Raw genomic sequence first — 57,671 nt, forward strand, 5'->3', positions numbered from 1 at the left:
ACCGCCGCACCGGCACCACCACCAGCCAACTCCTTCGTCACCTCCAACGACGTGACCTCATACGTGTTGGTTACGGTCGCCGCCGAGGTCTCACCACCGAGCTCGATCGTGGCACTGCCATCCTCACCCGAAGCACCCTCACCCGCGGTCACCTCAATCGTCGAGGAATCAGCACCACCACGTCCGGTCTCCGTCAACACACAGTCAGCACCCACCGGCAGATCCTCATACACCGCGAACAGGTCATTCTCAGCCGAGAGCGTTCGCTCCGCCCCACCCGGAATCACCACATCCACCATCTCGCCACCAGCATCCACCTCACACTGCAGACTCACCGTGAACTCACGATCCACCGCCGCACCGGCACCACCACCAGCCAACTCCTTCGTCACCTCCAACGACGTGAGATCGAAGGTGTTGATGGCCTCCAGGGACACCGGAACCGCAGCGCCGTCGTCCCCCGGCCTGATGACCACCTGACCGTCGTCCGAGATGGATGTCGAGGACGCACCGGACGCGTTCGTCTCCTCGACCGTGCACTCCGCACCGAGGGGAAGCTCCGGCGAGGAATAGGTCTCGCCAGCCGACAGGCTGATGGCGTCGTCGTCGAGCACCACCACGGGGTCACCGCCGTCCACTGGCAGCGTGCAAACTGCGTGGAAGGTGAAGGGTCCGTCGCCGTACAGGTCCGCACCTTCACCCTCAACGGTCTTCGTGAGGGTGAAGCTGCCGGATTGGTAGGCGTTGACCACCGCGACCGCGACGGCGCTTCCGCCCACGGGGATCTCCGCAGAGGTTCCGTCGTCAGACGGAATCACGCCCTCGCCGGAGATCGTCACCACGTCAGCGTCTCCTGTGCCTGTCTCTGTGAGCACGCAGTCCGAGCCGGCGGGGATCACTCCTTCCGGCGCGGTCCACGTCTCGTCAGCCGTCAGTGAGAAGGTGGCAGTCTCTCCGCCCAACTCCTCGCCAAAATCCACCGTGGCCCCGTTGGGCGCAGTGCACTGCAGCGTGAATACGAACGGCCCGTGCGTCGGTTCACCTTCAGCCGAGGCCACGACTGTCTTCGCCACGGACAGCCCGGAGTAGGCGTACTCGTTGCCGAGCGTCACCGTCTGCGATTCCGGGACGGCAGCATCCGCGTTGTTCGGGTCTGTGGCTGTGGCTGTGGCCAACGTCAGCACACCGTCCTCGGGATCGGAGGTGCGCTCGACCTCACCGAACTCACCGAGCTCACCACTCTCCGTCACCGTGCACTCCACGAGCGGGTCGATGGAGAACGGGATCCCGTCGATGCGCACGGGTGCGTAACCGTCCCCGTCACGGGTGAGCGTCACCTCGGAGGAGTCGCCCATGTCGATCGGGGTGTCACCGATACGGCATTGCACTTCCGCGGTGAATGACTCCGGTGCGGCCGACGCGGCATCTCCCGTGACCTCCTTGGAGATCTCCAGGCTGGCGGTCTGCAAATGCGCACCGACCATGCTCGGCGTTCGGGTTGAGATGGCCCCGTTGGCGTCCCAGCGGAAGCCGAACTGGTTGTAGACCAGCGTGTCCGTGACGGGTACCTGCACCGGCGCACCGCCCTCATTGCTTTCTGAGGCGGGGACGTTCTCCGTCTCGAAGACCACGTCCACCCCTTCGCCCGGGGTGAACTGCCGATCGCCCGGGTAATCGACCATCACCCGGATGCCCGTGACTGCGGACCAGTCGACAGAGTCGTCGTCCGCCGAGATCCAGACTTCGCCGGACTCGGTGCACGGGTCGACGTCTGGCTGACTCAGGGCTGCCCATCCGTTGACACAGACGTCGGAACTCGAGGTGACCTCCGTGACGACGGTGGCCCCCTCGGGCGCGGTCACGTCGATGGAGTCCTCGACGAGCTGCGGACGATACTGCGAGCCCCGAGAATTGCCCGACAACAGGAGCTGGTCACCGGCGAACGGCAGCTGGTCCACGAAGACCAGGTTGTCCACGTCCACGGTGCCGGCGTTGACGGCATGAAGCAGCCACGTATCGGTGCCGCCCACCACTGAGTTGGCCACACATGGCGCCGGGTAGAACCTTGTCCCGTCCAGTGCCTCCAGGGACCGAGAACACACAGTTTCCGGCTCACCGGGGACGTAGGCGCCGTCCTGGGAGCCGATGACACCCTTGCGGTCGAACATATTGTTGCCCTCGGCGGTCTGGATGTAATCCGTGGTACCGCAACTGGCAGGATCCGTCGTCCAGTCGTCTGTGATGGAGCCTTCACTCACCATGTTGGAGCACTGGCCCAGGGTCTCTTGCGTTTCGACCACCATCGTGTTGTCGGCTTGCTCGTCCGCACCCAGACCCGGTTGCTGCTCGGCTGTCAGGTCGATGGTCAACGTCTCGCCGGGCCGCATGGTCTGCCCGCCCTCCGGCCAGACGAAGGTCAGCGTGCGGCCGTCCTCCGAGACCTCCAGAGTCACGTCCTCGGAGAGGAGGCCGTCCTCGTCCGCCGTGACGGCGTAGCTGGACTCGCCGTTGTAGATCAGTTCCTGTGGGAGCTGGTCCGTGAGCCGGTCCAGCGTCAGGTAGCCCGTTCCGGTGTTCTGGAACGTCAGGCGGAAGGGAACCTGGTCACCGGCCGAGTGGAACCGGTGGCCGTCGTCGGTCAGTTTGTTGACCGCCAGTTCTTGTGTGCCGGGCGACAGGGAGATCTCGTCCGTGGCGGTGACTGGTTCGGTGTCGTTGCCGTCTGTACGGGTGGCCTGCGAGGTCTGGGCGTTGGCGTACGCCCCCTCGAAGACCACGTCCTCCCCGCTCTCACGCAGGGTTTCGCGCAGTTGTACCGTGAAAGCGGCCTGGGCATTCCACTCGGCTGACGGGACACTGGTCGAAAAGTACTCGCCGTCCTCACGTGTGAACGTGAAGCGAACCCCCTCGATGTTGGCGTACTGGCCCTGGGCCACCGGGACGACGGCCTCAGCAGCGGGCGTACCCGTCACCCACGATGCCTCGCCTCCGCCGTTCGTGCCGAAGGAACCGTACACGGCCATCTGAACCTGGTCGGCCCCCTCCGGAAGATTCACCTCACCGAGACCGGTAAAGTCAAACCGATCCCAGAAATCCGTAGATTCCGCCTGGTCCTCAATCGTCACGGTCGACGGCGAAAGTGTGTTCAGAGGGTCCGTACCGGAAGCCGCGCCCAGGGTGACGGTGACCGGAGTCTGCGCCGACGGCGGGGTCAGCGATTCGGGCGAGACGTCCTTGGAGGGGGCGATCGAGACCTGTCCGCCAGTCAGCGTCACGTCCGTTCCGGCGTTGTCCCCGGTGAGAGCCCCTTCGGCGGTGATCTCATCGTAGGACTGGGCGAAGGCCCGGTTGCCCACCGGCAACGTGGTCCCGGCGGCCAGTTCCGTCGTCTCCCCCGAGGAGCGCACCGTGGCACGCAACTGCGTCTCGAACACCACTGCCAGGTTGTTCTCCTGGTCGATGGTGCCGGCCCCCGTGCCGGACTGGTGGAACGACACCGACACCCCGACCACGTCGGCCAGTTCGGCTGCCGAGAGCGCCTGCGCCTCCGTGGCGTTCAGTGACGACGTCGAGTACGCACCGTCGTTGTAGTTCAGCAACCAGACCGTGGAGGCATCCAGGTTCACTTGCTCCGGCTTGCTCGCGGAGAAATCCAGGGACGTCAGATCGAAGTAGTCGAAAGGCGTCGCGCCCTGTGCAGGAACGAGCCAGTTGATGCCCTCGGCTGCGAACGGGTCAGCGTCCTGGGCCACCTGGCAGCTGGACAGGTCCACGTCAGGACAGGTGCTCGGATCGGTGAGGCGCACCTGCTGCGCCGGGGACAGCGAGGTGTTGTGCGCCGTCGCAGTCCAGATGGCCGTCGGGTAGTCCTCGGCGGCTGTGCCGGTCGGCGGAACGAAGATGTCTCCGCCAGGCATCTCTGAGGAGGCCTCAACGGTTTTCTCCACCGCCACGCCCGGCTCGCCGTCGATGATGACAATGGTGTCTGAGTCGGTGGCCGTCACCGGCTCGTCGCCGTCCCGGTAGCCGGTGATGTCCACCAGGTTGTCCACGACGCCGACGTTTTCCTCGCCGTCTACGTTGTAGCCCGTGTGGCCGGTGACGTAGCCGCCGTCGGAGCGCTTGGTGTCCCTCACCTGCCAGGTCTGGGAGAACGAACGACCGCTGCCCGCTGCCACGCCGGAGCCCGGATCGGGCGCGTAGGCGTCGAAGGCGTCACCGGGGTTGCCGGCCGCTTCTCGTGCCTCGGTATTCTCCTCGAGGACATACCGGACGCCGATCGTCGAAGACCGCTCTTCGGGGCTTAGCGTATAGCCGACAAACCGACCATTGTTGACCCAACCGCCCTCCGGGACCTGAACGTCGACCCAGTCAGAGCCGTCGAACAGCTGGATGGCGGTGACACTGTCGTATTTCAAGTACCACCCGTTGGTGTAGGGCTCGTTGTTCGGCTCCACCGGGGCCAGCGCGACCAGATCGAACGCGTCATAGACCGTGTTCGCCACGTCCGCAGGGTCCCCCGTGGGATCGGTGATCTCGACACGGTCCTGCCCGGCGGAGACGCTCCAGGACAGGGTGGTCCCCGCCTGCTGATCCGAGAGCGCCACGACAGTGTCCCTGTCCCAGGCCTTGTTGACGCCCAGAGTTCCTGGACCGGTCTCGTCGGTGATGATGGTGCCCTGGTCGGTGTCTTCGGCGTCATCCTCCAGGGGAACACCGCCGTCGGATTCGCCCGCGGCATCCGCCGTGACCGTGTTCCCGTAGCTCGTGGGCTGATCGTTCCCGGGGGTGACCGGCCCGCCGTCACGCAACTCACTGCGCGCGGTCGAGGTGAAGGCGGGTGTGACCACCTCCGTGGTGGGGAACCCCTCCTCACTGTGCAGCGAGAAGCGGACTCCCTCCACCTGGGAGGTGTCAATTCCGGCCTCGGCCAGCTCGGCCGCGGTCAGCTCCACGACGGTCGTCTGATCCTGTGCCGGGAATGCGGCCACTTGCTGCCATGCTCCGTCGATGTAGAGCTCAATGGTCATGGACGTGCCACCGGGCAGCTGCATGGGACTCACGGAAGCGAAGTTGAAGGCGTTCCAGAACTCCGGATTGGTCGCCACCGAATCCTCGATCACGAGGTCATGGACCGCGGAGGTGTCCGTGAGGGCGTTCGCAGTGGTCTCCAGAGACGTGACGACGCTCTGGCCCGGGTACACGGGCGCACCGGGGCGAACGGTCTTGTTCACGTCCACGGAGATGCCTGGTGCGACAATGCGCAGGTCATCCGTGTCTGTGGCCGTTGTCGTGCCCCCCAGCAGGTCGACAGTGGAGGCGGTCACCGTATTGGTCGTCGTCGCATCCGGTTCGCCGCCGGTAGCCTCCTCTGAGGTGTCCACCACGAACGTGGCCTCAACCCCGGCCCCGGGGGGAATCGTGCCCGTGAAGACGAATTCGAAGCCGGAAATGGCCGTGTCCGGCGGCGGCGGGATCTCCCCGTCCGTCAGGTCCACAACCTGTTCTGAACCGTCCAGGCCGTAGTAGTGAAGCTCGCCGGCCGTAGTGCCCTCGGGAAAATCAATCGGGTCCGTGAAGCCACCGAAGGTGATGGTCTCGGTGAAGAAGTCAAGATCGGCCACACGCAACTCGCCCGTCGGGGCGTTCGCGTCGCTGCCGGTGATGGTCGCGGTGGTGGACTCACCGGCGGAAATGGTCTTCTCAGAGAAGTCTTTGCTGGCAGTCGCACCGCCCTCCTGGGGGGTGATGGTGTGGGTGGCGGTGTCGGTGCCGGTGATGGGGTCTTCGCCCTCGGACGGCACCAGCGATCCTTGCGCGGTGTTCTCCACGGCATAGACCGCCGCATCGGGGGTGTTCTGCTCAAGGTCAATGTCGAAGGACAAGGTCTCGTTCACGGCGATGTCGCCGATGCAAGCAACGCGGACGCCACCCACCTCGGAGGGATCGACCCCCTCCGGAAGGGCGAGTTCTCCGCTGGCGCTCGGAGGCCCTGTCTGCCAGTTCCACACGCCGTCCTGTCCCTGCAGGTACACGTCGACCCGCGTGCTGGTGCAGGTCTCCGGCAAGGTGACATTGCTGAAGCCCGCGAAGTCGGCGATCGCGAAGGGGTTCGTCGCCTCGTCCAGTCCCGTGGCCCCGTCTACGGCGTCTGCCGGTTCCTGAAGGGAGATTTCCGGCACGGCGACGTTGGAGGTGTTCTGCGCACCAAGGGAGACGGTGGAAGGCGTGCCCGGCTGAAGAGTCGCCTCTGCGGGACTCCATGATTTGACCACGTCGATGCCCGGCACCACGTCCGACTCGATCCGTATCGTCGCTGAGTCCTCGACCGCTGCGGAGTTCGTGGCCGTCCCGTAGGCCGTGTTGACGATGTCACCGCTGCTGCCCGGCGGGTAGTCTTCCGGCACCCGCAGCGTCAGCGTGACCGTCACACCGTCGCCGGCCTCCAGCAGAGTCCCGCCGTTGGTGAAATCCACCACGAGTTCTGTGTCCCCGGTGATGGCTTCCGGCGTGGCGGTCTGCTGCTCGCCGTCAACCATCCACGTCACGGTTCGGGGAACGGTCCCCTCCCCCGGGGTGATCTGCAGATCTTCGATCGGGAATCCCGCCAGCTCTGGCGGGATCGGATCGCTCAGCTGCGCATCCTCACAGTCAGCCTCGTTGCAGGCGACCGCGATCGAATAGGTAAAGGTCTCCCCGGGGACCAGATCTTCATTGCTCACGCTCTTCGTCACCGCGAGGTAGTTGTCCTCGATAGTGGCAGACCACGCCGGCTGAACCAGACCCAACGTGCTGGAGGTCAGCAGGAAGATGAGCGTTGCGGCCAGCCACGTCCTGACGTCGTACCTTCGAGATCGGCGAGCATCGTGCGAGTACATGCATCCTCCGCGGGAGTATCTGCGAGTGTGAGACCGGGGGACACAGGACGAGTGACCACACTGCGAACCGAGTGTCCCAAACCAAGCTCACGCATTCGTCATGACCCCCCGGCCAAAAGCGACTCAGCAGACGAACACGAAAGCGCTGATTCAGGTCCGAAAGTACACTGCGGCCTGACGCGGTGGAAGGAAACGGAGTCAGTGGTCATCCGAAACGGGTGAGGCCAACTGCGGAACTCCTTCATCCCTCTGTGCGCTATTGCAGCGAGGACGTCAGTCGCGCGAGGTTGTCGAGCACTTTCTGCCGGACCGGGCGTTGCAACCAGTCCTCCAGCCGTAGCTCCCGGCTTCCGGCGCGGTATCCGTCTTCGATGTGGCGCATGGCCGTGACAAAGTCCCGACCGTGGACCAGCACGGATACTTCCATATTGAGGCTGAAGGATCGGAGGTCCATATTGCTGGACCCGATGACCGCAACGTCGTCATCGATGGTGAAGTGCTTGGCGTGAAGGACCTTGGGCGCCCGGTAGAGGTAGACACGCACACCGGCCTTCAGCAATGCCTCGTAGTAGGAACGCTGCGCGTGGTAGACCATCGCCTGGTCTCCGATCTCGGAGACGAACAGCTCGACGTCGAGGCCTCGGTCGGCTGCTGTGACCATGGCCAGGAGGATGGACTCGTCCGGAACGAAGTATGGGCTGGTAATGCTGACTCGTCGTTCAGCCTTGTAGACCAGGGCCGTGTACAGCTTGAGGTTATTGGCGTAGTCAAAGGTCGGACCGCTCGGCAAGACCTGGGCGTCAACGAGCTCCGCCACAGGCGCCTGAGCCACTGGAGCGGCCCGTAGGGGCAGAATGGCGTCGGTCTCGCTATACCAATCGGCGGCGAAAACTGCGTCGAGTTCGCGAACCACGGGTCCTTCGAGGCGGATCATCAACTCGTGCCAACTCAGGCCGCGCTTGATATTGGTCGGTTTGTTGTATGAGGCGTCGATGACATTCTGAGATCCGGTGAAAGCCACCCGGCCGTCGACCACCAGTATCTTCCGGTGGTTGCGCAGATCCGGCCGTTGCCACTGACCCCGGAGTGGCCGCAACGGCAGCATGGCATGCCACTCGGCTCCGATCCCGGCGAGGAACTCCCGCGTGTCATGAAGACTCTTGCCCATGATGCCGGCCAGATGGTCAGAGAGGACCCGCACCATCACGCCTCGAGCAGTCGCCCGTTGCAGAGCCGCGAAGAATGGTTTCGTCGTCTCGTCGCGGGCCAAGATGTAAAACTCCACGTGCACATAGTCGGTCGCGAGGTCGATCTCCGCGATCATGCTCTCCAACGCGCCGGAGTACCCAGGGAGGAGGATGACCCTGTTCCCGCCGATCATGGGCAGCGCACCCAGTTTGCGATTCAACGAGGCAACAGAGGGCAACCAAGAGGGCCGGTCGGCCCTGAGACGAATGACCGAGAGGTCTTCCAGTTCCCCCAGGGCCCGGGCATCGATGATGCGCTGTTTCTCCCGCCGCTCCTGGGGCAGTTTGCCGGTCCCGACGAAGAAGAAGGCGAGGGCTCCGAGAAACGGGATGAAGACAATCGCCAAGATCCACGCGATGGCGGCGGACGGGCGGCGGTTGGTCGACACCACCACTGCCGCAGTCAGGGCCAGAAGCCCGTGGACGAGGAGTACTACCAGGGCTATCAGGTCTGCATCACCCAGGAAATCTGGCATCGCTGCACCTAACTTTGTCGCACGACCTGGTGGATCCCGCGGCCACCCCCAGTCTTGCCGAGGACGCATCAGCGCAGTGGAGAACTTCATCCTGAGTGGATGAGAGAGGGAGGCCCCTCAAGTAGGCGCACGGACGCCTCGTCATCGGATCGACCAGTGGACCACCACGGCAGCCGACAGCGAGGCGGTGACAGGTCCTCCGTGGTCTTACAGCATCCCTTCCCATGACGAACTGTCCATGTATATGCTCCGGAAGTGACAACCGCCAGGCCAGTGGGCAGGACAGCACCGTGGGCTCGGTACCGCCTTCCCGACAGCACGCCGGGCTCCCTGTCGCGGTCCCGTGTGACTGCATCGATAGAACAATCTGTTCGTGGCCACCGAGTCTTGGTCATCGTCGCGCCGAGCGGATACGGCAAGACGACGGCCGTTGCGGAATGGGCCGGACAGCAGAGCCGGCCGACGGCTTGGTTGTCCGTGATGACAGAGGTCGAAGACAGCCGCGCCCTGTTCACCGGGATCATGTCAGTGCTCGGGGAACGGGTCGAGGCCCAGACAGACGACACGCAGCCGTCCGCCTCCTGGAGCGCCCGGGACGGCGTCAGAGCCATGTATCGCCACATCTGCGAGACCGTCCAGGAGCTTGATTCTGTTCTCGTTCTGGTCATTGACGACGCCCACCGGGCGGGAAGTGAGTTGACGAACGGGTTGCTGGGCATGCTGGTGGCAGCGGCTCCGAAGCAGCTGAAGCTCATTCTCGTCGGGACGCCCGCCCTCGAGGCCACGCTGGCCAAGCAGATCATCGCAACGCCGGAAGCCCGTCTTGGGGCCGCTGATTTGGCTTTCGACCTGGCAGAGACCCAGCTTCTTCTGGAGCACTTCGGAACGCCCCTCGATGCTTGCGAGGTGCTGGACTACACCCAGGGTTGGCCCATCGCCGTGCATATGGCCGCCATCGGAGGACGACGTCCCTCGTCATCAGACGGTGATCCAGAGGATCTGCTCCAGGACTACATACATGACCACATCCTGACTGCACTGCCCCCCTCCCTGGCGGCATTCGCACTCACCACGACTGTATGCACGGAACTGACAGCAGAGTTGGCCTCTGCCCTCACGGGAAGAGTGGACGCCGGAGAACTTCTGGACGCGCTCGCTCAGCAGGGGATCTTCTTGCGCCGCTACTTCGGACAGAATGAGATTCTTGTCTATCGCTGGCACGCGCTTTTCGCACGGCAGTGCACCCGTATCCTCGCGAGCCAGGATGAGCGTGCGCTGAGATCACTCCACCGCAGGGCCGGTGACTACCTGGAATCGTCGGATCCGCTGGCTGCACTTCGTCACTTCATGGCTGCCCGGGATCATGACCGGGCGGTGACAAGCCTCACGTCTTGCTGGCTGGAACTGATCGTGGGGGACCATGCCGAAGATCTGGCGGCATTCTGCGCGGGGCTCCCCGACCGGGTCTCGACGAAACCCCTGGTCCAAGTGATCTGGGCGTGCGCCGAAGATGCCATCGGAGAACACCAGGTCGCCCGGTCCCGGTTTGAACACGCTCTAGGGTCGGAAGACCATGAGGGAACCGACAATGCCCTGGGGCCTGTCCTCTGCCTTGGCCGACTCTTCCTCAGCGAAGACGTGGACGAAGCCCTGAGGGCCAGCCAGGAAGTCAAAGCGTACTTGTCTGCCGCAGACGGATGGGAAGGCACGGAGCGTGCAGCGGCGCTGTATCTGTTGGCCTGGGCTGAACTGCGGTGGCGCTTGCATCCGGACGCCGCGCCAGAAATGCTCTCGGCTGCGACGCGGGAATGGGCGGGCTTGGGCAACAGCCAGCTCGAACGCAGTTCATTGACCAGCTTGGCCCTGGTCCATGTCTGGACCGGGCGCAATCGTCACGCCCGTCAAATGCTCCATGCGCTCACGCTCCCACCGGACGGGGCAGACCAGCAGGCGGCGAAACACGGGGACAGTGCTATCAGCACCGCATCCGGACTTCTAGCGTATTGGTCTGCCGACTATGACGTGGCGAGTGCGGAGTTCAGGCATGCCATAGAGGCTGGTGACGCGCCTCCTCCCTTCGGTGGCGCCCTCCGCATGCTGCTCGCCTTCAGCGCCGCCGGGTCGGGTGATCCAGTGTGGTGCCGTCGAGCCGCGGCGGAGCTGCAGGCCATCCCGCGGACCGCTGTGCGGGGGACGCAGTGGCCGGTCTTCCGCGACGCGGCCAAGGCGGTGTTGGAAGAGGCTGCAGGGCACAGGGCCCGGGCGGTGGCCCTAGTACAACGTCTCCCCGACGTGGCCAATCTGCCCATGGTGGGGGTGGTATCCGCCGGGATACTGCGCCGCGCGGGCGACCCCCTGGCGGCATTCCGCCTGTTGTCCCGGCATCACGAGTTCATGGATGTTCCCTATGTGGCGGTCTCCACACGCATCACTGCAGCACTCGTCCACAGGCTGCGCGGTGAGCCAGACATCGCCCACGAGTACTGTGAATACGCCCTGGAAGTCGCGACCCGAGAGGATTTGCGACAGCCCTTCTGTGATGAGGATCTGAACCTACGGCTCTTGCTCTCCGAGCACCTGTCCAGAAGGACGGCGCACGAGTCCTTCATCACCCAGTGCCTGACGGTGATCCGCACCCCCGGCGTGCTGGCGGTGTTGTCCGAGCGGGAGGTCGACGTCTTCCGACTGCTCCAAACATCCAAGACGATTCGTGAGATCGCGGAGGACCTTCTCGTCTCCGTGAACACGGTCAAGACTCACCAACGATCCATCTACCGAAAGCTGGGCGTGCAGAGCCGCCGCGAGGCTCAACGGGTTGCCCCGTGAAGCTGGTCGGCATCTCTCGTCCTCAAGTGGAGCCACCGTTTCTTGTGTCGTCCTCCTGGTAGCCCAAGTCATCCAGGACGGCTTCGGCGACGTCCGCCGGTACTTGGGCCACAGAGATCACGGTGGCTCCCGGGCTGCGATAGTGCTCGCGGGGAGAGTCCCAGGTGCGTTCGATGAGGACAATTGCCCATCCGCCGAGGGCCACCCGTCCCATCACGTCTTGGATGTCCTGTTCTGAGATCAACCCCGCGGCCGCCAGGTCGATTCCGGCCAGAGAGAACTCGTCAGCGTCGATGTCCGACCATGACACGGATCCGCAGGGCATCCGGGTGGCGACGACGACATCCATGACACGCAGGCCACCCGCGTGAACCAGCTCAGCCAATCGAAGCAACAGCTCGGGATCCGGGTGGTCATCGACCAGGGGTGCCACCACGAATTCCATGGGGCCGAGGTTCCTGGGGACCACGATGACCACCCAACTCCTGAACTATGTGATGCTGAACTGCACCATTCGGGCGTCAGGCCAGCGCTCTGGACTTGATGGACTCGAACTCGGCCTCGGTGATGGTGCCGGCCTCGCGCAACCTCGCGGCCTTGTCAATCTCGTCACTGGGACTCGTTCCCGCCACATGTCGGATGTAAGCATGAGCGGCGTCCTCTTGTTGCTGGACAGCAGCAGCACCGCGCTCTGCCATCTTGTCGCCCCGAGCGATCAAGTAGACGAGCGCCGTGATGAACGGGACGAAGATCAGGAAGAACACCCAGACGGCCTTGGCCCAGCCCTTCAGAGCCCGGTCCCGGAACACGTCCGCGATGATGCTGAACAGGGTCATCAGGTAGGCGATGAAGACGAAGGCCCACAGGAACCACCAGATGATCGACCAGAAGGATTGCCAGAATTCCATGGGATGGCCTTTCTCGAAGTGACGCGCTTGTCGGTGTGGTGATGCACGGAGCCTCACATGCTCGAACCCGTCGTCGGCTGAGAACTCATCCGATCAGGATGAGGCTCTGGCGGCCCTTTCGGAGGCGAAGCCTACGGTTCGCATCATGAACGAGGAACAGCTCCCTCAGCGGGCCTCTCCCCAGCCCGTACCCTGGCCCGTCGAAAGTCGTTCGTCGAGGCGTTCCTGGCCCTCCTTCGTCCGAGTCACGCCCGTCCGGCCCTTGGTGAACGGCTTCGTCTGGGCCGTCGGTGTCCTGGCGGCAGTAGCACTGGCGCTGGCCGTCTCCTCGATCTCGACCGTCCTGATGTCCATCTCACTGGCGGCCTTCCTGGCGCTGGGCATGGCGCCGGCGGTCAGCTCGATATCCCGCCGGGGGGTGCCCCATGCCTGGTCGGTCCTGATGGTCGCCGGCGCTTTCCTGCTCCTGGTCGCCGCCATCCTGGCGTTCGTGGTCCCGGCCATCATCCGGCAGTTCTCCCATGCCGTCCAGAGCGCGCCGGATGCAGTGGCCGCTCTGACCTCCAGCTCCTGGTTCACCGGCTTGGAGAACACGTTTGACCTGGACGCCGCGACCTTGCTGATGCAAGCCGTGGATTCGGTGGCCACCCCGGAGTCAATCCTGGCCATTTCCGGCGGGGTTCTACGGGCCGGCGCCGGGGTGGTGGGGGCGATCTCGAGCACCTTCATCGTCGTAGTCCTGACGCTGTACTTCGTGTCCTCGCTCGACACGATCAAGCGTTCTGCCGCTAGCCTGATTCCCGCTTACCGGCGTGAAGGGTTCTCCACTCTGTTGGACAAGATCACGACGTCGGTCGGTCGCGTGGTGGCCGGCGGGGTCACCCTCTCGACCATCAACGCGGCCGTCGTCTTCCTCATCCAATGGGTCATCGGCTCATCACTACCTGCACTGATGGCGCTCATCGCCTTCTTCATCACCCTGGTCCCCATGATCGGGTCCATGGTGTTCCTTGTCGTCGGTACTGCGGGCGCCCTCCTGATCAGTCCCACGGCGGCGCTCATCTTCGCCATCGCCTACTTCGCGTATATCCAGATTGAGGCCTATGTGGTCACTCCTAGGATCATGGGACGGGCCGTCAACGTCCCGGCTGTCCTGGTCATCATCGGAGCGATGATCGGCGCTGCGCTGTTGGGCCTGCTCGGTGCATTGTTGGCGATCCCTGTCACCGCCTCGATCCTGATCGTGATTCGCGAGGTGGTGATCCCCCGGTCCAATGCGCAGGTCACCGCATCAAACTCCCCGTAGTACCACTGTCCAGCAGCCTCGTCGCCCGGCTCGCCTTCGGGTCGCCCAGTCTGGGTGAGCGGATCACTGTGCCGGCACCCGTTCCGGGAGCATCACAGCATGCACACCGCGCACCGCCATGGTCGCCGGAGTGGATCAGTCATTGAGAGGGGAGAGATCATGCCTGAATTCCGATACGGACCCGTGGAGATGTACGTGGTGGGATTCGCCCAGGAGAAACCTGACCCCGGGGCGTGGGACGCACTGACCAACGTTCTGGCCACCGGCGCCGTACGGTTGCTCGACCTCGTCGTCATCAGTAAGGACAGCATGGGAGAGGTGGCGATACTCGAGCTGGAGGGGAATCACCTTCTGGACCTGGACATCGAGCCAGATCCCCTGGCGGATGGACTCATCGCCGAAGAGGACCTCGTGGAACTTGCCGCTCCGATGCCCCGGGAATCCTCGGCCGTGGTCCTGGCCCTGGAATTGGCCTTCGAACGGACCCTCGCCGAGAGACTCGCCCAGGGCGGCGGAGAGGTCCTGCAGACCACACGCGTGCCCGCTCCGGTCGTCAACGCCATCATCGATCTGTACGAAGCAGTGGAAGGAAAATGACCATGCCCCTCCGACGAGTAGGACGCCCCGGCCTCTTAGGACTCGCAGCACGAACGGCCGTCGTGGCCGGGACCGCGCAGGCCGTCTCCGGACGGGTCGCTGGAAATCAGCGCAACCGTGCCCAAGCCCAATTCGACCAGGAACAGTACGCGGCCGCGCAGCAACAGGCGCGCATCGACGCTGCGGCCCAGTCTGCAACCACTCCGACGGCTCCTCCAGCGCCAGCGGCACCTCCCAGTGCGGCTGGTGCCCCCGACATTCTGGACCAGCTGCAACGACTGGCCGATCTCAAGCAGTCTGGCTTGCTTACCGATGAGGAATTCGTGGCTGCCAAGGCCAAGCTTCTCGGTTGACCATCCTCCTTCCGTCTGCGGCGGCGACTTCGCGGCCGCCATCGTGACCACTGACAGGAGCTACACCCCATGGACCAGAAACCCGCAGCACCCACCATCGAACGGCAGCACGCCGAAGCCCTGACGAGACTGCCCTTTGACGACAAGCGAGACTTTGAGCAGGCAGAACGCGGATTCATCGCCACACTCAAGCCGGCCATCGTCCGGGATGACCACGGAGCAGTCGTCTGGGACAACGACAGCTATGACTTCCTCCAGGGTGATGCGCCGGCCACGGTCCATCCCAGCCTGTGGCGGCAGTCTCAACTGGTGGCCAAGGCCGGACTGTTCGAGGTATCCGAGGGGATCTACCAGGTCCGTGGTCTCGACCTGTCCAACGTGACCTTCGTGGAGGGGAACACCGGGGTCATTGTGATCGACCCGCTGCTGTCCCGAGAAACCGGTGCAGCAGCCTTGGACCTGTACCGCCGGAACCGTGGCGAACGGGACGTCGTTGCCGTGATCCATACCCACAGTCACGTCGACCACTTCGGCGGCGTCTTCGGCGTGACCTCTCAGGCAGACGTCGATTCCGGCGCGGTCCAGATCATCGCACCAGAGGGTTTCGTCGAGCACGCGGTCGCAGAGAACGTCTACGCCGGCGTCGCCATGGCCCGCCGCTCCGGCTATATGTATGGAGCGGCCCTGGACCGGGGACCCCAGGGCGCAGTGGGCGCCGGACTGGGCCAGACCACGTCCACCGGCGAAGTCGGTCTGATCGTCCCGACCATGGAGATCTCGAAGACCGGTCAGACCCACACCGTCGACGGCGTCGAGATCGAGTTCCAGATGGCCCCCGGGACCGAGGCTCCCGCTGAGATGCACTTCTACTTCCCTCAGTTCAAGGCCTTGTGCATGGCCGAGAACGCCACTCACAACCTGCACAACCTGCTCACCCTCCGCGGAGCCGTGGTCCGGGATCCTCACGTGTGGTCCCAGTACCTGACCGAGGCCATCGAACGGTACTCGGACAAGACCGAGGTGGTCTTCGCGTCCCACCACTGGCCCACCTGGGGCCGAGACGAGATCGTCGCGTTCCTCTCGCTGCAGAGAGACCTGTACGCGTATCTCCACGACCAGACCCTCCGATTGATCAATCGGGGCTACACCGGGGCCGAAGTCGCCGAGGACTTCACCCTGCCGCCGGCACTCGAGAACGTCTGGCACACCCACGGTTACTACGGTTCGGTCAGCCACAACGTCAAAGCCATCGTGCAGCGGTATCTGGGGTGGTTCGATGGCAATCCCGCCCGGTTGTGGCCGCACCCGCCCCAGGCGCTGGCCCAGCGTTACGTGAAAGCCATGGGCGGCGTGGACCGCGTCGTCGAGATCGCTCGAGAAGCCTATGATGCCGGGGACTACCGCTGGGCAGCCACGCTTCTCGATCATGCGGTCTTCGCGGACGAGTCCCATGCCGACGCGCGAAGCCTGTATGCAGACACTCTCGAGCAGCTGGCCTATGGCTCCGAGAACGGCACCTGGCGCAATTTCTTCTTCTCCGGGGCCACCGAGTTGCGGGGAGAGAACTTCGGCACCCCCATCGACACGAATGCACCGACCGTGATGGCGAACCTCTCGCCAGAACAGCTCTTCGATGCCATTGCCATCCAAGTCAACGGGCCTAAAGCGTGGGATCTCGTGGTGACGTTTGCTGTGGTGTTCACAGATCTCGGGCGGCGGTTCCGGGTCACCTTGCGGAACGGGGTCCTGGTGTACGTCGAGACGGATGCTGTGGACGGTATCGAGGCGACCCTTCGGACGGCGAAGATGCGCTTCCTCGCCCTCTTGGGCGGCGATATGGACTCGCCCGGCATGGAGGTCGAGGGTGACTCCACCGCACTACAGCGCCTCCTGGGCGTGCTGGAGCCCGGAGACAAGGCGTTCAACATCGTCACCCCGTGACGGTGCTTCGTCGCTGAGGAGTCCGTGTGGCCGGAGACCGGCCGCATGGATTCCTCGCTGCTTGTCAGAGACGGTCCGGGGGCACCAGCGGGGGCTCGCCAGGGTCGGCGGTGACCGTCCCATCCAGTTGGGCCTCTTCCAGTTCGGCGGCCAGCCGGGAGATGACCTCAGACGTCACTCTGGGACCGGCGAGCGGCAGATGCCAGTACTGGATCCTCAGGGTCCACCGCTCCGGCGAGGCCGCCTGTACCAGCGCTCGCGTCGGCGTCGTGGTGTCCACTCCAGCGGCCCTGGTGGCGCCAGCAGTCAAGAGTGAGCACACCCGCTCCACTGAGGTTCCGGCCTTCCGGAGTACGCGGACTTGCACCTCACTGCGCCGCAGCCCTTGGCGGGAATGGTTCACGAGCACGCCGCCGAGCAGCACCGCATTGGGGATGTGCACCGTCCGGCCGTCGAGCGTCACCATGATGACCGAACGGCCGTTGAGTTCCCGGATAGTCCCCTCGATGCCACCGTCGGGCCCCTCCACCTGGATCTGGTCACCGACTTTGACGGGTTGCCTGGATTGAATGAGGACGCTGGCGGTGAAGTTCTCCGCGAAGCCACGCACGACCATGACGAACACCGCGACCACGATCACCACGATGGCGAGCAACGGTTGGATGTTGGCGCCCAAGAACGCCAAAGCCAGTCCGACACCCACCAGGACCAGGAGATACTGGACGATCCGGGCGGCCACGTACGCCACGGGTTCCTGGATACCCGGGGTTTTCCGCAACAGCGCGAGGACTCCGCGCCGGGAGTACCGGGCGATGATCCAGCCCGCCAGGATCGACAGGATCGCCAGCAGGACCTCCCACCACGTCGTCGTGGTCGGCAGGTACTGCGTAGGATCCAGTTGGTTCAAGTCCGGCAGGCCGGACGAACCTTCCGCTTCCGAGGGCGGGGCAGGGGCCGGAGTGTCAGAACGAGCCAAGGCCCTTGCCGATCGCGTTGACGGCCAGCACCAGCAAAAGAATCGACATGATTGTCGAGTTCTGTTGCACCAGCCAGATGCGGAGTTTCTCCAACGGCGCACGCAGCCGTTCGGAGGCGAGCAGGAATCCGACCACGGGAACCCAGACCGTCGCGCCGGCCAGCACCGTGAAGATGACCACGACGGCGGCGCTCACCCCGGGCGCCGTCCCAGCGGATCCGATCGCCAGGCCCGCGGACGCTGACATCACCAGATTCTTCGGGTTGACGGCGACTAGCAGGACGGCCAGGCCCAGCGCCTTGCCGAAGGCCATGCTGTCCACCGCCTGCATCCACTTCGGCAGATCGGGTTGCTCGTCGTTCTTCGGACGGCTCTTCCACTGCCTAGCGGCGACGAACAACAGCAGAACGCCGAGGGCCAGGTGGATGATGCCTCGGATGGGACGTGCCCCGTCGTCGCCCTCGGGCAGAAAAGAGGACAGGAGCGTGAACACGGTGGCGGCCACGATGATGCCGCCGAGCCATCCGGTGAGGAAACCCACCGCCGTGGACCGTGCGCGTGGGGACATCAGCATCAGGATCACCGCGATGATGGGGATCGGACTGACGGCGATGCCCAGCGCCAAGGGAAGGATCTCCCCGATCATCGCCATCATGTCAGTCCCCTTCGGGTGCAGCACCGCTGCGGATAGTGTGGCCGGTGTTGGCATCACGAGTCTCGTCATAAGCAGAGACGGCCGCGCGATTAGTAGAGAACACGGTGTCGCCGCGCATGATCCCGAGGCGGTCCAGCCGTGGCACGGTGTCTGGCCGCACCCGGCTGAAGGCCACGGAGATCTCCCGGTCATCCAGCCAGCCGCGCAACGATTCGAAGGCTTCGGCACCCGTGACGTCGACGTCGTTGACGGCTTCCATGTCGATCACCAGGTGCCGGACCCCCTCCGGTCCGCCTGCACCCTCGATGGCCGACCTCACGGCTTGGCCGAACACGGTGCCGTTGGCGAAGAACAGGGGTGCTCCCAGCCGGACCACCAGGACGCCGGGCGCCGTGACGGACCCCTCGGGAGCTCTGTCCAGCAATGATTCCTGGGGATCGCCATCCGCAGCGAGGACGTCGATGGCAGGTGCGGAGGCTCTCTTGGCCAGATTGACCAGGGCCAGGACGAACGCCACCAGGATGCCCGGGATGGACCCGATGAACAGGGTGACGAGAAAGCACACCAGCCCGATGAAGAACTCGAAGCGGTCGAGTCTCCACAAATCCCGAAACTCGCGGATGCCCAGCAGGGGCAAGACTGCCACCCCGACGATGGCTCCGATGGCAGGGGACGGAATGTCCGCCAGAAGGGCCGTTCCGAAGAGCAGCAGGAGCAGTGCGCCTCCGGCGAGGACGAATGACGGCAGCTGGGTCCGGGACCCGGCCTGATCCATGGCAGCTGTCCTGGAGGTCGAGGAGCCCACGGCGAAACTGGCGCTGGCACCGGCGGCGATGTTGGCCAGACCGAAGGCCGTCAAGTCGCGGTTCGGACTGGTGGCATAGTGGCGTTTCTCCCCGTAGGAGCGCGAGACCAGCAGACCCTCAGCGGTCGTGACCAGCGTCAAGGCCATGGCCGAGGGAACGAGCAATAACCAGTCCATCCAAGCCAAGACGGGCCAGGTGAGTGCGGGCGGTCCGGCGGGCACCTCGCCGAGGACGGCCACGCCGGCCTGATCCGCCGCTGTCAAGACCACCACGATGGTGGCCGCCACGAGCACCACCAGCGCCCAGGGAACGGACGGAGCGAGCCGCTTGCCGAGCATGAGGACGCCGACTGACACGCCGGCGATCAACAGAGACCAACCGCTCGCATCCGGCAGCCCCGTCACCAGTGCCACGATCTTCTCCACGAACTCCGCGCCCGAGGGGAGCGAGATACCCAGCATCTTCGCCACTTGGGACACGAGGATATCGAAGGCCAGGCCGCCGACGAACCCCACCAGGATCGGCTTGGAGAGGAAGTTGGCGAGGAACCCCAGTTTGAAGTAGGCCAGCAACAGGAGCATCACGCCACAGATGACGGCCTGGGCCATGGCCATGACCGCGTAGTTGTCGCTGTCCGCCACGGCCAGACCGCCGATCGACGAGGCGACCAGCGCGGCAGCGGCGGCGTCCGGGGACGCCACCAGTTGGCGCGAGGACACCACCAGCGCATAGACGATGGAGGGCAAGACCAAGGCGTAGAGACCAGCGGTCGGTGGCAGCCCGGCGATCTGGGCGTAACCGATGTTCAGGGGCACGGCGATGGCGATCAGGGTGATGCCGGCGAGGAGTTCCCGCGCGAGGTTGCGCTTCGTCAGTCCGGCCAACGGTCGTTGCACGGCGACCTCCTGGGTTGGGTAGACCCACGATAGGTAACGGCCGCGGCCGCCTCCGGGGGCACTCATCCCGACTGGGTGAGGGATCTGCTGCCGGATGGCGTGACGGTCCAGGATCAGACCAACCATGGAGGAGACGACCTGGAACAGGTCGAGGGTGTATTGACTCCCGAGGAGGAGGACCGGCGTGGCCGAAAAACATGCGGCGCCCGAAGGCGCCGCCCCGAGGAGGACTGCCAGCACCGGGGAGCCGTCAGATCAGTCGTCCGCCATGGACCTCTTGACGGTGGTCCTGTTGTCCCTGATGGCGGTGCTGACGGCCTGGTGTGGATTCCAGGCGTCCAAGTGGGGCGGGGAGATGTCCATTGCGTTCAGTCAGGCCTCCAGCTCGCGCATCCAGGCGGCCAGCGCCGAAGGAACAGCCCGGGACGCGCGGCAGTACGACTTGTCCATCTACACCGAATGGGTCCTCGCGACGGCCGACGGCCGCGACAACCTGGCCGGTTTCATCGAGAATCGGTTCACCCCCGAATTTCGCACCGCCTTCGACGTGTGGATCGCCGAGAATGAGGGCGGCGGTCCCCTGATGATGCAGGAGGGCGGTCCCATGGCCTTGGAGGAGTACGTCCCGCCCGGCACCCGGAAAGCCGAGGAACTCTCCGCCCTCGCGGATGCAAAGTTCCAGGAGGCGCTCGAAAACAATCAACGCGGGGACAATTACTCCTTGTTGACAGTGGTCTCCGCTTTGGTGCTGTTCCTGACTGCGATGTCCCAGCGCCGGGGCCCCCGCTGGGCGCGCAGGACCTTGCTGGGCCTTGGCGTCATCGTGGCGGTGGGGTGCATCGCCACTATGGTGACTTTCCCCGTGAAGATCTGACCGGAGTCGTGCACTGCCTCAGGCCGTGCCCGGGTTGAAAGTGAAGACAGATGCCGTCCAACAGAGCGTGGTTCGATCTTCCCCAGTTGGGTCCCGCGGGAAGCTGGCGAGACGTCGGAATCGCCGTGGGCCGCGGCGCGCTGGTGGTGGGATTCCTGGTGCTCGTGTATTCCATGGTGCCGGTGGATGGCTTCAACGACGAGAGAGCCGTGGCGGCCTGGGTGAGACTGGTGGCTGTCGGCCTCGCCTTCCTCCTGGTCTTGGGAGTGGAGCTCCGCATCGTGGCCTCCTCCCACGCACCGATGATCCGGGCGGCCGAAGCCGTGGTGGAGAGTGTCGTGGCCTTCGTCTGCCTGTTCGCGCTTCTGCATCTCTCGATCTCCACCACCGATGACCAGTCCTTCAGCGAGCCGTTGGACCGGCTTGACGCTCTGTATTTCACGTCCGGCACGTTGGCCACGGTCGGCTTCGGGGACATCACCCCGGTGGATCCGCTCGCACGCACCGTCGTCACAGTCCAGATGCTGGCGGGCCTCGGCGTCCTCGTCATCGTCGTGAAGGCCGCCTTCCACGCCGCCAGCCGCAGCCGTCGCCCGTGACATGCCAGGCCTCACCCACGGTGGGTGACCTCGCCCCCTCCCGCCCCGGTCAATGCCACACGATGGCCACACGAACCGGCTGAAGGTTCGTGCGCGATGCCTGGAGCAGGAGGACGAGACTCGCCCTCTGCCGCTTGAGAACGGCTCGCGCCATGACAGCGGCCCTGGACATTCTGGGGCCCTTTGGGAAAGGAATGCTCGTGGCAACTCTTTCAGTGTGGAAATTCAATGACGCGTCGGAAGCCGAGCAGGCCGAGCAGACCCTGCTCAACCTGCAGACCCAAGAGCTGATCAGGGTTCATGATGCGGCGGCAGTATCCTGGCCCGCTGACGCCAAGAAGCCCAAGACCTCGCAGCTTCACAAGGTGAAGGGGGCCGGCGCCCTGGGCGGGACCTTCTGGGGCCTGCTCTTCGGCACGATCTTCTTCGTGCCATTGATCGGCGCCGCTGTCGGGGCGGCCGCCGGCACGCTCACCGGCGCTCTGACCGACGTCGGCATTGACGACTCCTTCATCAAACGCGTCCGTGACAAGGTCACCCCCGGAACCTCCGCCTTGTTCGTCCTCACCACTGGAGCGGTGACCGAGCGAGTGGCCGAGGCCTTCCGCGGCACGGAGATGGAACTCCTGGAGACCAACCTCAGCCACTCCGAGGAGGAAGCTCTCCGGGCGGTCTTCGCCTCCGACGAGAGCGCAGTTGAGTCCAGCCCCGGCGCGAACTCCTGACGCCCCTCACGCCTCAGGCCGGGCTCAGCACTCGGGGAGGTTCACGGCCACATTGACGGCCAGCCCGCCGCGGGAGGTCTCCTTGTACTTGGACATCATGTCCCGGCCCGTGTCCCGCATGGTCATGATGGCCTCGTCGAGGCTCACGCGGTGGGACCCGTCCCCCGCCAGGGAGAGTCGGGCGGCGTTGATGGCCTTGACGGAGGCAATCGCGTTGCGCTCGATACAGGGGATCTGCACCAGACCGGCGATCGGGTCGCAGGTCAGCCCGAGGTTGTGCTCCAGGCCGATCTCCGCGGCGTTCTCCACCTGCTCCGGGCTGCCGCCCAGCACTGCACATAGTCCGGCGGCGGCCATGGAGCAGGCCGATCCGACCTCGCCCTGACAACCGACCTCCGCCCCCGAGATCGAGGCATTGCGCTTGAACAGGGTCCCGATGGCCCCGGCGGTGAGCAGGAACTCCTCCACCCGGTCATCGTTGCACTCGCGGAACATGTCGAAGTAGTGGAGTACGGCGGGGATGATGCCCGCGGCTCCGTTGGTGGGGGCGGTGACCACGCGGCCGCCGGAGGCGTTCTCCTCGTTGACGGCCAGGGCGAAGAGGTTCACCCATTCCATGGCCCACAGGGTGTCCTTGGTGTCCCCCTTCGACTCCTGCTCGCGGAGCCGGCGCCGCAGCCCGGGGGCCCGTCGCTTGGCCTCCAGCCCGCCGGGCAGGACCTCCTCGGTCCGGCTGCAGCCGTTCTCCACGCATTCCTGCATGACGGCCCACACCTGCAGCAGCGCGCTGCGGATCTGCTCGGCGGAGTGCCGCGTGAGTTCGTTGGCGTGCATGACCTGCGCGATCGACAGCCCTGACTCGCGGCACCGCTGCAACAGCTCATCGCCGGTGGCGAACGGGTACGGCTCAGGGACCTCCGGCTCGGCATCGGCCGGGTTGGAGAGGTCCTCCGAGGTCACCACGAAGCCGCCGCCCACGGAGTAGTACTCCTGCGAGGCCAGGACACCACCGGCGCTGCCCCGGGCGGCACCGTCCTCGACCCCGGTTCCGGCGGCCGCTGCGGCCTCCTCGGAGGAGTAGGCGGTGAGGCGCATGCCGTTGGGGTGGCCGGGCAGCGACTCCCAACCGTTGAGCACCACGTCCTCCGCGGAGAAGGCCACCTCGTGCGTTCCGTCCAGTCTCAGCCGCCCTGAGTCCATGGCCTCTGCCACCACCCGGGGCGCCTCGTCTGCGCCAACGGACTCCGGGTCCAGCCCCGCCAGGCCCATGATCACGGCGTGGTCCGAGCCGTGGCCCCTGCCCGTGGCGCCGAGGGATCCGAACAGCACTGCCTTGACCCGCACCACCTCGTCGAGCCGGCCGGTCTCGGCCAGCGATCGGGCGAAGAGCCGGGCGGCCCGCATCGGTCCCACGGTGTGGGACGACGACGGCCCCAGACCGATCGAGAAAAGGTCCAGCACGCTCAAGGTCACAGCACATCCTCCTGACGGAACTCCGCCATGGAGTCCACCAACCAGCGTACGAGGAACTCGGAGAAGGATGCACGCGGGTAGACGCGGAACTCCTGCTCACCGGAGCGGTGCAGCAGCACCGGGACCGGTCCCACCGCCGTCACGATCGCCTGGCCGACGGGGAAGGAGCGCGGATGCAGGTCCGCCTGGCACCCCTTCTCCAAGACCTCCCGGGCCGAGGAGCCGGCCAGCACGAGGATCGTGCGGTTGGCGGAGAGGTCCAGGGCCTGGCCCGGCAGTCCCTCGAGGGCGGCCTCCAGCGAGTCCGCGTCACCCGGGCACTGTTCCCGGGAGACGTCCACCACGAGGAACTCGTCCGGGGACAGCCACAGCACGTGCTGGCCGGAGGCGTCCCCCGTGCTCTGGCCGTGGCCGGCCGGGAGCCTGACGCCCAGGACGGCTTCCAGGGCCCGTGCGGACTCAGAGTCCGGCGCGGCGCGCAGGCCGATCTGGACGGCGAAGGGCAGCTCACGCAGGGAGACTGCGCGGGCACCGGTCACCTCGGCCTCCGCCATGAGGGACTCCAGGTGGGCCGCCGGGGAGGTGCGGATCGATCGGGTCATCAGGTTCTCAGCCATCACGGCGGGTCCCTTCGGGGTCGTAGAGGATGGACGAGGCGATCTCCACCTCGACGTAGTTCTTGCCGTCCGGACCACCGGCGCCGATCGGTGAGCGCACGATCTCGCCGATGCGGTTGCGGCCGTTGTCCACGAGGGCCAGACCGAAGGGCCGGCCCAGCGCGGGCGAGTTGTAGGAGGAGGTGACGTGGCCGATCATCGGGACCGGGCCGGCGTCGGGCGTCAGCGGGGTCCCCGCCGTCACCAGCTGGGCGCCCTCCGCGAGGCGCGTGGTGCCGTCCACGGGCAGCACACCCACCAGGTGGCGGCGGTCCTCGCGGGCTGTGTGCGCCCGGGAGAACGAGCGGTTGCCCACAAAGTCCTTCCGCGTGGACACCGCCCAGCCCATCCCGGCGTCCTGCGGGGTCACGGTGCCGTCCGTGTCCTGGCCGATGATGATGAGGCCCTTCTCGGCGCGCAGCACGTGCATGGTCTCGGTGCCGTACGGGGTGATCCCGAACTCGGCACCGGCCTGGGCCACGGCTTCCCACGTGGACAGGCCGGAGAAGGCCTCCACGTTGATCTCGAAGGCGAGTTCGCCGGAGAAGGAGATGCGGCAGATCCGGGCGCGGGTCCCGTTGGCCAGGGTGGTCTCGCGGAAGGCCATGAACGGGAACGCCTCGTTGGAGACGTCCAAATCTGGGGCCACCCTCGCCACCACGTCGCGGGACCTGGGCCCGACGACGGCGACGGTGTTCCACTGCTCGGTCACCGAGGTGAACACCACGTCCAGTCCCGGCCACTCGGTCTGGTGCCATTCCTCCAGCCAGTCGAGGACCTTGGCGGCCCCGCCGGTGGTGGTGGTCATCAGGAACCGGTCCTCGGCCAGGCGCATGGTGACGCCGTCGTCGAAGAGCATGCCGTCCGCGGAGCACATCAGCCCGTAGCGGCCCATCCCCACCTTCAGCTTGAAGAAGCCGTTGGTGTAGATGCGGTTGAGGAACTCGGCGGCATCCGCCCCGCGGACCTCGATCTTGCCGAGGGTGGAGGCGTCCATGAAGCCCACCGAGTCGCGCACCGCGGCGCACTCGCGCAGCACGGCGGCGTCCATGTCCTCCCCGTCCTGCGGGAAGTACCAGGGCCGCTTCCACTGACCCACGTCCTCGAACAGGGCGCCGGCGGCCTCATGCCAGGGCTGGATCGAGGTGACGCGGGCCGGGTCGAACAGCTCTCCGCGGCGGCGGCCGGCCACGGCGGCGAAGGCCACGGGAGTGAACGGCGCACGGAAGGTGGTGGTCCCGATCTCCCCGAGATCGCCCTCGTTCAGGGCGGCCGCGATCACCCCGATCGCGTTGACCCCGGAGGTCTTGCCCTGATCATTGGCGGTGGAGATGGAGGTGTACCGCTTGACGTGCTCCACCGAGCGCATCCCGGCGCCCGTGGCCCGCAGCACGTCCGCCACGGTCTGATCCCGCTGCAGGTCCACGAAGTGGGTGTCCCACCCGGCCGGCTCCCCGGTCAGGGCCGGGGCGAGCCACACGGGCCGGACGGCTCCGGGAGCTCGGGACGCCGGGGCGCTCGGCACCAGCAGCGGGGCGGAGGAGCCGGTGGCCCGCGCGGCCTGGTGACCGGACTCGGCCCCCTGGGACAGGGCCTCGCCCAGGGTCACGGCCCCGGTCAGGGCGCCCGCGGTGAACTGGTTCTTGACGCGGGCGGACGGCACGAAGGCCGCGAGCTCGCGGTTCCAGGCGATCCTGCCCTGGCGCTGGCTGTGCAGGTGGACCACCGGGGAGTGCCCGCCGGAGACGGCGAGGAGGTCCACGTCCAACTCCTCGGGGTCACCGGCGATGGCGCCGGACTCATCCAGGGCTGCCACGGTGACGCCGCTGATCCGGCCGCCGGGGCCGTCTCCTGCCGTGTCCACCACGGCGGCGCCGAAGACGCCGCGCACACCGGTGGACTCGAGGACCTCCAGGGCCGTGGCGGAGGCCTCCGGCCGGGAGTCCGCCACGGCCACCACGCAGACCCCGGCGTCATGCAGGTCTTCCACGAGGGAGTAGGCGGAGTCGTTGGTGGTGGCCACCGCGACCCGCTCGCCGGCGAGGGCCGCGTACCGGTTCAGGTAGCTGCGCACGGCCCCGGCGAGCATGATGCCCGGGCGGTCGTTGTTGGCGAAGACCAGAGGACGCTCGTGGGCGCCGGTGGCCAAGACCACCTGGCTGGCGCGCACGTGCCAGATCCGCTGGCGGGACACCCCGGGCCGCTCACGCGCCGACAGGTGATCGGTGCGCTGCTGGACGGCCACCACGAAGTTCTCGTCGTAGCTGCCGAAGGCGGTGGTGCGGGGCAGGTAGGTGAAGTCCTCGGCGACGGCGAGGCGCTCGAGGGTGGCGGCCGCCCACTCGCGGGCGTCCATCTCGTCGATCGTCTCGGTGCGGCCGGAGAGCAGCGACCCTCCGGGGGCGGGCTGGTCGTCCATGAGGATGGTGCGGGCACCGGACTTCCCGGCCTCGCGGGCGGCGGCCAGGCCAGCCGGTCCTGCGCCCACCACGAGGACGTCGGCGTGAACATACTTGTGGTCGTAGACCGCCTCATCCTTCCTCGGATCCAGCACGCCGAGTCCGGAGAGGTACGTGGCGTTCAGCCCCTCGGTCAGCCCGACCGTGGTGGCCGGCAGCATGGACTCGTCCACGTGCCCGGCGAAGCGGGCGGCCACGGTGACGAGGGCGTTGGGCTCCTCGACCCCGGCGGACAGGATCCCGCGGGCACGGCCCAGGTACAGGGAAGGCCCGCAGTCGAGGCGGCCGTTGGCGACGAGGGCGCTGGCGAGGGTGTCCCCGGGGTGGCCGGTGTACTGGGTGCCGTCCACCGTGAAGGTGGTCTCGCGGGTGCGGTCGATGCCGTGGCCGGGGGCGCGTCCGGCCTCCAGGCGCCGGGTGTTGGCGGTGCTCACTGGTGGCCTCCGTGATCGGTGTTCGGGCTGGCGGGGCTGGAAGGGGTGGTCCGGGTGGAGTTGCCGTGGCCGGGGTCCGGGAGGTCGCCGGCCTCGGGCCGCGGCGAACCGGCCGGGTAGGTCGCGGCGAACGCGTAGGTGTGGGTGTCCCGCAGGGCGTTGAACCACTTGCGGCACCCGCCGCCGTGCTGCCAGCGCTCGGCGAACAGCCCCTTGGGGTTGTCCCGGTAGAACAGGTACTCGGCCCAGCCCCGGTCATCCAGAGAGTGCGGGTCCTCGGGGTAGGCGATGTGGGCCTGACCCCCGTAGTGGAATTCGGTCTCGTTGCGCGGCCCGCAGTGCGGGCAGTCGATCAGCAGCATGATTCTTCTCCTGCCTATACCTTCCTAGTGGGCCACGGCGGCGGCGCCGTGCTCGTCGATGAGGTGTCCGGTCTCGAAGCGGTCCAGCGCAAACGGGGCGTTCAGCGGGTGGGCCTCGTCGGTGGCGATGGTGTGAGCGAACGTGTAGCCGGAGGCCGGGGTGCCCTTGAAGCCGCCCGTGCCCCAGCCGCAGTTGACGTACATCTGGTCGATCGGGGTGGTGGAGACGATCGGCGAGGCGTCGAAGGTGGTGTCCACGATCCCGCCCCAGGTACGCAGCAGGTGCGCCCGGGCGAAGATCGGGAACAGCTCGACCGCGGCGGCCAGCTGCTCCTCCACCACGTGGAACGCGCCGCGCTGGCCGTAGCCGTTGTAGGAGTCGATCCCGGCACCCATGACCAGTTCGCCCTTGTGCGCCTGGGAGACGTACACGTGGACGTGGTTGGACATCACCACGGTGGGGTGCACCGGCTCGAAGAGCTCGGAGACGAGCGCCTGCAGCGGGTGGGAGGAGATCGGCAGGCGGAACCCGGCCAGCTCGGCCAGCACCGAGGAGTGGCCGGCAGCCGCGAGGGCCACCTTGCCGGCGTTGATGCGGCCGCGGGAGGTCTCCACGCCCACCACCCGCTCGCCGTCCTTGACGAAGCCGGTGACCTCGCAGTTCTGGATGATGTCCACACCCATCTCGTCGCACTTCCGGGCGAAGGCCCAGGCCACGTGGTCGTGCTTGGCGATCCCGGCGCGCGGTTGGTAGGTGGCCCCCATGACCGGGTAGCGGATGTCGTCCCCGATGTTGATGATGGGGCAGGCCTCCTTGACCTGCTGCGGGTCCAGCCACTCCGCGTCCACGCCGTTGAGCACATTGGCGTTCACGCGGCGCTGAGACTCGCGCACGTCCTGCAGGGTGTGCGCCAGGTTCATCACGCCACGCTGGGAGAACAGGAAGTCGTACTCCAGCTCCTCCGGCAGCCCCTCCCACAGCTTGAGGGAGTGCTCGTAGATCGCCGCCGACTCGTCCCACAGGTAGTTGGAGCGGATGATCGTGGTGTTGCGGGCCATGTTGCCGCCGGCCAGCCAGCCCCGCTCCAGGATGGCGATGTTGGTCATGCCGTGTCTGGTCGCCAGATAGTAGGCGGTCGCCAGGCCGTGGCCACCGCCGCCGACGATCACGGCGTCATAGCTGGGCTTGGGGTCAGGGTTGTGCCACAGGAAGTCCGGGTGCTCTGGAAGCTTCTCGGCCATGTCAGGCCCCCTTCGGGGTGAGGAGTTCGGTCATGTTCGGGTACAGGGGGTGGGCGGCCGCCAAAGCGCGGACCCGCTCGCGCAGGCCGGTCACCACCTCGTCCGATACCCCGACGCCGGCCCCGGCACCCGCCGCGCCGGCGGCACCGGCGATCAGGGTCTCGGCGATGACGTCCGCGACCTCGCGGAAGGCCTCCTCACCGAAGCCGCGGGTGGCCAGGGCGGGGGTGCCGATGCGCAGCCCGGAGGTGACCATCGGCGGGCGCGGGTCAAAGGGCACGGAGTTCCGGTTGATGGTGATGTCCACGGTGGCCAGCAGGTCCTCGCCCTGCTGGCCGTCCAGCGGGGAGTCCCGCAGATCCACCAGGACCAGGTGCACATCCGTGCCGCCGGTGAGGACGGTGATCCCGTGCTCGGTCACGTCCGGGCGGGTGAGCCGCTCGGCGAGGATGCGCGCCCCGGCCAGCGTCCGCTCCTGGCGGTCCCGGAATCCCTCGGAGGCGGCGATCTTGAACGCCACGGCCTTGCCGGCGATCACGTGCTCGAGCGGCCCGCCCTGCTGGCCGGGGAAGACGGCGGAGTTGACCTTCTTGGCGATGTCCGCGTCATTGGTCAGGATGATGCCGCCGCGCGGGCCGGCCAGGGTCTTGTGCGTGGTGGAGGTGACCACGTGGGCGTGCGGGACGGGCGAGGGGTGCAGGCCCGTGGCCACGAGCCCGGCGAAGTGGGCCATGTCCACCATCAGGTAGGCGCCGACCTCGTCCGCGATCTCGCGGAAGCGGGCGAAGTCCAGTTTGCGCGGGTAGGCGGACCAGCCGGCCACGATCAGCTTCGGGGAGTTCTCGCGGGCGAGGCGGGCCACCTCGTCCATGTCCACCTCGAGGGTGGACTCGTCCACGCCGTACGCCACGATGTTGTAGAGGCGGCCGGAGAAGTTGAGCTTCATGCCGTGGGTCAGGTGGCCGCCGTGGGCCAGGTTGAGCCCGAGCACGGTGTCCCCGGGGCGGATCAGCGCGTGCATCACGGAGGCGTTGGCCTGGGCTCCGGAGTGCGGCTGGACGTTGGCATACCCGGCGCCGAACAGGTCCTTGACCCGCTCGATGGCCAGGGACTCCACGGCGTCCACATGCTCGCAACCACCGTAGTAGCGGCGGCCGGGATATCCCTCCGCGTACTTGTTGGTCAGCACCGACCCCTGGGCCTGCATGACGGCGGCGGCGGTGTGGTTCTCGGAGGCGATCATCTCCAGCCCCTCGCGCTGCCGTCCCAGCTCGGCGTCGATGTGGCCGGCGATCTCCGGGTCCAACTCGGCCAGGTCAGCAGTCAGTTCGGTGGGGACGGTCAGGACGGACTCACGGGTCTGGGTCACGGTGCCTCCTATGGCGGTGCTGGAGAACTCCGGGGAGCTCTGAAAGACAACTGATATATCAAGCTGCGACCAAGCGTATGATGGGGATCACAGGCCGTCAAGGCCCCCCTCGAATTCGCGCCACCACGGCTCACCGCACACCGGACACCTGACCAACCGATAACCCCGGAGGACACCATGAGCATCGCAACGGACCTCGCCAGCCCAGAGCTCTCCCTGGCCGAACAGGCGTACCGCACCCTCCGGGACCGGTTGATCATGCTGGACATCGCTCCGGGGGACCCGCTCCAGGAAGTCCAGCTTGTCAGCGAGCTCGGATTCGGACGAACGCCGCTGCGAGAGGCCCTGAAGCGGCTCGAGACCGACCACCTGGTGGTGTCCTATCCACGCCGAGGCACCTTCGCCACCCGGGTGGACATCACCGAGCTGGCCGCCGTCTCCGAGGTGCGCCAACTCTTGGAGCCCCTCGCCGCGCGGAAGGCGGCGGAGAACGTGGACGCGGAAGCTCGGGACGCCTTGAACCGGGCCCGGAGCGGCATCGACCAACTGGGATCCGAGTCCTCATACCGGGACGTGATGGCCCTGGACCTGGCCGTCCACCGGCTCGTCTACCGCACCGCGGGCAACCACCACCTCGAGGAGTCACTGATCCGCCTGGACAACCTCGCCACCCGGATCTGGTGCGTGGTAGTGGACCGACTCCCGGACGTCGCGGGGCACATTCGCGAACACCTCGGCCTGCTGGACGCAATTCTGGAGGGAGACGCTGGCCGCGCGGAGTCGATCGCCGAGGAGCACGTGCGCCACTTCGACGCGGCGGTCCGTAGCGTCATCTGAGATCCACGGGCCTCCGGGGTTGACTGTGATCTGGGCCACTGTCATTCTTTAGCGCAACACAGTTGCCCAAGATGCAACAGTCCTCGAACGCCTCCCTGAAGGATCTCGACATGCCCCAGCCCGAGAGCAGCGACCCCGGCATTGCCAGTGCCCCCGCCCGCACGGCCGCCACCCCGGTCCCCGCCACGGAGGACAGCCCGGCGGCCGCCGGCGAACGGACCGTCACACTGCCCCGCTTCCGCGGCCGGATCATTCCACCGCTGGACCGGGCGATCATCATGATCCTGCCGCCGGTGCTGATCATCGCCGCCGTAGTGATGGTGACCGTCAATCCCGGTGGCGCGGCCGAGGTCATCGGCCGCCTGCGGACATTCGTCACCGGCGGCTTCACCTGGTGGTTTGTGATCTACGCGCTGATCGCCGTCGTCGTCTGCGCCTGGCTGTGCATCAGCAAGGTCGGCCGGGTGCGCCTCGGCGGGCCCAGGGCCCAGCCGGAGCACAACCAGTTCGCCTGGTACTCCATGCTTTTCGCCTGTGGCCAGGGGATCGGCCTGATCTTCTGGTCGCTGGCCGAGCCGATCCTGTTGCGCGAGGGCACCCCGGTCATCCCGACGAATGACAACCCCGGCGAGGGTGGCGTCGTCTGGACCTACTTCCACTGGGGCCTGACCGCCTGGGCCATGTATTGTGTCGTCGCCGTCTGCCTCGCATACTCCCACCACAACTTGGGCAAGACCCTGACGTTCCGCGAGGCGACCGTGGACCTGCTGCCGAAGCGCGCCCAGCGGCCGGCCGGCGTCGTGATCGAACTGCTGGCGATCATCGCCACCGTGCTCGGGCTGGCCACCTCCTTCGGCTTCGCCGCCATGCAGTTCACCTCCGGCATGACCAATGTCCTGCCCTTCGGCACCAGCCCGCTGGTGTGGGCGCTCGTCATACTCATCCTGGCGGTACTGACGTCCGTGTCCGCCTTCCTCGGCGTCAACAAGGGCATGAAGCGCATCTCCGAGGCGAATTCGGTTCTGTCCATCGTGCTGGTGATCGGTGTGTTCGTCTTCGGCCCCACGGTCTACATCCTGTCCAACATGTCCCAGACCTTCGGCTCCTTCTTCCAGCACTTCATCCCGATGAGCTTCTTCGCCGGCGCCGAGTCCGCCGGCGCCCCGCTGGCCGACTGGTCGGACAGCTGGAATGGCTGGTGGACCGTGTTCATCTGGTGCTGGGTGATCGCCTTCTCGCCTTTCGTGGCCGGCTTCATCGCCCGCATCTCCCGCGGTCGCACCATCCGGGAGTTCGTCCTGGGCGTGACCATCATCCCGTCCCTGATCGTCATGGTCTGGGTGGGCATCATCGGCTCCGCCGGCATCCACTACGACAACGAGACCGGCCAGATCTCCACCGACGCCGCCGCGGACACCTCCTCCGCCTTGTTCTCCATGCTGGAGATGCTGCCCTGGATCGGCACGCTGATGGTCGTGGTCGCCACCGTCCTGGTGGCCACCTATTACGTGACTTCCCTGGACTCGGGCACCTACGCCCTGGCCGAGTTCGTCTCCGCACCGAAGAAGTCCGGCCCGTGGTTCCGCGTGGTGCTGGTGGCCTCCATCGCCACCGTGGCCCTCGTACTGCTGTCCATCGGCGGCGTGGACGCCGTGGACACCGTCCAGACCGGCACGATCATCGGCGGCTTTCCGTTCTCCTTCGTGATCGTGCTGATGATCATCAACCTCATCCGTCGGCTGCGCTCCCGCGATCGCGAGGTCCGGCAGTTGGAGAAGGACATCAACGACCCAGGACCCCGGGCCGAGGACGAGCTGTGCGACGAGGACGGCATTCCCCGTCCCGATCCGCGCCGCGGCGTGGGTCAGGGGACACTGACCGACGTCCAGGATCCCTCTGGCCACGGCACCCGAACCCAGAGGAGGCCTCAGCGGTGACCAGCACCCCCACCCCCCCGTCCGCGGGACAGACGGCCGCAGAGCCCACTCGACTGGCCCACCTCGATGCCCACACCTACCGGGAGTGGGCGGCAGGGGAGCAGTCCACCGTGATCCTGCCCGCCGGGGCCTTCGAGCAGCACGGCCCCCACCTTCCCCTGGGCACGGACTCCATCCTGTCCTCGACCATCGCGGAGGCGGTCGCCTCCCGGATCGGCGCGAAGGTGGCCGAGCCGCTGTCCTACGGCTACAAGTCTCAGCAGAAGTCCGGCGGCGGCGATCACCTGGCCGGGACCGTCAGCCTCGACGCCGCCGCTCTGATCGCCCAGGCCCGGTGCATCATGGCCGGATTCCTGGCCCAGGGCGTGCGTCACCTCGTGGTCCTCAACGGGCACTACGAGAACTACCAGTTCCTCTACGAGGCCGCGGATCTGGCGCTCGGAGACCTGTGCTCCGCGGGGCCCGACGCCGGCCCAGTCGCGCCGGCGATCCTCCTGCTCTCCTACTGGGACTACGTCACCGAGGACACCCTGGAGACGGTCTACCCGAACGGCTTCCCCGGCTGGGACATCGAGCACGGCGGGGTTCTGGAGACCTCGCTGATGCTGCACCTGCACCCCGGGCTCGTGGCCATGGACCGCGCCGTAAGCCACCCGCCGGCGGCACTACCCCGCTTCGACCGACTGCCCGTGGTGCCCTCCCGCACCCCGGAAACGGGATGCCTCTCTTCCCCGGACGGCGCCGACGCATGGAAGGGCTCCCTCCTGTTCGACCAGGTCACGGCGGAGTTGGCCGGGGATCTGGCGGCCGAGTTCGGCCTGCCCACACGGGAAATTACTAAGGCCTCTTGACGTGACCCCCGGCACATCACAAAATGAATGCAACGCTGTTGCGTTGAACGCAACCCGCTAGGCGGGATAGCAATGACACCACCCGAACACCACGACCGACTGCGGTCGGCATGCCTTCAGGAGCACACCATGAGCACCACCTCTACCACCGCCCAGTCCGTCTCCGACCTCGAGCGCCTCAAAACCCTGCACAACGGGTCCAAGCAGTCCCTGACGTTCTCGGACGCCGAGTTCGAGCGACGCCTGGCCGGCCTGCGCCAGATCATGGCCGAGAAGTCCATGGACGCTGTGATCCTCACCAGTTACCACGGCATCAAGTACTACTCGGACTTCCTTTACACCACCTTCGGCCGCAACTATGCCCTGGTGGTCACCGCGGACAACTCCACCACCATCACCGCCAACATCGACGCCGGGATGCCCTGGCGTACCAGCTACGGCGAGAACATCGTCTACACGGACTGGAAGCGGGACAACTTCTTCTACGGCCTGCAGGAGGCCCTGAAGCGGGACGGCGTGAAGGCCTCCCGCCTCGGCGTCGAGGACGACTTCCTGCCCGGCCTGACCCGCCAGCGCCTCCAGGATGCCTTCCCCGGCGCCGAGTTGCTGGACGTGTCCCAGGACGCCATGCGCCAGCGCATGATCAAGTCCGCCGAGGAGATCGAGGTCATCAAGCACGGTGCCCGCATCGGCGACCTCGGCGGCGAGGCCATCAAGGCGGCCATCCGGGAGGGCATCACCGAGTACGAGGTCGCCCTGATCGGCACCGAGGCCATGGTGCACGAGATCGCCAAGACCTTCCCGCACCGCGAGGTCCGGGACACCTGGGTCTGGTTCCAGTCCGGCATCAACACGGACGGCGCCCACAACTGGGCCACCACCCGCCAGTTGCAGCGCGGGGACATCCTGTCCCTGAACTGCTTCCCCATGACCTCCGGTTATTACACCGCCCTGGAGCGCACCCTGTTCCTCGGTCAGCCGGATGAGCGCAGCCTGGAGCTGTGGAACGTCAACGTGGAGGTGCACCGCGCCGGCCTGGAGTTGATCAAGCCCGGCGCGGTCTGCAAGGACATCGCCCACGCATTGAACGAGATCTACATCGGCCACGGGCTGCTGCCCAACCGCACCTTCGGTTATGGCCACTCCTTCGGTGTCCTGTCCCACTATTACGGCCGCGAAGCCGGTCTGGAGCTCCGTGAGGACATCGACACGGTCCTGGAGCCGGGCATGGTGGTCTCCATGGAGCCGATGATCACCGTCATGGACGGTGAGCCGGGCGCCGGCGGTTACCGCGAGCACGACATCCTGGTCATCGGCGAGGACGGCGGCGTGGAGAACATCACCACGTTCGGTTTCGGTCCCGAGAACAACATCATCGACGCCTGAGCGCCCCGCGGGCACCCGCCCGTACCAGCACCGCGGCCCGGGTCCCTGCAGGGGCCCGGGCCGTGGCATGGTGGGACACAGAGACCGCCACACGTCCCAGGAGGACCACCATGGGCACCACCAGCACCACGCCCGACGCCGGCCGCACCGGTTCCGAAACAGCGTCCGGTGACGCCGTGGCCGAGACCGGCGGCGGAGCGCGCGGCGCCTCCGTGATCGTCAACGTCCTCCAGGTCATCCGCTGCTTCACGGTGGAGGAGCCGGTCCTGGGCGTCACCGAGATCGCTGCCCAGGTCGGCCTGCACAAGTCCAGTGTCTCCAGGATCCTCGCCACATTGGAGCAGGAGAAAGTGGTCGAGCGGGACGAGGCCTCCCGCAAGTACCGCCTGGGCCTGGGCCTGATCGCCGTGGCCGGTCCCCTGCTGGCGGGCCTGGATGTCCGTCGCATCGCCATGGACGATCTGCGCGAGCTGTCGGAGACCACCGGGGAGACCACCGCTCTCAACATCTGGGACGGCTCCGCCGCCGTCACCGTGGAGCAGGTCCCCAGCCGCCGCCAGGTCAAGCACACCTCCGTGCTGGGCAGCCGGTACGCCACAGGTCTCAGCGCGAGCGTGCAGGTGCATCTGTCCCATGAATCGCCCGAGGGGGTGCGGCAGCTGCTGGAGGACGAGGCACTCCAGTTCGATAGTCCGCCGGACGCCGACGCCTACCTCGAACGCCTCGCCGAAGTCCGGCGTCGCGGCTACGCCGTCAACTACTGCGAGACCTTCGAGGACGAGGTGGGCGTCGCCGCACCGGTGTTCGATCACCGAGGGCACGTCGTGGCCTGCGTGTTGGTCGCTGCGCCGTTCTACCGGGTCCCGGAGGCGTCCGTGGCCGCCCTTGCCTCGACGTGCCGGAACACCGCCCGGAGTATCTCAGTGCGCATGGGGGCACCGGCATGAGCATGTGCCCCTCCGACTCGGCATGAGTCGTAGTGGCAGGCCAGGTGCGAGCAGACTGCCAGACGCCGAAGTGGTCACCCTCGCCGGAGTGTGGAACCCGCCGTGGATGCCGAGTTGCCGGGACACCTGCCTAACGGCGCGTCGCCAATGCCTGGCCCATGCGCTCGACAGAGGCCGCCAGGATGGGGCGCGGCGTGGCCAGATTCAGCCGGACATATCCCTGTCCGGCGGCACCACAGGTGGCTCCGTCGTTGACGGCGACGCGCGCGTGTTCGAGGAAGAAGTCGGCCGGCCGCTCCCCCAGCCCGAGAGCGGCACAATCAAGCCAGGCCAAGTAGGTTCCGTGGGGCGGCACATACTCGACGCCAGGCAGATGCTCGGCGAGGAGGCCGCTCAGGAGCGTGCGGTTGCCGTCCAAGTAGTCGAGCACCTCCGCCAGCCAGGGACGGCCTCGGTTGTATGCGGCGGTCGTGGCCACCGCCCCGAGCAGGCCGGCACCGTGTTCCGAAAGAAAAGCGACATCACGCCAACGTTCGGCGTCACTCTCATTGGACAGGATCAGCTGGGCGCACTTCAGGCCGGACAGGTTCCACCCCTTCGATGCCGAGGTAGCCGTGATCGTGTGCCCAGCAGCTGTCGACGAGACTGATGCATAGGGCACATGCCGGTGTCCGCCGAAGACGAGCGGGGCATGGATCTCGTCGGAGAACACCCGGGCACCGTGGCGCTCGACGACCTCGGCGAGGGCGGCCATCTCCTCGAGCAGGTACACCTTACCGATCGGATTGTGCGGGTTGCAGAACACCACCAATCCACCGCCCCCGGCCAGCGCCGCATCAATGCCGTCCAGATCGAGTCTCCATTCACCCAGCGAATCGCGGAGCATGGGCACCTCGCGGACCGAGCGGCCGAGTTGCCCCGGAACCGAGAGGAACGGAACGTGGGCTGGGGTGAGGAGCACGACGTCAGACCCGGGGCGGGAGAAGTGTTCGATGGCCACCTCGAGTCCGCGCAACACGTCGGGCAGGGGCCGCACCATCTCAACGGGGACGTCCCACCCATACACATCGCGATGCCAGTCCGCGCAGGCCTGACGCATCACCAGTTGCTCCGTTGCCGGCAGGTACCCCACCGATCCGTTGCGCACTCGCGCGATGAGGGCTTCCCCGACCTCGTCGGCGATGCCGAAGTCCATCTCTGCGACCGTTGAACCGATCACGCCCGGCGGCGTCGACCACTTCTTGCTGCCCAGGTGACGGAGCTGCTCTTCGGTCCTCCGGGTGGCTTCGTGCAGGGAAGTCATGTCTGTCCTTGGGCGATTGAAGGGAAGCTGAGCACAGGCGGTCGTCACGCCCCCGTGCGAAATGTACTGCTTTACGGTACCCACCACCCACGGAAAGCAACCCCGCCCACACGCTGCTGGAGCCCGTCGAATTGCAGTTCTGGTGGTCGTTTTTGCATCCACGTATCACGGGCCATACCGACAGTTGTCGCTGAGATCCGCACCTGACAGTGCCTCGCCGTGCGCACCTGGACAGGGTGTTGAGTCGAACCCAAGCCTTGACGTGTTCCACCTCACGTTGCCATGCTAGATTCACTCATTGCAACTCAAGTGCATTGAACGCAACATTGAGGATTGGCGCCACCATGGAACATGAAGCCCCCCGGGTCACAGCAGGCGCTGCGGCCACCGCATCGACGGCCGGCAGCCCAGAACCCCGCAACACCCTCAGCGGCCAGACCCACACCCCCGTGGACGCGGCCACCCGCCGGCGCGTGGTGGGGGCCAGCTTCATCGGCAACTTCGTCGAGTGGTTCGACTACGCCATGTACGGCTACCTCGCCGTCACCATCACGGCGGTGTTCTTCCCCGACTCGGACCCGGCCACGGGCCTCATGCTGACCTTCTCGCTGTTCGCCGTGTCGTTTCTGGTGCGTCCCCTCGGCGGCTTCTTCTGGGGGCACATCGGCGACCGCTTCGGGCGCCGGGTCGCCCTGTCCTGGTCCATCCTGCTGATGTCCCTGGCCACCTTCCTCATCGCCCTCATCCCCGGCTACGTCACCATCGGCATCTGGGCGCCGCTCCTGCTGCTCCTGCTCCGTTTCATCCAGGGCTTCTCGGCCTCCGGCGAGTACGCGGGGGCCTCGGCCTTCCTCGTGGAGTACGCCCCGCCGGGGAAGCGCGGCGTCTATGCCGCCGTCGTCCCGGCCAGCACGGCGACCGGCCTGCTGCTCGGCTCGCTGATCGCCACCATCCTGACGGCAACGCTGGACAGCCAGCAGATGACTGACTGGGGCTGGCGGCTGCCGTTCCTGCTCGCCGCACCCATGGGCCTGATCGGCCGGTACATCCGCAGCAAGCTGGAGGACACCCCGGCCTTCCGCGAGATGGCCGTCAAGGATGAGGCCGTCAAGGCCCCCGTGAGCTCCCTGTTCCGCGACCACTGGGCCAGCCTGGTGCAGGCCGCCGGCGCCGTGCTGCTGAACGCCGTGGGTTTCTACGTCATCCTCAGCTACATGCCGACTTACCTGTCGGAGGAGCTCGGCCTCGACCAGACCTCGTCCTACGTCGCCACCACGGTGGCCCTGGTGACCTACATCGGCTTCATCTTCGTCACGGGGGCGCTCTCGGACCGCTTCGGCCGCAAACGGGTACTGATGAGCGCCTCGGTGGCCTTCCTGATCTTCACCATCCCGGCGTTCCACCTCCTGGACACCGGCAACTTCCTCGTGGTCCTCCTGGTGCAGATCCTGCTCGGCGGGATGCTCACCCTCAATGACGGCACGCTGCCGAGCTTCCTGGCCGAGATGTTCCCCACCCAGGTCCGCTACTCGGGGTTCGCCGTGAGCTTCAACCTCTCCAACGCCCTCTTCGGCGGGACCGCACCCCTGGTGGCCACCTGGCTGATCGCCACCAGTGGCAGCGTCATCGCTCCCGGCTGGTACCTGATGGCCGCTGCGGCAGTATCGCTGATCGCCGTCGCCCTGGCCAGGGAGACCAGCAAGCAGCCGTTGAGCATGGAGTGATCACCGGCTGATCGCCCCGTGGCCTGCGGTCGGATGGCCCAGCCCCTCAGGAGCTGAGCCGCACCGATTCCTCGATCGCCGCGCCCACGGACATCAGGTGCTCACGCATGGCCCGCGCCGCCTCCTCCGGCTCGCGCGCACAGACGGCGTCGATGATGGCCAGGTGCTCCGGCAGTGACTGCTGCGAGCGCCCGGGCTTGGCGAACAGACGGTACTGGAAGCGCACGGCCTGGGCGCGGAGCCGGTCAATGGTCGCGGCCGCCGTCTTCTGACCGGACAGGCGGATGAGGGTGGAGTGCAGGTCCGTGTTGCCCTGCGCGTAGGCGGCCTGATCCCCGGCCTCGACCGCTGTTTCCATGCTCCGGCCGATCTGCCGCAGCTCCTCGGCCTCGGCAGCGGTGATGCGGCTGGCCGCCCGTGCTGCACACAGCGCCTCGAGGGCGGAACGGACCTCCACGATCTCGATCGCCTCTTCCACGGGGACGGACCGGACGCGGGCACCGCGGTTCTGGATCCGCTCGACGAGGCCCTCGACCGTCAGCTCGGACAGGGCGGTGCGCACATGGCCGCGACTGGCCCCGTACATCTCGGCCAGGTCAGCCTCGACGAGCCGCTGGTTCGGCACCAGCTCACCGGCGAAGATGGCCGCCCGGATCTGGTCGGCCACGTCGGTCGCGTTCACCGCGGCACTGGCCCGCGTTGCTGTTGCCACTGGAATCTCCCCCGCTCGTCAGCCATGATGGAACTGATTGTAAACAATTTTGTCACAGATAATGCAGGCCGTAGCCGATTTGGTGAAGGAATACCCCGTGAGCACAGACCCCGCCTCGCCCACCACCTCCGCGCACCACGGCAGGGACGACCCTCAGGGAGGGCCCGCCACCGAGGTCCAGTGCATGGTCATGCGCGGAGGAACCTCCAAGGGACTGTACTTCCTGGCCGAGGACCTGCCGGCCGATCCGGTTGCCAGGGATGCCCTGCTGCTCCGGCTGATGGGGTCCCCGGACCCACGGCAGATCGATGGGCTGGGCGGGGCGCACCCGCTGACCAGCAAGGTCGCGGTGGTCTCTGCCCGCGCCGACGGTGGCGTGGACTACCTGTTCCTCCAGGTCTCCGTCGATGAGGCGACCGTCTCCGACCGGCAGAACTGCGGCAACATCCTCGCCGGCATCGGCCCCTTCGCGGTCGAACGCGGCCTCGTCCCCGCCCAGGACGGCACCACCGAGGTGGTCATCCACATGGTCAACACCGGTTCGGTGGCCCGCGCCCGGGTCACGACGCCGGCCGGTCGCGTCGCGTACGAGGGGGACGCGGAGATCGCGGGGGTGCCGGGGACCGCAGCACCGGTGGTCCTGGACTATCAGGGCACCGCCGGGTCCAGTTGTGGGGCCCTGTTCCCCACGGGGAACCGCATTGATAGCTTCGCCGGGGTCGAGGTGACGTGCGTGGACAACGGGATGCCCGTCGTCGTGATCGATGCCGCGGCACTCGGCGTGGACGGGACCGAGGAGCCCGCCACCCTGGAAGCCGATGCCGAGCTGTGTGCCGCGGTCGAGGCCGTGCGGCTCGAGGCCGGCGCCGCCATGGGCCTGGGCGATGTCAGCGAGACCACGGTGCCCAAGGTCTGCCTGGTGGCCCCGGCCCGGAGCGGGGGGACGTTCAACACGCGGTGCTTCATCCCGAAGCGTGTCCATGAGGCCATCGGAGTGTTCGCCGGGGCCTCGGTGGCGGTGGCCTGGCAGGTACCCGGCACCGTGGTGGCGGGTCTGAGCGGTGACCATGACACGGCCGAGACCAGGGTGGAGCATCCCACGGGCCACACGGACCTGGTGGTGGACGTCGACTCGGGGGACGCCTCGGAAGCGGGCCGGTCTTCGGCCTCCGGCGAGCCCACCGTCCTGGTCACGGGCAGCGTGCGCACGGCCCGGAAACTGATGGACGGCATCGCGTTCGCCTGAGCGGCCGGACGTCCCCGCCGGTAGACTGGCACGGCCCCTCCGCCACCGCCACTCCTGGAGCACCGTCATGACCACCCCCATTCCGGTCAAGCCGAGCCGCCGCAAGCGGCCCGCCACCGGACCGCGCCCCCGCCTGAAGATGTCGCTCTACGGCTTCCTCGTGGCCTGGCTGGCACCGAACCTCCTCATGGCCGCGATCGTGCTGGTGCTGAACTTCATCCCAGCACTGCAGGCCTACGGCTCCCTGACTCCGCTGCTGACCACCGTCGGCTTGGCCGGACTGGTCATCGGCCTGCCCCTGTGCCTGCTGGTGAACTGGCTCTTCCGCCACCAGGCCAACCAGTGGATCCATGTGATCGGCTACGCGCTCGTCGGCATGCTCTACGGACTGGCTGTGCTGTTCTCCGGCGTCGGCGGACTGCTGCCCATGCTCATTCCCATCATCGGTTTCCCGGCCGCCATCCTGATGGCCCTGGGCCGCGCCGTGGCCCAGCCGCTGGTGAGGGTCGTCCGTCCTGAGACCACCTCCGCCGCTGCCTGACCCGCCGCCGTCTGCAGGGGATTAACATGGTGCGCATGCCTTCCACTGATCAGTACAACGTGCACACCCCCGCTCTGGCCTTGACCATCGCCGGCTCCGAAGCGACCGGCGGCGCCGGCGCCCAGGCCGACCTGAAGACCTTCCAGGAACTGGGCACCTTCGGCATCGTGGCGTTGACCTGCATCGTCGCCTTCGACCCGAAGGACAACTGGAACCACCGCTTCGTCCCGGTCCAGGCGGACGTGATCGCCCACCAGCTCGAGGCCATCCAGGCCGACTACGCCGGATCCCTGAAGACCACCAAGCTCGGCATGATGGGCTCCCCGGAGACCATCTCCACCGTGGCCGGCGCCTTGAAAAATCAGGACTGGGACCACGTGGTCCTCGACCCCGTGCTGATCTGCAAGGGTCAGGAGCCCGGCCATGCCCTGGACACGGACCGCGCCCTCAAGGCCGAGTTGCTGCCCTTGGCCACCTTCACCACCCCGAACCACTTCGAGTCCGAACAGCTGTCCGGGATCACCGTCCGCACCCTGGATGAGCTGAAGGAGGCGGCGAAGCGCATCCACGAGGTCTCCGGCGCCGTCGTCCTGGCCAAGGGCGGCATGAAGCTCGACGGTCCGGACGCCCTGGACGTGTTCTACGACGGCGCGACCCTCGAGGTTCTCTCCGCCCCCAAGATCGGCGACCACGGGGTCTCCGGCGCCGGCTGCTCCCTGGCCGCCGCCATCACCGCGGAACTCGCCAAGGGGGCCACCCCGCTCGAGGCGGCCCGCCGTGCCAAGGAGTTCGTCACCGAGGGAATCCGCCAGCGCGTCACCGGCAACACGCCGTTCGATGCCCTGTGGCAGGGCGGCCTGCGCCGCGCCTGAGGTGCCCGGCCGGCGTCGTCACCGGACTCCATCTCCGTACCCCGACGCCGGCCGTTCAGGAATACCCCCACCCCACCCCGGGTTGTGCCTGAGGTGAAGATCGAGATTTTTTCCGACGTCGGCTGCCCGTGGTGCTTCATCGGCAAGCGCCGGTTCGAGAGGGCCCTGGATTCGTTCGAGCACCGCGATCGGGTCGAGGTGGAGTGGAAGAGTTTCCAGCTCGATCCCACGCTGCCTGAGCACGATCACCGTAGGGAGATCGACTACCTCTCCGAAGCCAAGGGCATGCCCCGCGAGCGGGTGACCGCGATGCTGGCGCACGTGACCGAGCAGGCCGCCGCCGAGGGGTTGAACTACGATTTCGACCACCTCGTCGTCGCGAACTCATGGAAGGCCCACCGGGTCATCCAGCGGGCCAAGGCGGTCTCGCTGCAGACGGCCGAGGACCTTGAGGAGCAGCTGTTCCGTGCCCACTTCGAGGATGGCAGGAACATCGGCGACGAGGACGTCCTGGTTCAACTCGGCACCGCCGCCGGGCTCATCGCCGAGCAGGTCCACGAAGCCCTGTCCGAGGACCGCTGGGAGACCGCCGTCCAGCAGGACCTCGCCACCGCACAGGCCCTGGGTGTCACCGGCGTCCCGTTCTTCGTGCTCGGACGCAAGTACGGCATCTCGGGTGCCCAGCCCACCGAGGTCTTCACCCAGGCCCTCGAACAGGCCTGGGCGGAGTCCCAGCCGCTGCAGATGGTGCAGCCGGCGGCCGACGGCCCGGAGGGTGCCGGTGGTCAGGAGAGTCTCCACGGGCAGGCCTGCGGCCCCCAAGGCTGCGACTGATCCCCTCTCCCACCTACCCACCCGCCTACCTACCCAACTGAGTCGCACGAATTGGCGCCGACATGCACTGTGGGCGCCAATTCGTGCGACTGAGTTGTTGGCGCTGGGAGGTTCACCCGCGGTGCTGGAAGTCGATGCCCAGTCGGCGTGCGGAAAGGAACCGCCAGGCCAGCAGGATGCCCACCAGCGTCGCCGAGACGGTCATGACCCAGGAGAAGTGCCAACTGCCCGCGGCGGTGGCGATGGTGGCCAGGATGATGGGTCCGACGAAATTGGCCCCGTTGTAGATCTGGACCATCAGACCCATCGCCGCCGCGCCGGAGCCGCCCGGCGGGGCGATGTCCACGGCGATCCGGTTCAGGCTGGCGGGAACGAGGGCGCCGACTCCGGAGAACAGGGTGACGGCAAGGATCTGCACGGCCAGTCCACCCGGCACCCCCGACCAGTCCGGCGCGAAGGTGATGACCGAGGCGACTCCCATGGTGCCCAGGCCGATCAGCACCAGCCGCCGCATAGGAATGCCCCGTTGATGCAGCCGACCGGTGATGATATTGCCGACGCCGTTCACCCCGCCGACGATCGCGGTGAAGATGCCCGGCCAGAGCCCGCCGACGCCAGCCTCGTCAAAGATGGTCGGCAGGAAGCCGATGACCGAACCCCACTGCAGCGTGTAACAGGCGAAGACGAGGCCCGCCATCCACGGCGTCACCGTCTTCACGGTGGCTCCCACACGCCGTGCCGCCAGCCTCACGTTGGAGTCGCGATCTGAGGGCGGTGGTGGCACGAATACCACGATCAGCGGGATGGTTGCCGCGGTGACCACCGCCATCACGACCCACCACACCTGCCAGCTGACACCCGTGAGCAGCAGGGTGGAGGCCAGGACCGCCATGAAGGTGGCCAGCCCCTGGAACGATCCCCACCACCCCATGGCGATGTTCGTTGCGGCGGGTGGCGTGATGAGACGGATCAGGGGCGGCGCCACCACGGTGGCCATCAGGAAGCCCACGCCTTCCAAGGCACGGGTGGCCATCAGGAAACCGGTGGTCTCCGCGAAGGCCCCCGCCAGCGATCCCACGGTCAGCAGGGTCAGTCCGATGAGCAGCGTGCGCCGCAACCCGAGGACTTCTGAGAAGAGGGAGACCGCGAGGCCCAAGGTCATCGATCCGACCTGGACGATGCCCAGCAGAACCCCGGATTCGATGAGGGTCATCCCCAGGTCGGCCTGGACGAACGACAAGGCTTCGGGGAGTTTCCAGATGTGCATGGCCGCAGCCACACCGGCGATCACGATGGCGATCCAGGAAAAGCGCGTGCGTGCGGGCTGTGCGGCGTCCGCGCTAGACGGGGCGTTCATTCTTGACACCCTAATGCGGTGGCCGGATAGCACTGCCTGTGAGACGTGCCCCACCACGGGCGTGCTCCTTAAACACCTGAGAGGCGGTGGCTAAGCCACCGCCTCTCAGCGGATATTGGATTGGTGGGCCCGTATCCCCCCGGGCTTATTCCACCGTCCGATCCGTGTGCACCGTCTCATGGGGCCCTTTCAGGTTAACCCGTGTTGCGACCTGGCTGCCATTGGACCTTTGGCTAGTCTTGTGACCATATATGTGACGCAGATCACATTGGTAGCCTGGCTAGGCATTGGCTCCGTGCAGCGGGACTTCAGCTCGGACCCGCCACCAATGACCGTCTCGCGCCGAGGACATGGTCCCGCCGAAGGCGTCCACGCGGTCCCGCATCCCGATCAGACCGCTGCCGGAGGAGTTCCATCCAGCGCGCGTGGCCGATCCGCTCTCGGGCAAGGTGTTGTCCACAGCGAGCTCCAGTTGTCCATCACGGACATGCACGGCGATACGGCATTCACCGCCCTCCCCGGAATGCTTGGCCACATTGGTGACGGCTTCCTGGAGGACGCGATACAGGGCGGTCTCGACACTCTGGGGGATGTCCTGCTCCAGAGTGTCGGTGTCGACGGTCGTGTAGATCCCCAGGCTTTCCAACATCCGCCCGAACTTCACGGCGCCATACTCGAGGTCCAGCGCGGAGGCCCCTTCACCGAGATCCCGTTGCGCGGATTCGCGGTCGCCGGCCACCAGGCCCTCAGCCTGCAGCAGGGACAACATCCGCCGCAGGTCAACCAGGGCTTCACCAGCCGAGCTGCCGATGACGTCCACTGCGGTCTTGGCGGCCTCATCCGTTCCGGCATAGGTGGCGGCGCGTGCCTGCATCGAGATGATCGTCAGGTTGTGGGCCACGATGTCGTGGAGGTCACGGGCCAGCGAGCGCCGCTCTTCCTGAGCGGCAATCGCTGCACGGCGGGTCGCTTCAGCCAACCGCCGTCGATCTTGGGCACGACGGTCGAGGGACCACCCGATGAAGAACCCGATGCCCCAGGCCGCCAAGATCAGGGGAAGGGTGATCCAGACGACATCGCCGTCGTCCGGTGATGTGACTGGAATAAACGCGGCCCAGACTATGGCAACAGTAAGTGCCATGTAGCTGAAGACCTTCGTTGCCGTGGCGGCCACCACGGCAAGCATGAGCGGTAGAACCAGCATCAAGAAGGCGACAGACCCGCTTTCGCCCACCATGTGACTTGCCAACAGAGCGGGAATCAGTCCGACGAAAGCGTACGTCGTCCGCATCCACAGGACATAGAAGGACAAACTTGTCAGGATATTGACGAGCGAAGTGGCAGGAGAAAGACGGACTTCACCGCCCATCGCTGTCACGACGTCCGAAACCAGAGAAAACGTGATGAAGATGGATACCACCACGAGCAGGATCCGATTCAGAGGCCGCGAATGCCAAAAGCCGGCCGGTTCCGCGGGGGATCCGACCGGCATATCTGGAGTCATGAATTTCTCGTTAGCAGAAGAATCCGAAGGTCATGCACCAAAAGGTCTGAGAACCCGCACCCGCACCCATGGTGGACATTCCACCGGAGGAACCCTTGGAGAGGGGCTGGGTCTTGAGCGTGGGGGACAGCGCTGACGAAGAGGTCGGGGCTTCCGCGGCCGCAGCCGGGGAAACGAGGAGGGCGGAGGAGACGAGCACAGCGGCCGCTGAGGCCAGGAGGGTGCGTTTCATGCCTTCATTATCAACGGCGACTGGGACGTTCTCCACATTAAGAGGACTTTTACAGGGGATTCCTAGGTTGGAGCACGGCGCGGCGCCGAAATCGGCGTCAACGCCGATTCCCCCACGTCAAGCCCTTCTGCCGTTTTCACGACTACGCTGATCCCATGCCTGAATCCTCCCCCTCCCTCTCGGTGTTGATCGTCGATGACCAACCGTTGATGAGCGGAGCACTCAAGATGCTGGTTGAGAACACCGCCGACATGGAGTGCGTGGGCATTGCCGCCAACGGAGAGGAGGCACTGGAGTCCATTCGCGCCGCGCATCCGGATGTGGTGCTCATGGACATGCAGATGCCCGTCATGGGCGGGGTCGAGGCCACGGAGCGCATCACCGCGGAGTTCCCGGGCACCAGTGTCCTGGCCATCACCACGTTCACCTCGGAGCCCTACCTGGTGCCGGCGTTGAGGGCAGGAGCGGCCGGTTACCTGCTCAAGGACGCCGACCCGGAGACGATCATCAGCGCCATCTGGAGCGTGCACCGCGGGGAATCCGTCCTCTCCCCCGCCGTGACCCGCAAGCTGCTCTCCTCCATCGAGGACGACCGCCCCGGCGTCGGGACGGCCACCGTGGCCCCCGGGGACCCGGACGGATCAGACCTGACGCCTCGCGAGCTTGATGTGCTGCGTCTGTTGGCCAGAGGCCGCTCCAACCCGGAGATCGCCGAGGAGTTGCATATCTCCGAATCCACGGTGAAGGCCAACCTGTCCAAGATCATGGACAAGCTGGAGGTCCGGGACCGCGTCCAGGTGATCATCCGCGCTGCGCAGCTGGGACTCGTCACCCTCTCCCTGGGCTGACCCGCCTCCGGCCCAGACCCTGGGCAGCTCATGTCCTCAGCCTCGACGCCTCTCAGTCGACTCGCAGAGCCTGCTGCGGGCTGATGGTCAGTCGGATGAAGCTGCCACCGCACCCAGGCCGGCCGCCACGCTCGGGTGCACTCGATTCCGCGCCTGCAGCTTCTCGAACCAGGGAAAGCCCTGCGCGACGGCGGTCGCCTTTGGAGGCAAAGCAGCGAGATGAAGCTCGACGCCCTTGCTGGACAGCTGGCGATCAAGGTCCATGAGTCCATCGATCACGGTGATGCTGGTCGCCTCGAGCCGGTGCAGATCAAGCACTACCGTCTTCATCCCGGCATAAGTGCCTACGAGCTCTTCGACAGCCGTGGTGTTCGGTCGGATATTTGCCGTATAGAGTCCGCTACCCAGTCGCACCTCCAACGCATCTCCGCGGCGTTCTCCTGCGCTCACCGCGGGCTTGTTGAGTTCACGGAGCACCAGGAGGAGTGTGACGACGACCCCGACGGCGACAGCTGCGAGAAGCCCGGCAGTCAGTCCGACGACTGCGACCGTCAGCGCGATCCAGAAGTCCACACGGCTGAATCGGGCCCAGCGGACGAGTTCCGGCACGTCAATCAATCCGACCACCGCTACGAACACCACTGCGGCGAGCGTCGCCTGCGGAAGGAGACTGAGCACCGGTCCGAGGAAGAGTGCGATGAGAATGGCCAGGACGACTGTGACCAACGTTGAAAGCTGTGTCTTCGCGCCAGCATTTTGATTCACGGCACTCTGTGAGAATCCGCCTGCAGCGGGCATGGCCGTGAAGAACGCTCCGAAGACGTTGGCCGCGCCGGTCGCAAACAATTCCTGGTCCGCATCAATCGTTGGCTCTTCCGGTCGTCGGGTACTGCGTGCGACCGCCGCAGATTCGAGAAAGGCCATGATGGCAATCGCCAGAGCTCCGGGAACGAGTGCTCCGACAGCGCTGAAGTCTGGGAGGGCCAGCACGGGCAAGCCCGACGGCACCGGGGCGATGAGATCTACGCCGGATTCCTTGAAGCCGGTGAGGGCGACGAGCAGGATGCCGCCGAGTACGACGATCAGCGTGCTGGGAATCTGGGGGACGAAGCGCTGGAGGAGGAACAGTGTCAGGATGGACGCGACCGACAGCCCTACGGTGGGCCAATGCACACTGTCTAACGCCGCGCCAACGGCAGTGAGGGACCGGATGAGACCGTGACCGGAGAAATTGACGGTCTCGCCCAGCAACTTCGGAAGCTGACCGGCGGCAACGGTCGCACCGACACCGATCTTCAATCCGAGCACCGTCGCTCCGCTGATGTTCTCCACGAGAGAGCCGAGTCGCAGTAGGCGCGCCAGGAGGAGTATCACGCCAACCAGCAGAGTCAGCGCCATCAGTGAACCGAGAGCATCCTCAGCCCCGGCCGCGACCCCAGCAGAGACGAGAGTCGTCGCCGTCAGCGTGGCGATGGTCGAGGTGGTCGACACGCTCATCGACCGCGAACCGCCCAGAAACGCGTAGACGAGCATCGGAACGATGCAGGTGTATAGGCCGACCTGCACCGGGAGATTGGCGATCGTGGCGTAGGCCATCGCCTGCGGCACGACAACGGCACCGGCCGCCAGTCCGCTCACCACATCAGGCGTGATCCACGCTCTCTGATATCCGGCGAGCGTGGGCAGCAGCCACGTGCGAGTCGGGCGACGAACGACCGGCATCATCGTGCTCCCATCATCGGTTCGCCAGAGCTCGGGTCTACTGCTTGAGCATGGCGACCGCGAGTTTGTGCTCGTCGTCGATGAGGTGGGAGTGATCATCGTCGCCGAGGTCGATGCGCACCCAATCGATGCGTCCGGAGAACCCGTTGTCGGTGGCACCGTAGTCGGGCGAGACCGGCGAGGCCAGGTCCGCGCCGACGTCGACCGTCTCATCGAACGTGAACTGGAAAGGAATCGTCTTGCGTACGCGCCCCTCGCCAATCTTGTCCTCCCCGGCGTACAGCGACACCGTGCCACCTTGGCCGAGGCCTCCCCCGTCATAGGCGAAGTGCGCGCGAAGTTCCTCGGCCTCCGCCGGAATGACGTCAGTCGAATGAACGACGTCGACGTTGATGCCCAGCAGGTTGTAGGCGAACGCCAGTTTTCCGCCTGTGGTATAGAAGGACCACCCACCGTATGCTCCCCCTTGGGCAATCAGCACCCCTTCAGCTGCGGAGTCGGGGAGAGAGACCTTCGCCCGGACCGTCCAGGACTTGTTCTTGATGTTGATGGTGGTGTTCTCACTGAGACGCTTCATCCCCGGATAGAACTTCTGTGAGTCGCTCACGACTAGCTGCGGCCGGCCTGCGAGGTCCGGATTCAGCCGCTCACCGGAGCGAATGTCAAGCGGGAGGACGTTGAAGCGCGCCGCCTGGATGAGGAACAGCTGCTGCAAATGCGCCAACTTCGCCGGTTCAGCCTCGGCCAAGTCGTTCGACTGCGTCCAGTCCTCCTCAACGTTGTATAGTTCCCACACATCGTCGTCGAGGCCATGTGTCGAACCCACCCACGGGTCCTTGTGCTTCGCGACCGCGGTCCAGCCTTTGTGGTAGATGGCACGGTTGCCCAGCATCTCGAAGTACTGAGTCTCGTGGCGCTCATCGGCATCCGCCATGGTGAACGTGTAGTTCATCGGAGTTCCCTCGTACGGGCGCTGTGTCACGCCGTTGACGCTCGATGGCTCGGGGATTCCTGCCGCCTCGAGGACCGTGGGTGCCACGTCGATGACGTGGCTGAATTGGTGTCGGATGCCGCCCTGGTCCACGCCGCCGTTCGGCCAGCTCACGATGGTGCCGTTTCGAGTTCCGCCCCAATGGCTGGCGACTTGTTTGGTCCACTGGTACGGGGTATCCATCGCGTGGGCCCAGCCGACGGCGTAGTGATTGTAGGATCTCGGCGTGCCGATGTCGTCGATATGGTCGACGACATACTGCTCCGTCTCAATGTCGTTCATGCGATTGATCGTGAAACCCTCATTGGTGGTGCCATGCATCGAGCCTTCCGCGCTTGCGCCATTGTCGCCGATGATGACATACACGAGGGTGTCATCGAGGATGCCAAGTTCTTCATAGGCGTCGAGCAACAACCCGACGTGGTGGTCGGCGTATTCGAGAAAGCCCGCGTACACCTCCATCTGACGCGCGAGAGCGGGCTTGATCAGATCGCTCATCTCATCCCACGCTGGGATGCCGGCGCTACGCTCGGTCAGGACCGCGTCGGCGGGGATCACACCGAGATCCCGCTGACGGGCAAACGTCTCGTGGCGGACCTCGTCCCACCCTTGATCGAACTGGCCTTTGTACTTGTCCGCCCAGTCTGTCGGCACGTGGTGCGGTGCGTGTGTCGCCCCCGGGGCGAAGTAGGTGAAGAACGGCGCGTCGGGCGCGAGAGTTTTCTGCTCGCGAGTCCAGGCGATCGCCTTGTCCGTCATGTCACCCATGAAGTGATAGCCCTCTTCCGGCGTTCCCCACGGCTCGACGGGCGTCGTGTTCTCGTAGAGTGCCGGGTACCATTGGTTTGTCTCACCCCCGATGAAGCCGTAGAAGTACTCGAATCCGTTGCCGGGAGTCGGCCACCCGGAAAAAGGGCCGATGGCGCTGGCTTGCCACACGGGCACCTCGTGGCACTTGCCGAACTGAGATGTGTTGTACCCGTTGAGTTTGAGCGTCTCTGCGAGGGGCGCGCAGGTGTTCGGCCGCAGCGAGCTGTACCCGGGAGCTGACGTCGCGATCTCGGTGATGCCGCCCATGCCGACCGTGTGATGGTTGCGTCCGCTGAGCAGGGCCGCGCGCGTGGGCGAGCACAGCGCAGTGGTGTGGAACCGGGTGTACTTCAGCCCGGCAGCCGCGACTCGTTCGAAGTTCGGGGTGTGCACCGGCCCCCCGAACGCACTGGATGCCCCGAAACCAGTGTCATCGATGAGCACGACGAGCACGTTCGGCGCTCCCTCCGGTGGTCGCACTGGCGAGATCGGTGGGAACTGGGTGTCGGGGTCCGTCGCATCGTAGGTGACCGTGCCGGCGTAGGCCAGGTCGGCGATCGGAAGGCTGGAACGCTGAAGGTCGGACATCGCTACTCCCATGGGTTCTGGCGAGCAGCGGGCTCGCCTCTTGGCTCGCTGATCCTAGGTGCCGGCTCCGGAGGCATCCCACGGCTTCACCCGCTTAGGGTGACTTGGCCCATCCGAACCATTCCGCCTTGCCGCGGAAACTGAACCTGCGTGATGACGGGCTGATTCGATGCCGTGATGGGGTGCGCGGTGGGCACTCCCAGCAGGCCGAGCGAAAGGCCTCCCAGAAGCGCGACGTGAGAACTCTGACCTCGTCCTGCTTTTCGGACGAGGCAAATCGCGGCGAAATCCAGGGTGGTGACGGGATCTACTACAAGGGGTGAGCCCTCGTGCGACGAGCCGGATCGGCACGGAGCTCACGAACGGATAAACACTTCGCGCTGCTCACGTCGCACTACGCCGATCCTAACGAGCGCAGCGAAAGCCTATGTGTGTTGTCGCGGTGTCCTCCGCCTGGGCAGACCGTGCTGCCGGTCGATAGCGCAGGCAATACTCGGGAGCGCACAAATGCGATCCGCCCTTGAGCACTCGCCGCGGAACGGTCAACCCTGCTTCCGCCGAGAGTAGGTTCGATCGATCACCTGGATCGACTCCCAGACCCCCCGGTGGGACGTGGCGGTGCGTCCAGTAATCCGAGGTCCATTCCCAGACGTTGCCGATCATGTCAAGGAGCCCATATCCGTTGGCCGGAAACGTCCCCACCGGGGCGGTCCCCACCCATCCTGCCGCGCCATCGTTTCTGTAAGGGAAGGCACCTTGCCAGGTGTCGGCCATGAGGCACCCGTCGGGGTGCGCCACGGCACCCCAGGCAAACCGCATGCCCACCAGCCCGCCACGGGCCGCCCACTCCCATTCCGTCTCAGTGGGAAGCCGCTTATTGCTCCACGCGGCGTAGGCGAGGGCATCCAGGTATGCGACCTGGACGACCGGATGCGTGGGCCGATCCTCGACCGACGAGTCCGGGCCGAAAGGACGCCGCCAATGCGCTCCTGGCTCCCATTGCCACCACTGTCTCCAGTCGCGCAAATCGGCCGGACCCGACGTCGGCTTGAAAACCATCGCGCCAGGCACGAGATCCTCGGGGTCCGCACCGGGAAAGTCGGCCGAGTCAATCATTTGCTCGGCGACTGTGACGTAGCCCGTCGCCTCCACGAAGGCGAGGAAGGCTTCGTTCGTCACCGGATGAGCATCCATCTCAAACGACTTCACTGACCGCTCGTGCACTGGTCCCTCTTCGGGATAGAACTCCTCGGAGCCCATGCGGAGCGTGCCACCGGGGACCGGGATCATCGCTGTCACCTCATCATAGTATGCGGCGCGTTGAGGCAGTGTGCCTGTGTGCGCCAAGAAATCAGGGAATAGGCCCACACGTCAATCAATGGGACTTCGCACTTACCGCTCACGCCAGGTGTCCTTCGGTGCGTACCGGCCTCAGCAATCAAGGTCCTCAGAACTGCTCAGTCATGAGTCCAGTCGCGCATCGTGGTCTAACGCAGGCTGACCGCGTCTACGTCTGCAACGACGTGCCCGACCACCCCGCGTTACACCACTTTATGGAGAACTACTCGTGCAGCCAGAACGCCAGAACGATCCGGAGAGATGATTGCAGGAAGAAGACCCGGAAGCGAGCTGCGGCGGCGAGAGTGTCGGCAATGGCACCCAATTCATCGATCGCGCGTGTCCAGCCCTCGACATCACCGAGCCATCCTGCGTGGCCGATGCCGGAACCCACCATGGCCTGCCCTGACACCCGTATCAGTAACGTCGAGGTACGCTCGCGGACGAGCTCCCGGTTCAGGTCGATCCCGCCGTCCAAGGAGTCCCGCGCAGGCGAAGGGGATCCGTGGGCCCGGCGCCTGCGCAGCGGCCGACGTCGGTTCCGACCCGTCCGCGGGCGGCGGCGTGATGGTCACGCAGCCACCGCTCAAACCCTAGTCTTCTGAGTCGTCGGAGTCCGTGGGGGACGGCGAGGCTGCGCTGGAAGACGGTGTCGGGGTCGGCGACGGGGAAGCAGAGGCGGAAGCGGAAGCAGAAGCCGCGGCAGAGGCTGATGCATCGGCCTGGCGCTGTTCTTCCCGGGCCTGGCGTTCAGCCTCCTCCCGTTGGGCCTTCTCGCGCTGCGCCTCCGCCTGACGCTCAGCCGCCTCACGCTGCGCCTCCGCCTGACGTTCAGCCGCCTCACGCTGGCGCTCCGCCTCGGCCTGACGCTTCTCCTCGGCTTGCCGTTCGAGTTCCTCCCGCTCACGGGTCTGCAGCACGTTGCGCGTGCTGTCCATCGCCTTCAGGTCCGCTTGCGCGGCGGTCAGGGCGCCCGTCAGCTTCTCCTGCAGCCGGGGCACGTCCGCGGCCCAGGCGAGCGAGGCCAGGGAGGTCTCCTCGGGATCAATGGTGGCGAAGGCCTTCTCCGCGGTCACACCCTGCTCGACGGCGGCCGAGATCACCTCGATCTGGGACTCCGCCTCGGCGGAGGTGGTGGGGCGGTCCTGCGGCAGGTCCTCCAAGGTGGCCAGCGCGGGACCGATCCGGCCGGCCAGGGTGCACGGCTCGGCGGAGGAGTACAGTCCCGATTCCCCGCTGCGCGCCGTCTCCTGGGCCTCGCGCAACTCGCCGGCGAACCCTTCCCTCGGCTGCTCGGGCAGCGGCACGGCGAGCCCCGCCTCAACCTGCTGGAGGTTGACGACCTCGCCCCCGTGGTGGACCAGGGCCAGCCGGGTGCCCTCGGGACCGTCCGACTCCTCCGGATACTCCAACTGGACGGAGTCCCCCGGCTCGAGGAGGGTGGCCAGGTTGGCCAGGGCCTCGTCCGCGAGGCAGTTCTCCACGGTGGGCTCCTCCCCCTCGGCCGCCGGCCGGGGAACCATGACACCGGCCAGCGTCACGGTCTCCTCGGTTCCGTCCATGTTCACCACGAAGGTCTGGCCATCCTCCACCCGCACCACATGGCCGTTGGATTCGGCGGTGCGCACGCCCTTGACGGCGCTCAGCACGGCCAGGGTCAGCAGGAGTGCCGCGAGCAGGACGAACGCGATGATGCCCAGTACGGGGATCCGCCGGGCTGTTCGCTGTTCTGTCATGGTCTTCCTGCAGTGGGGTGATCGCTATGGCACTGATGCTCGGGCAAGAGAGGAGAACCAACGTGGCACGCAGGGCCCGCAAGCTCAGGGAAGTCTACCAAGCTGCCCCTCCTCTGACGGACCTCTGACGGAACCCCCAGCTGAACGACGCCGGCCCACCGGCTGGCTTGGCGGCCGCGGCGGCACTACTGCGCGCGGCGGTAGAACGGCGTTTCCACGACGGTGAACGGCTCGGCCTTGCCGCGCAGGTCGACGGAGAGCTCCGTACCGGTGTCCTTGAACGCGACGTCGATGCGGGCCAGGGCGATCGGGTAACCCAGCGTGGGACTGGGGACCCCGGAGGTGACTTCGCCGATCCGCTGGCCGCCGCCGTCGAGCACGGGGTAGCCGGCCCGCGCCGCCCGGCGGCCGGTGCCCTTCAAGGCGACGACCGTCTGGCCGGTGGTGATGCCGGTGCCGGCCTCGCGGGCGGCCAGCAGGGCGTCTCGGCCGATGAAGTCGCCCTCCTTCGTCTTGAGCGGCACGGCGGCACCGGCTCCCGACTCGCCGGGCAGGTGACCGAGGTCGAGCTCGTTGCCGTAGAGCGGCATGCCGGCCTCCAGGCGCAGGGAATCACGGGCGGCCAGCCCGCACGGGAGCAGGTCGACGCCGAGGCCCTCCGCCGCCCCGAGGAGCGCGCGCCAGACCGCGGAGGCCGCGGTGGACAACTCCCCACGGTCCGCCACGGGGCCGATGATCAGCTCGAAGCCGTCTTCCCCGGTATACCCGGTGCGGGCGGCCAGGACAGCGATCTCGCCGGCTTCCCCTCCGGCCCGGATCGTGGCCGGGCGGGCGGAGTAGTACCTCATCCCATCCAGCTCGGCAGCTTCTGCCTCGGGCAGGACGGCGGCGAGGATCCGGGCGGCCTCCGGACCCTGCACGGCGACCAGCGCCGTCTGTGAGGACTCGTTGCGGACCGCGGCGTCGAATCCGGCGGCGCGCTCGGTCAGCGCAGCCGCCACGGCCGGGGCGTTGCCGGCGTTGGGCACCACGAGGAACTCACGTTCCTCCCGTGCGGTCGTATCGCTGCCGTCCCCGTCCACCCGGTAGACGATCAGGTCGTCCAGGACGGTTCCGGAGTCGGTGCAGATCAGCGAGTATTTGGCGCGCCCTGGGGCGACGGCGGACACCCGGGCCGTCAGGGCGTAGTCCAGCGCCTCGGCCGACTGCGGGCCGCTGACCCGCACCTCGCCCATATGGGACAGGTCGAACAGGCCGGCGGAGGTGCGGACGGCCTGGTGTTCGGCCAGCTCGGAACCGTACTTCAGGGGCATCTGCCAGCCGCCGAAGTCGGTGAAGGAGGCCCCGGCCTCCACGTGGACGCCGTGCAGCGGTGTGGTGCTGATGCTGGTGCTCTCGCTCATGGTGGTCCTGTCAGTGGGAGACGGAGGAGGAGGACTCGACGTTGTGCGCGACCGCGGTGGCCGACGCCGCGGCATCGGCGGGGTCGGACGCCTCGAACGACTCGATCGGTGGGCAGGAGCAGAACAGGTTGCGGTCTCCCCAGGCACCGTCGATGCGGCCCACCGGCGGGAAGTACTTGTCCCGGCGCAGCGAGTCCACTGGGTAGGCGGCCTGCGAGCGCGGGTAGCTGCGGTCCCACTCGTCCGCGGTCAGCACCTCGGCCGGGTGCGGGGCGTTGCGCAGCACCGATTCGGCCAGCGTCTGAGGCGTGGTGGCCTCCATCTCGGCGTGGATGGCCAGCATCGCGTCGATGAACCGGTCGATCTCGGCCAGGTCCTCGGACTCCGTCGGCTCCACCATGAGGGTGCCGGTCACCGGGAACGCCAGCGTGGGGGCGTGGAAGCCGTAGTCGATCAGGCGCTTGCAGACGTCCTCGGCCGTGACTCCGGACTTCGCCGTGAGCTCCCGCAGATCCAGGATGCACTCATGCGCCACCAGCCCGGTCTCGCCGGTGTAGAGGATCGGGAAGGCGTCCCCGAGCTTCTTCGCCACGTAGTTGGCGTTGAGCAGAGCGTACCGGGTGGCTTCGGTGAGGCCCTCGCCACCCATCAGGTACAGGTACGCCCAAGAGATCGGCATGACGCCGGCCGAACCATACGGTGCGGCGGTGATGGGGTGCTCGGCGCTGGGCAGGTACGGCTTGAGGTGCTCGGCCACGGCCACCGGGCCCACCCCGGGGCCGCCACCGCCGTGCGGGATGCAGAAGGTCTTGTGCAGGTTCAGGTGGGAGACGTCCCCGCCGAACTGCCCCGGCTGGGCGAGACCGACGAGCGCGTTGAGATTCGCGCCGTCGATGTAGACCTGTCCACCGGCCTCGTGCACCTTGCGGCAGACCTCACGGACATCGGCGTCATAGACGCCGTGCGTGGAGGGATAGGTGATCATGATGGCCGCGATCCTGCCGGCGTGGGCCTCGATCTTGGCCTCCAGGTCGGCCGAGTCGATGGTGCCGTCCGGGGCGGTGGCGACCACCACCACCTTGAGCCCGGCGAGCACCGCCGAGGCCGCGTTGGTGCCGTGGGCCGAGGCCGGGATGAGGCAGATGTCCCGCTCGCCCTCACCGTTGTCCAGGTGGTAGCGGCGGATGGCGAGCAGGCCCGCGTACTCACCCTGGGAACCCGCGTTGGGCTGGATGGACACCCCTGCGTAGCCCGTGATCTCGGCCAGCTTCTCCTCCAGATCCCCCAGCAGGAAGCGCCAGCCCTCGGTCTGGTGGTCCGGGGCGAAGGGGTGGATGGAGCAGAACTCCGGCCAGGAGATGGACTCCATCTCGGCGGTGGCGTTGAGCTTCATGGTGCACGAGCCCAGCGGGATCATGGTCCGGTCCAGGGCCAGGTCATAGCCGGAGAGGCGCTTGAGGTAGCGCAGCATCTGGGTTTCGGACTTGTAGGTGTTGAACACCGGGTGGGTCATGAACTGGCTGGTGCGCCGCTGGGCGGCGGGGATGCGCGCGGAAGCCGGGGCGCCGGCGTCGTGGGCGGCGTTCTGGGTGCCGGTGGTGGCGGCGCTGCTGTCCTGGCGGGCCGGGAGGGACTCACGCGGGGCGCCGAAGGCGGAGAGGACCGCGACGAGATCCTCGTCCGTGGTGGTCTCGTCACAGGAGATGCCGACCGTGCCGGCGTCCACGAGGCGCAGGTTGACCCCGGCAGCCTCGGCGGCGGTGACCACGGTGCGGGCCAGGCCGGGCACCGAGACCTGGACGGTGTCGAAAAAGGCGTCCTGGGTGAGCCGGAAACCCTCGGTCTCCAGGGCGTCGGCCAGACGGGTGGCCTGGCGGTGGGCGTGCTGGGCGAT

At 66.6% G+C, this 57,671-nt stretch carries 44 protein-coding genes (1 of these 44 running past the window's edge); 19 read left to right on the forward strand and 25 right to left on the reverse strand.

Translation table 11 applies throughout. The features are described 5' to 3' along the window. Together RUH65_RS01710 and cls are read right to left on the reverse strand one after the other, a co-directional pair. On the reverse strand, window positions 1-6,878 hold a 6,878-nt coding region (locus tag RUH65_RS01710; RefSeq protein WP_313815463.1), incomplete at its 3' end, for a DUF5979 domain-containing protein. A gap of 256 nt (window positions 6,879-7,134) precedes the next feature. Then, window positions 7,135-8,601 carry a cardiolipin synthase gene (gene cls / locus RUH65_RS01715; RefSeq protein ID WP_313815464.1) on the reverse strand — a complete coding sequence of 489 codons (1,467 nt, stop codon included), beginning with the start codon at window positions 8,599-8,601 and terminating at the stop codon, window positions 7,135-7,137. 387 nt (window positions 8,602-8,988) lie between these two features. On the opposite strand from cls, the gene RUH65_RS01720 reads away from it, so the two are divergent. After that, window positions 8,989-11,427 carry a LuxR C-terminal-related transcriptional regulator gene (locus RUH65_RS01720; protein ID WP_313815465.1) on the forward strand — a complete coding sequence of 813 codons (2,439 nt, stop codon included), beginning with the start codon at window positions 8,989-8,991 and terminating at the stop codon, window positions 11,425-11,427. A gap of 22 nt (window positions 11,428-11,449) precedes the next feature. On the opposite strand, the gene RUH65_RS01725 is transcribed toward RUH65_RS01720, so the two are convergent. Beyond that, the gene (locus RUH65_RS01725; RefSeq protein WP_313815466.1) at window positions 11,450-11,872 is read right to left on the reverse strand and encodes a DUF6325 family protein; all 423 of its coding nucleotides are present in this window, start codon (window positions 11,870-11,872) and stop codon (window positions 11,450-11,452) included. 76 nt (window positions 11,873-11,948) lie between these two features. Further along, complete coding sequence (locus tag RUH65_RS01730) at window positions 11,949-12,335, reverse strand: SHOCT domain-containing protein (RefSeq protein WP_313815467.1); 387 nt, start codon at window positions 12,333-12,335, stop codon at window positions 11,949-11,951. 265 nt (window positions 12,336-12,600) lie between these two features. On the opposite strand from RUH65_RS01730, the gene RUH65_RS01735 reads away from it, so the two are divergent. From RUH65_RS01735 to RUH65_RS01750, 4 genes are all read left to right on the forward strand, one after another. Then, on the forward strand, window positions 12,601-13,641 hold the full coding sequence (locus tag RUH65_RS01735; RefSeq protein WP_313815468.1) for an AI-2E family transporter: 1,041 nt from the start codon (window positions 12,601-12,603) through the stop codon (window positions 13,639-13,641). Window positions 13,642-13,800: 159 nt separating this feature from the next. Further along, entirely contained in the window at window positions 13,801-14,238 is a 438-nt protein-coding gene (locus tag RUH65_RS01740) for a DUF6325 family protein (protein WP_313815469.1), read from the forward strand. 2 nt (window positions 14,239-14,240) lie between these two features. Next, window positions 14,241-14,591 carry an SHOCT domain-containing protein gene (locus RUH65_RS01745; RefSeq protein WP_313815470.1) on the forward strand — a complete coding sequence of 117 codons (351 nt, stop codon included), beginning with the start codon at window positions 14,241-14,243 and terminating at the stop codon, window positions 14,589-14,591. Between the two features lie 69 nt (window positions 14,592-14,660). Continuing rightward, window positions 14,661-16,532: an alkyl sulfatase dimerization domain-containing protein gene (locus RUH65_RS01750; protein ID WP_313815471.1), complete on the forward strand. Its 1,872-nt coding sequence runs from the start codon at window positions 14,661-14,663 to the stop codon at window positions 16,530-16,532. Window positions 16,533-16,596: 64 nt separating this feature from the next. Here RUH65_RS01750 and RUH65_RS01755 read toward each other — a convergent pair whose 3' ends face one another. The 3 genes from RUH65_RS01755 to RUH65_RS01765 are packed head-to-tail and all read right to left on the reverse strand — an operon-like array spanning window position 16,597 to window position 19,865. Further along, complete coding sequence (locus tag RUH65_RS01755; RefSeq protein ID WP_313815472.1) at window positions 16,597-17,439, reverse strand: mechanosensitive ion channel family protein; 843 nt, start codon at window positions 17,437-17,439, stop codon at window positions 16,597-16,599. 55 nt (window positions 17,440-17,494) lie between these two features. After that, a complete protein-coding gene (locus RUH65_RS01760; RefSeq protein ID WP_313815473.1) occupies window positions 17,495-18,163 on the reverse strand; it encodes a GAP family protein in 669 nt (222 codons plus the stop codon). A gap of 1 nt (window position 18,164) precedes the next feature. Continuing rightward, the gene (locus RUH65_RS01765) at window positions 18,165-19,865 is read right to left on the reverse strand and encodes a SulP family inorganic anion transporter (protein ID WP_313815474.1); all 1,701 of its coding nucleotides are present in this window, start codon (window positions 19,863-19,865) and stop codon (window positions 18,165-18,167) included. A 184-nt stretch (window positions 19,866-20,049) separates the two neighbouring features. Between RUH65_RS01765 and RUH65_RS01770 the strand changes: the two genes are divergently transcribed. The 3 genes from RUH65_RS01770 to RUH65_RS01780 all read left to right on the forward strand — a co-directional run bounded on the left by RUH65_RS01770 (window position 20,050) and on the right by RUH65_RS01780 (window position 22,063). Further along, a complete protein-coding gene (locus RUH65_RS01770) occupies window positions 20,050-20,739 on the forward strand; it encodes a hypothetical protein (RefSeq protein WP_313815475.1) in 690 nt (229 codons plus the stop codon). 50 nt (window positions 20,740-20,789) lie between these two features. Continuing rightward, a complete protein-coding gene (locus tag RUH65_RS01775; protein WP_313815476.1) occupies window positions 20,790-21,338 on the forward strand; it encodes a potassium channel family protein in 549 nt (182 codons plus the stop codon). Between the two features lie 194 nt (window positions 21,339-21,532). After that, entirely contained in the window at window positions 21,533-22,063 is a 531-nt protein-coding gene (locus RUH65_RS01780) for a DUF1269 domain-containing protein (RefSeq protein ID WP_313815477.1), read from the forward strand. 24 nt (window positions 22,064-22,087) lie between these two features. On the opposite strand, the gene RUH65_RS01785 is transcribed toward RUH65_RS01780, so the two are convergent. The 6 genes from RUH65_RS01785 to glyA are packed head-to-tail and all read right to left on the reverse strand — an operon-like array spanning window position 22,088 to window position 30,058. Beyond that, window positions 22,088-23,536 carry an L-serine ammonia-lyase gene (locus tag RUH65_RS01785; RefSeq protein ID WP_313815478.1) on the reverse strand — a complete coding sequence of 483 codons (1,449 nt, stop codon included), beginning with the start codon at window positions 23,534-23,536 and terminating at the stop codon, window positions 22,088-22,090. Next, on the reverse strand, window positions 23,533-24,153 hold the full coding sequence (locus tag RUH65_RS01790; protein ID WP_313815479.1) for a sarcosine oxidase subunit gamma family protein: 621 nt from the start codon (window positions 24,151-24,153) through the stop codon (window positions 23,533-23,535). Before RUH65_RS01790 ends, RUH65_RS01785 begins: the two co-directional genes overlap by 4 nt. Beyond that, complete coding sequence (locus RUH65_RS01795) at window positions 24,146-27,085, reverse strand: 2Fe-2S iron-sulfur cluster-binding protein (protein WP_313815480.1); 2,940 nt, start codon at window positions 27,083-27,085, stop codon at window positions 24,146-24,148. Before RUH65_RS01795 ends, RUH65_RS01790 begins: the two co-directional genes overlap by 8 nt. After that, complete coding sequence (locus tag RUH65_RS01800; RefSeq protein WP_313815481.1) at window positions 27,082-27,447, reverse strand: sarcosine oxidase subunit delta; 366 nt, start codon at window positions 27,445-27,447, stop codon at window positions 27,082-27,084. Before RUH65_RS01800 ends, RUH65_RS01795 begins: the two co-directional genes overlap by 4 nt. 24 nt (window positions 27,448-27,471) lie before the next feature. After that, the gene (locus RUH65_RS01805) at window positions 27,472-28,689 is read right to left on the reverse strand and encodes a sarcosine oxidase subunit beta family protein (RefSeq protein WP_313815482.1); all 1,218 of its coding nucleotides are present in this window, start codon (window positions 28,687-28,689) and stop codon (window positions 27,472-27,474) included. A gap of 1 nt (window position 28,690) precedes the next feature. Continuing rightward, window positions 28,691-30,058, reverse strand: a complete 1,368-nt coding sequence (glyA, locus tag RUH65_RS01810) for a serine hydroxymethyltransferase (protein WP_313815483.1) — start codon at window positions 30,056-30,058, stop codon at window positions 28,691-28,693. Between the two features lie 177 nt (window positions 30,059-30,235). Between glyA and RUH65_RS01815 the strand changes: the two genes are divergently transcribed. The 5 genes from RUH65_RS01815 to RUH65_RS01835 all read left to right on the forward strand — a co-directional run bounded on the left by RUH65_RS01815 (window position 30,236) and on the right by RUH65_RS01835 (window position 36,016). Continuing rightward, on the forward strand, window positions 30,236-30,895 hold the full coding sequence (locus RUH65_RS01815) for a GntR family transcriptional regulator (RefSeq protein ID WP_313815484.1): 660 nt from the start codon (window positions 30,236-30,238) through the stop codon (window positions 30,893-30,895). Window positions 30,896-31,005: 110 nt separating this feature from the next. Continuing rightward, complete coding sequence (locus RUH65_RS01820; RefSeq protein ID WP_313815485.1) at window positions 31,006-32,832, forward strand: BCCT family transporter; 1,827 nt, start codon at window positions 31,006-31,008, stop codon at window positions 32,830-32,832. Further along, window positions 32,829-33,683: a creatininase gene (locus RUH65_RS01825; RefSeq protein WP_313815486.1), complete on the forward strand. Its 855-nt coding sequence runs from the start codon at window positions 32,829-32,831 to the stop codon at window positions 33,681-33,683. The genes RUH65_RS01820 and RUH65_RS01825 overlap by 4 nt, the downstream gene beginning before the upstream one ends. Before the next feature lie 129 nt (window positions 33,684-33,812). Then, the gene (locus RUH65_RS01830; protein ID WP_313815487.1) at window positions 33,813-35,069 is read left to right on the forward strand and encodes an aminopeptidase P family protein; all 1,257 of its coding nucleotides are present in this window, start codon (window positions 33,813-33,815) and stop codon (window positions 35,067-35,069) included. 110 nt (window positions 35,070-35,179) lie between these two features. Beyond that, complete coding sequence (locus tag RUH65_RS01835) at window positions 35,180-36,016, forward strand: IclR family transcriptional regulator (RefSeq protein ID WP_313815488.1); 837 nt, start codon at window positions 35,180-35,182, stop codon at window positions 36,014-36,016. A gap of 130 nt (window positions 36,017-36,146) precedes the next feature. Here RUH65_RS01835 and RUH65_RS01840 read toward each other — a convergent pair whose 3' ends face one another. Continuing rightward, window positions 36,147-37,319: an aminotransferase class I/II-fold pyridoxal phosphate-dependent enzyme gene (locus RUH65_RS01840; RefSeq protein WP_313815489.1), complete on the reverse strand. Its 1,173-nt coding sequence runs from the start codon at window positions 37,317-37,319 to the stop codon at window positions 36,147-36,149. 344 nt (window positions 37,320-37,663) lie between these two features. On the opposite strand from RUH65_RS01840, the gene RUH65_RS01845 reads away from it, so the two are divergent. Further along, a complete protein-coding gene (locus RUH65_RS01845; RefSeq protein WP_313815490.1) occupies window positions 37,664-39,043 on the forward strand; it encodes an MFS transporter in 1,380 nt (459 codons plus the stop codon). A gap of 46 nt (window positions 39,044-39,089) precedes the next feature. On the opposite strand, the gene RUH65_RS01850 is transcribed toward RUH65_RS01845, so the two are convergent. Beyond that, a complete protein-coding gene (locus tag RUH65_RS01850) occupies window positions 39,090-39,755 on the reverse strand; it encodes a GntR family transcriptional regulator (RefSeq protein ID WP_313815491.1) in 666 nt (221 codons plus the stop codon). A 97-nt stretch (window positions 39,756-39,852) separates the two neighbouring features. Here RUH65_RS01850 and RUH65_RS01855 point away from each other — a divergent pair, with 97 nt between their 5' ends. The 4 genes from RUH65_RS01855 (at window position 39,853) to RUH65_RS01870 (ending at window position 43,248) form a co-directional block, all read left to right on the forward strand. Next, window positions 39,853-41,001, forward strand: a complete 1,149-nt coding sequence (locus RUH65_RS01855; RefSeq protein WP_313815492.1) for a 4-oxalomesaconate tautomerase — start codon at window positions 39,853-39,855, stop codon at window positions 40,999-41,001. 67 nt (window positions 41,002-41,068) lie between these two features. After that, a complete protein-coding gene (locus RUH65_RS01860; RefSeq protein WP_313815493.1) occupies window positions 41,069-41,542 on the forward strand; it encodes a hypothetical protein in 474 nt (157 codons plus the stop codon). 26 nt (window positions 41,543-41,568) lie between these two features. Continuing rightward, the gene (gene thiD, locus RUH65_RS01865; RefSeq protein WP_313815494.1) at window positions 41,569-42,414 is read left to right on the forward strand and encodes a bifunctional hydroxymethylpyrimidine kinase/phosphomethylpyrimidine kinase; all 846 of its coding nucleotides are present in this window, start codon (window positions 41,569-41,571) and stop codon (window positions 42,412-42,414) included. A gap of 93 nt (window positions 42,415-42,507) precedes the next feature. Further along, on the forward strand, window positions 42,508-43,248 hold the full coding sequence (locus tag RUH65_RS01870) for a DsbA family oxidoreductase (RefSeq protein WP_313815514.1): 741 nt from the start codon (window positions 42,508-42,510) through the stop codon (window positions 43,246-43,248). 112 nt (window positions 43,249-43,360) lie between these two features. Here RUH65_RS01870 and RUH65_RS01875 read toward each other — a convergent pair whose 3' ends face one another. From RUH65_RS01875 to RUH65_RS01885, 3 genes are all read right to left on the reverse strand, one after another. Further along, the gene (locus RUH65_RS01875; protein WP_313815495.1) at window positions 43,361-44,605 is read right to left on the reverse strand and encodes an MFS transporter; all 1,245 of its coding nucleotides are present in this window, start codon (window positions 44,603-44,605) and stop codon (window positions 43,361-43,363) included. 280 nt (window positions 44,606-44,885) lie between these two features. Then, the gene (locus RUH65_RS01880; protein ID WP_313815496.1) at window positions 44,886-46,028 is read right to left on the reverse strand and encodes a histidine kinase; all 1,143 of its coding nucleotides are present in this window, start codon (window positions 46,026-46,028) and stop codon (window positions 44,886-44,888) included. Window positions 46,029-46,119: 91 nt separating this feature from the next. Beyond that, on the reverse strand, window positions 46,120-46,341 hold the full coding sequence (locus RUH65_RS01885) for a hypothetical protein (protein WP_313815497.1): 222 nt from the start codon (window positions 46,339-46,341) through the stop codon (window positions 46,120-46,122). A gap of 155 nt (window positions 46,342-46,496) precedes the next feature. Here RUH65_RS01885 and RUH65_RS01890 point away from each other — a divergent pair, with 155 nt between their 5' ends. Continuing rightward, window positions 46,497-47,189 (forward strand): response regulator transcription factor, encoded by a 693-nt coding sequence (locus tag RUH65_RS01890; RefSeq protein ID WP_313815498.1) that lies wholly within the window; start codon window positions 46,497-46,499, stop codon window positions 47,187-47,189. An 87-nt stretch (window positions 47,190-47,276) separates the two neighbouring features. Here RUH65_RS01890 and RUH65_RS01895 read toward each other — a convergent pair whose 3' ends face one another. From RUH65_RS01895 to gcvP, 7 genes are all read right to left on the reverse strand, one after another. Beyond that, window positions 47,277-48,914 (reverse strand): SulP family inorganic anion transporter, encoded by a 1,638-nt coding sequence (locus tag RUH65_RS01895; protein ID WP_313815499.1) that lies wholly within the window; start codon window positions 48,912-48,914, stop codon window positions 47,277-47,279. Between the two features lie 34 nt (window positions 48,915-48,948). Continuing rightward, window positions 48,949-51,300: an arylsulfatase gene (locus RUH65_RS01900; protein WP_313815500.1), complete on the reverse strand. Its 2,352-nt coding sequence runs from the start codon at window positions 51,298-51,300 to the stop codon at window positions 48,949-48,951. A 405-nt stretch (window positions 51,301-51,705) separates the two neighbouring features. Next, on the reverse strand, window positions 51,706-52,590 hold the full coding sequence (locus RUH65_RS01905) for a formylglycine-generating enzyme family protein (RefSeq protein ID WP_313815515.1): 885 nt from the start codon (window positions 52,588-52,590) through the stop codon (window positions 51,706-51,708). 271 nt (window positions 52,591-52,861) lie between these two features. After that, entirely contained in the window at window positions 52,862-53,116 is a 255-nt protein-coding gene (locus RUH65_RS01910; RefSeq protein ID WP_313815501.1) for a hypothetical protein, read from the reverse strand. Between the two features lie 115 nt (window positions 53,117-53,231). After that, entirely contained in the window at window positions 53,232-54,374 is a 1,143-nt protein-coding gene (locus RUH65_RS01915) for a thermonuclease family protein (RefSeq protein WP_313815502.1), read from the reverse strand. A gap of 185 nt (window positions 54,375-54,559) precedes the next feature. After that, window positions 54,560-55,777 carry a glycine cleavage system aminomethyltransferase GcvT gene (gene gcvT, locus RUH65_RS01920; protein ID WP_313815503.1) on the reverse strand — a complete coding sequence of 406 codons (1,218 nt, stop codon included), beginning with the start codon at window positions 55,775-55,777 and terminating at the stop codon, window positions 54,560-54,562. A gap of 10 nt (window positions 55,778-55,787) precedes the next feature. Further along, window positions 55,788-57,671: the 3' portion of an aminomethyl-transferring glycine dehydrogenase gene (gcvP, locus tag RUH65_RS01925; protein WP_313815504.1), read on the reverse strand. It continues 1,137 nt past the right edge of the window; only the last 1,884 of its 3,021 coding nucleotides appear in the window; its start codon lies off the right edge, out of view — the gene reads right to left on this strand; its stop codon occupies window positions 55,788-55,790.

Source organism: Citricoccus sp., from assembly GCF_032154715.1.
Classification (GTDB): Bacteria; Actinomycetota; Actinomycetes; order Actinomycetales; family Micrococcaceae; genus Citricoccus.

What these genes read in the sequence shown, in the direction of transcription:
- cls (WP_313815464.1), bottom strand. Translation starts at nt 8,601, where the DNA reads ATGCCAGATTTCCTGGGTGATGCAGACCTGATAGCCCTGGTAGTACTC.
- RUH65_RS01725 (WP_313815466.1), bottom strand. Translation starts at nt 11,872, where the DNA reads ATGGAATTCGTGGTGGCACCCCTGGTCGATGACCACCCGGATCCCGAG.
- RUH65_RS01730 (WP_313815467.1), bottom strand. Translation starts at nt 12,335, where the DNA reads ATGGAATTCTGGCAATCCTTCTGGTCGATCATCTGGTGGTTCCTGTGG.
- RUH65_RS01740 (WP_313815469.1), top strand. Translation starts at nt 13,801, where the DNA reads ATGCCTGAATTCCGATACGGACCCGTGGAGATGTACGTGGTGGGATTC.
- RUH65_RS01745 (WP_313815470.1), top strand. Translation starts at nt 14,241, where the DNA reads ATGCCCCTCCGACGAGTAGGACGCCCCGGCCTCTTAGGACTCGCAGCA.
- RUH65_RS01750 (WP_313815471.1), top strand. Translation starts at nt 14,661, where the DNA reads ATGGACCAGAAACCCGCAGCACCCACCATCGAACGGCAGCACGCCGAA.
- RUH65_RS01760 (WP_313815473.1), bottom strand. Translation starts at nt 18,163, where the DNA reads ATGATGGCGATGATCGGGGAGATCCTTCCCTTGGCGCTGGGCATCGCC.
- RUH65_RS01775 (WP_313815476.1), top strand. Translation starts at nt 20,790, where the DNA reads ATGCCGTCCAACAGAGCGTGGTTCGATCTTCCCCAGTTGGGTCCCGCG.
- RUH65_RS01780 (WP_313815477.1), top strand. Translation starts at nt 21,533, where the DNA reads ATGCTCGTGGCAACTCTTTCAGTGTGGAAATTCAATGACGCGTCGGAA.
- RUH65_RS01790 (WP_313815479.1), bottom strand. Translation starts at nt 24,153, where the DNA reads ATGGCTGAGAACCTGATGACCCGATCGATCCGCACCTCCCCGGCGGCC.
- RUH65_RS01800 (WP_313815481.1), bottom strand. Translation starts at nt 27,447, where the DNA reads ATGCTGCTGATCGACTGCCCGCACTGCGGGCCGCGCAACGAGACCGAA.
- RUH65_RS01805 (WP_313815482.1), bottom strand. Translation starts at nt 28,689, where the DNA reads ATGGCCGAGAAGCTTCCAGAGCACCCGGACTTCCTGTGGCACAACCCT.
- RUH65_RS01815 (WP_313815484.1), top strand. Translation starts at nt 30,236, where the DNA reads ATGAGCATCGCAACGGACCTCGCCAGCCCAGAGCTCTCCCTGGCCGAA.
- RUH65_RS01820 (WP_313815485.1), top strand. Translation starts at nt 31,006, where the DNA reads ATGCCCCAGCCCGAGAGCAGCGACCCCGGCATTGCCAGTGCCCCCGCC.
- RUH65_RS01830 (WP_313815487.1), top strand. Translation starts at nt 33,813, where the DNA reads ATGAGCACCACCTCTACCACCGCCCAGTCCGTCTCCGACCTCGAGCGC.
- RUH65_RS01835 (WP_313815488.1), top strand. Translation starts at nt 35,180, where the DNA reads ATGGGCACCACCAGCACCACGCCCGACGCCGGCCGCACCGGTTCCGAA.
- RUH65_RS01840 (WP_313815489.1), bottom strand. Translation starts at nt 37,319, where the DNA reads ATGACTTCCCTGCACGAAGCCACCCGGAGGACCGAAGAGCAGCTCCGT.
- RUH65_RS01845 (WP_313815490.1), top strand. Translation starts at nt 37,664, where the DNA reads ATGGAACATGAAGCCCCCCGGGTCACAGCAGGCGCTGCGGCCACCGCA.
- RUH65_RS01860 (WP_313815493.1), top strand. Translation starts at nt 41,069, where the DNA reads ATGACCACCCCCATTCCGGTCAAGCCGAGCCGCCGCAAGCGGCCCGCC.
- thiD (WP_313815494.1), top strand. Translation starts at nt 41,569, where the DNA reads ATGGTGCGCATGCCTTCCACTGATCAGTACAACGTGCACACCCCCGCT.
- RUH65_RS01875 (WP_313815495.1), bottom strand. Translation starts at nt 44,605, where the DNA reads ATGAACGCCCCGTCTAGCGCGGACGCCGCACAGCCCGCACGCACGCGC.
- RUH65_RS01885 (WP_313815497.1), bottom strand. Translation starts at nt 46,341, where the DNA reads ATGAAACGCACCCTCCTGGCCTCAGCGGCCGCTGTGCTCGTCTCCTCC.
- RUH65_RS01890 (WP_313815498.1), top strand. Translation starts at nt 46,497, where the DNA reads ATGCCTGAATCCTCCCCCTCCCTCTCGGTGTTGATCGTCGATGACCAA.
- RUH65_RS01895 (WP_313815499.1), bottom strand. Translation starts at nt 48,914, where the DNA reads ATGATGCCGGTCGTTCGTCGCCCGACTCGCACGTGGCTGCTGCCCACG.
- RUH65_RS01900 (WP_313815500.1), bottom strand. Translation starts at nt 51,300, where the DNA reads ATGTCCGACCTTCAGCGTTCCAGCCTTCCGATCGCCGACCTGGCCTAC.
- RUH65_RS01905 (WP_313815515.1), bottom strand. Translation starts at nt 52,590, where the DNA reads ATGATCCCGGTCCCCGGTGGCACGCTCCGCATGGGCTCCGAGGAGTTC.
- RUH65_RS01915 (WP_313815502.1), bottom strand. Translation starts at nt 54,374, where the DNA reads ATGACAGAACAGCGAACAGCCCGGCGGATCCCCGTACTGGGCATCATC.
- gcvT (WP_313815503.1), bottom strand. Translation starts at nt 55,777, where the DNA reads ATGAGCGAGAGCACCAGCATCAGCACCACACCGCTGCACGGCGTCCAC.